General features: G+C 68.3%; 55 protein-coding genes (1 of these 55 cut by a window edge). 25 read left to right on the forward strand and 30 right to left on the reverse strand.

The features are described 5' to 3' along the window. A partial coding sequence (locus EQ874_RS12220) for a transposase (protein ID WP_129976941.1) occupies positions 1–147 on the reverse strand: 147 nt, incomplete at its 3' end. A gap of 163 nt (positions 148–310) precedes the next feature. Here EQ874_RS12220 and EQ874_RS12225 point away from each other — a divergent pair. Beyond that, positions 311–895, forward strand: coding sequence for an XRE family transcriptional regulator (locus tag EQ874_RS12225; RefSeq protein ID WP_129976942.1), 585 nt, complete (start codon positions 311–313; stop codon positions 893–895). Between the two features lie 18 nt (positions 896–913). Here the strand turns inward: EQ874_RS12225 and EQ874_RS12230 are convergent, their stop codons facing one another. The 4 genes from EQ874_RS12230 to map form a co-directional block, all read right to left on the reverse strand. Continuing rightward, entirely contained in the window at positions 914–1,402 is a 489-nt protein-coding gene (locus EQ874_RS12230) for an FBP domain-containing protein (RefSeq protein ID WP_129976943.1), read from the reverse strand. Between the two features lie 86 nt (positions 1,403–1,488). Continuing rightward, positions 1,489–2,742: a formamidase gene (gene fmdA, locus EQ874_RS12235; protein ID WP_064064751.1), complete on the reverse strand. Its 1,254-nt coding sequence runs from the start codon at positions 2,740–2,742 to the stop codon at positions 1,489–1,491. A gap of 58 nt (positions 2,743–2,800) precedes the next feature. Further along, the gene (locus tag EQ874_RS12240; protein WP_347400875.1) at positions 2,801–3,097 is read right to left on the reverse strand and encodes a zinc ribbon domain-containing protein; all 297 of its coding nucleotides are present in this window, start codon (positions 3,095–3,097) and stop codon (positions 2,801–2,803) included. An 83-nt stretch (positions 3,098–3,180) separates the two neighbouring features. Beyond that, entirely contained in the window at positions 3,181–3,960 is a 780-nt protein-coding gene (gene map / locus EQ874_RS12245) for a type I methionyl aminopeptidase (RefSeq protein WP_129976944.1), read from the reverse strand. A gap of 89 nt (positions 3,961–4,049) precedes the next feature. Between map and EQ874_RS12250 the strand changes: the two genes are divergently transcribed. Both EQ874_RS12250 and EQ874_RS12255 read left to right on the forward strand, forming a co-directional pair. Next, on the forward strand, positions 4,050–4,316 hold the full coding sequence (locus EQ874_RS12250; protein WP_016932378.1) for a helix-turn-helix transcriptional regulator: 267 nt from the start codon (positions 4,050–4,052) through the stop codon (positions 4,314–4,316). Positions 4,317–4,397: 81 nt separating this feature from the next. Further along, entirely contained in the window at positions 4,398–5,312 is a 915-nt protein-coding gene (locus EQ874_RS12255) for a hypothetical protein (protein ID WP_165369244.1), read from the forward strand. 24 nt (positions 5,313–5,336) lie between these two features. Here EQ874_RS12255 and EQ874_RS12260 read toward each other — a convergent pair whose 3' ends face one another. Continuing rightward, positions 5,337–6,608 (reverse strand): MFS transporter, encoded by a 1,272-nt coding sequence (locus tag EQ874_RS12260; protein ID WP_129976946.1) that lies wholly within the window; start codon positions 6,606–6,608, stop codon positions 5,337–5,339. 131 nt (positions 6,609–6,739) lie between these two features. Here EQ874_RS12260 and EQ874_RS12265 point away from each other — a divergent pair, with 131 nt between their 5' ends. The 3 genes from EQ874_RS12265 to EQ874_RS12275 all read left to right on the forward strand — a co-directional run bounded on the left by EQ874_RS12265 (position 6,740) and on the right by EQ874_RS12275 (position 9,194). Next, positions 6,740–7,714, forward strand: coding sequence for a pseudouridine synthase (locus tag EQ874_RS12265; RefSeq protein WP_129976947.1), 975 nt, complete (start codon positions 6,740–6,742; stop codon positions 7,712–7,714). A 75-nt stretch (positions 7,715–7,789) separates the two neighbouring features. Next, positions 7,790–8,578 carry a hypothetical protein gene (locus EQ874_RS12270; protein ID WP_129976948.1) on the forward strand — a complete coding sequence of 263 codons (789 nt, stop codon included), beginning with the start codon at positions 7,790–7,792 and terminating at the stop codon, positions 8,576–8,578. Between the two features lie 115 nt (positions 8,579–8,693). Continuing rightward, positions 8,694–9,194: an ATP-binding protein gene (locus EQ874_RS12275; protein WP_242496750.1), complete on the forward strand. Its 501-nt coding sequence runs from the start codon at positions 8,694–8,696 to the stop codon at positions 9,192–9,194. Positions 9,195–9,271: 77 nt separating this feature from the next. On the opposite strand, the gene EQ874_RS12280 is transcribed toward EQ874_RS12275, so the two are convergent. Beyond that, positions 9,272–10,186 (reverse strand): hypothetical protein, encoded by a 915-nt coding sequence (locus EQ874_RS12280; protein WP_129976949.1) that lies wholly within the window; start codon positions 10,184–10,186, stop codon positions 9,272–9,274. 100 nt (positions 10,187–10,286) lie between these two features. Between EQ874_RS12280 and EQ874_RS12285 the strand changes: the two genes are divergently transcribed. Continuing rightward, the gene (locus tag EQ874_RS12285) at positions 10,287–11,486 is read left to right on the forward strand and encodes a histidine kinase (protein WP_129976950.1); all 1,200 of its coding nucleotides are present in this window, start codon (positions 10,287–10,289) and stop codon (positions 11,484–11,486) included. Next, positions 11,483–12,124 carry a response regulator transcription factor gene (locus EQ874_RS12290; protein ID WP_129977289.1) on the forward strand — a complete coding sequence of 214 codons (642 nt, stop codon included), beginning with the start codon at positions 11,483–11,485 and terminating at the stop codon, positions 12,122–12,124. Before EQ874_RS12285 ends, EQ874_RS12290 begins: the two co-directional genes overlap by 4 nt. A 67-nt stretch (positions 12,125–12,191) precedes the next feature. On the opposite strand, the gene ychF is transcribed toward EQ874_RS12290, so the two are convergent. Both ychF and EQ874_RS12300 read right to left on the reverse strand, forming a co-directional pair. Further along, the gene (ychF, locus tag EQ874_RS12295) at positions 12,192–13,271 is read right to left on the reverse strand and encodes a redox-regulated ATPase YchF (RefSeq protein WP_016933949.1); all 1,080 of its coding nucleotides are present in this window, start codon (positions 13,269–13,271) and stop codon (positions 12,192–12,194) included. 36 nt (positions 13,272–13,307) lie between these two features. Further along, positions 13,308–13,781, reverse strand: coding sequence for a hypothetical protein (locus tag EQ874_RS12300; RefSeq protein ID WP_242496751.1), 474 nt, complete (start codon positions 13,779–13,781; stop codon positions 13,308–13,310). A gap of 118 nt (positions 13,782–13,899) precedes the next feature. On the opposite strand from EQ874_RS12300, the gene EQ874_RS12305 reads away from it, so the two are divergent. Then, positions 13,900–15,141 (forward strand): AI-2E family transporter, encoded by a 1,242-nt coding sequence (locus tag EQ874_RS12305; protein WP_129976951.1) that lies wholly within the window; start codon positions 13,900–13,902, stop codon positions 15,139–15,141. Between the two features lie 7 nt (positions 15,142–15,148). Here EQ874_RS12305 and EQ874_RS12310 read toward each other — a convergent pair whose 3' ends face one another. After that, complete coding sequence (locus EQ874_RS12310) at positions 15,149–18,127, reverse strand: SMC family ATPase (protein ID WP_129976952.1); 2,979 nt, start codon at positions 18,125–18,127, stop codon at positions 15,149–15,151. After that, positions 18,124–19,302, reverse strand: coding sequence for an exonuclease SbcCD subunit D (locus tag EQ874_RS12315; protein WP_129976953.1), 1,179 nt, complete (start codon positions 19,300–19,302; stop codon positions 18,124–18,126). The genes EQ874_RS12310 and EQ874_RS12315 overlap by 4 nt, the downstream gene beginning before the upstream one ends. A gap of 77 nt (positions 19,303–19,379) precedes the next feature. Between EQ874_RS12315 and EQ874_RS12320 the strand changes: the two genes are divergently transcribed. Then, the gene (locus tag EQ874_RS12320; protein WP_129976954.1) at positions 19,380–20,543 is read left to right on the forward strand and encodes a DNA recombination protein RmuC; all 1,164 of its coding nucleotides are present in this window, start codon (positions 19,380–19,382) and stop codon (positions 20,541–20,543) included. Positions 20,544–20,567: 24 nt separating this feature from the next. Beyond that, complete coding sequence (locus EQ874_RS12325) at positions 20,568–21,443, forward strand: DUF6542 domain-containing protein (protein ID WP_242496752.1); 876 nt, start codon at positions 20,568–20,570, stop codon at positions 21,441–21,443. Positions 21,444–21,522: 79 nt separating this feature from the next. On the opposite strand, the gene EQ874_RS12330 is transcribed toward EQ874_RS12325, so the two are convergent. Further along, positions 21,523–22,524, reverse strand: coding sequence for a 4-hydroxy-3-methylbut-2-enyl diphosphate reductase (locus tag EQ874_RS12330; protein ID WP_064064589.1), 1,002 nt, complete (start codon positions 22,522–22,524; stop codon positions 21,523–21,525). Positions 22,525–22,624: 100 nt separating this feature from the next. Here EQ874_RS12330 and EQ874_RS12335 point away from each other — a divergent pair, with 100 nt between their 5' ends. The 3 genes from EQ874_RS12335 to EQ874_RS12345 are packed head-to-tail and all read left to right on the forward strand — an operon-like array spanning position 22,625 to position 24,809. Further along, positions 22,625–23,299, forward strand: coding sequence for a lipid droplet-associated protein (locus EQ874_RS12335; RefSeq protein ID WP_129976955.1), 675 nt, complete (start codon positions 22,625–22,627; stop codon positions 23,297–23,299). Further along, the gene (gene xseA / locus EQ874_RS12340; RefSeq protein ID WP_129976956.1) at positions 23,296–24,561 is read left to right on the forward strand and encodes an exodeoxyribonuclease VII large subunit; all 1,266 of its coding nucleotides are present in this window, start codon (positions 23,296–23,298) and stop codon (positions 24,559–24,561) included. The genes EQ874_RS12335 and xseA overlap by 4 nt, the downstream gene beginning before the upstream one ends. After that, complete coding sequence (locus EQ874_RS12345; protein WP_016933353.1) at positions 24,558–24,809, forward strand: exodeoxyribonuclease VII small subunit; 252 nt, start codon at positions 24,558–24,560, stop codon at positions 24,807–24,809. Before xseA ends, EQ874_RS12345 begins: the two co-directional genes overlap by 4 nt. A 21-nt stretch (positions 24,810–24,830) precedes the next feature. Here the strand turns inward: EQ874_RS12345 and EQ874_RS12350 are convergent, their stop codons facing one another. Next, entirely contained in the window at positions 24,831–25,400 is a 570-nt protein-coding gene (locus EQ874_RS12350; protein WP_084421853.1) for a DUF4245 domain-containing protein, read from the reverse strand. A gap of 182 nt (positions 25,401–25,582) precedes the next feature. Here EQ874_RS12350 and glpX point away from each other — a divergent pair, with 182 nt between their 5' ends. After that, entirely contained in the window at positions 25,583–26,617 is a 1,035-nt protein-coding gene (gene glpX / locus EQ874_RS12355) for a class II fructose-bisphosphatase (protein WP_016693944.1), read from the forward strand. A 91-nt stretch (positions 26,618–26,708) separates the two neighbouring features. Then, entirely contained in the window at positions 26,709–28,124 is a 1,416-nt protein-coding gene (locus EQ874_RS12360) for a class II fumarate hydratase (RefSeq protein WP_129976957.1), read from the forward strand. A gap of 123 nt (positions 28,125–28,247) precedes the next feature. Here the strand turns inward: EQ874_RS12360 and EQ874_RS12365 are convergent, their stop codons facing one another. Beyond that, positions 28,248–28,838: an esterase gene (locus EQ874_RS12365; RefSeq protein WP_242496753.1), complete on the reverse strand. Its 591-nt coding sequence runs from the start codon at positions 28,836–28,838 to the stop codon at positions 28,248–28,250. Positions 28,839–28,999: 161 nt separating this feature from the next. Here EQ874_RS12365 and EQ874_RS12370 point away from each other — a divergent pair, with 161 nt between their 5' ends. Further along, positions 29,000–29,422 carry a limonene-1,2-epoxide hydrolase family protein gene (locus EQ874_RS12370; protein WP_129976958.1) on the forward strand — a complete coding sequence of 141 codons (423 nt, stop codon included), beginning with the start codon at positions 29,000–29,002 and terminating at the stop codon, positions 29,420–29,422. Positions 29,423–29,491: 69 nt separating this feature from the next. Continuing rightward, positions 29,492–29,917 (forward strand): carboxymuconolactone decarboxylase family protein, encoded by a 426-nt coding sequence (locus EQ874_RS12375; RefSeq protein WP_064064596.1) that lies wholly within the window; start codon positions 29,492–29,494, stop codon positions 29,915–29,917. A 55-nt stretch (positions 29,918–29,972) separates the two neighbouring features. Here EQ874_RS12375 and EQ874_RS12380 read toward each other — a convergent pair whose 3' ends face one another. The 4 genes from EQ874_RS12380 to EQ874_RS12395 form a co-directional block, all read right to left on the reverse strand. Beyond that, on the reverse strand, positions 29,973–31,325 hold the full coding sequence (locus EQ874_RS12380; RefSeq protein WP_081494094.1) for a PhoH family protein: 1,353 nt from the start codon (positions 31,323–31,325) through the stop codon (positions 29,973–29,975). Between the two features lie 335 nt (positions 31,326–31,660). After that, entirely contained in the window at positions 31,661–32,347 is a 687-nt protein-coding gene (locus EQ874_RS12385; RefSeq protein ID WP_129976959.1) for an isochorismatase family protein, read from the reverse strand. Positions 32,348–32,509: 162 nt separating this feature from the next. Further along, positions 32,510–33,805 carry a serine hydroxymethyltransferase gene (gene glyA / locus EQ874_RS12390; protein ID WP_129976960.1) on the reverse strand — a complete coding sequence of 432 codons (1,296 nt, stop codon included), beginning with the start codon at positions 33,803–33,805 and terminating at the stop codon, positions 32,510–32,512. Between the two features lie 95 nt (positions 33,806–33,900). Then, positions 33,901–35,091, reverse strand: coding sequence for a DUF885 domain-containing protein (locus EQ874_RS12395; protein WP_129976961.1), 1,191 nt, complete (start codon positions 35,089–35,091; stop codon positions 33,901–33,903). A gap of 151 nt (positions 35,092–35,242) precedes the next feature. Here EQ874_RS12395 and coaA point away from each other — a divergent pair, with 151 nt between their 5' ends. Then, positions 35,243–36,175 carry a type I pantothenate kinase gene (gene coaA, locus EQ874_RS12400; protein ID WP_064064600.1) on the forward strand — a complete coding sequence of 311 codons (933 nt, stop codon included), beginning with the start codon at positions 35,243–35,245 and terminating at the stop codon, positions 36,173–36,175. A gap of 37 nt (positions 36,176–36,212) precedes the next feature. On the opposite strand, the gene EQ874_RS12405 is transcribed toward coaA, so the two are convergent. Then, entirely contained in the window at positions 36,213–36,980 is a 768-nt protein-coding gene (locus tag EQ874_RS12405) for an isoprenyl transferase (RefSeq protein WP_064064601.1), read from the reverse strand. A 157-nt stretch (positions 36,981–37,137) separates the two neighbouring features. Between EQ874_RS12405 and EQ874_RS12410 the strand changes: the two genes are divergently transcribed. Together EQ874_RS12410 and EQ874_RS12415 are read left to right on the forward strand one after the other, a co-directional pair. After that, positions 37,138–37,806: a hemolysin III family protein gene (locus EQ874_RS12410; RefSeq protein ID WP_064064602.1), complete on the forward strand. Its 669-nt coding sequence runs from the start codon at positions 37,138–37,140 to the stop codon at positions 37,804–37,806. A 74-nt stretch (positions 37,807–37,880) separates the two neighbouring features. Beyond that, a complete protein-coding gene (locus EQ874_RS12415; RefSeq protein ID WP_129976962.1) occupies positions 37,881–38,798 on the forward strand; it encodes a mechanosensitive ion channel family protein in 918 nt (305 codons plus the stop codon). Here the strand turns inward: EQ874_RS12415 and EQ874_RS12420 are convergent. Then, entirely contained in the window at positions 38,795–40,909 is a 2,115-nt protein-coding gene (locus tag EQ874_RS12420; RefSeq protein WP_129976963.1) for an ABC transporter permease, read from the reverse strand. The genes EQ874_RS12415 and EQ874_RS12420 overlap by 4 nt on opposite strands. 185 nt (positions 40,910–41,094) lie before the next feature. Here EQ874_RS12420 and EQ874_RS12425 point away from each other — a divergent pair, with 185 nt between their 5' ends. Beyond that, positions 41,095–41,757 (forward strand): helix-turn-helix domain-containing protein, encoded by a 663-nt coding sequence (locus EQ874_RS12425; RefSeq protein WP_016934525.1) that lies wholly within the window; start codon positions 41,095–41,097, stop codon positions 41,755–41,757. Between the two features lie 4 nt (positions 41,758–41,761). On the opposite strand, the gene EQ874_RS12430 is transcribed toward EQ874_RS12425, so the two are convergent. From EQ874_RS12430 to mca, 3 genes are read right to left on the reverse strand one after another with little or no spacing between them, the layout of a single operon-like run. Next, entirely contained in the window at positions 41,762–43,756 is a 1,995-nt protein-coding gene (locus tag EQ874_RS12430; protein ID WP_129976964.1) for a thioredoxin domain-containing protein, read from the reverse strand. 43 nt (positions 43,757–43,799) lie between these two features. Beyond that, positions 43,800–44,126, reverse strand: a complete 327-nt coding sequence (locus EQ874_RS12435) for a hypothetical protein (RefSeq protein ID WP_064064607.1) — start codon at positions 44,124–44,126, stop codon at positions 43,800–43,802. Next, positions 44,123–45,001: a mycothiol conjugate amidase Mca gene (gene mca / locus EQ874_RS12440; RefSeq protein ID WP_207213539.1), complete on the reverse strand. Its 879-nt coding sequence runs from the start codon at positions 44,999–45,001 to the stop codon at positions 44,123–44,125. The genes EQ874_RS12435 and mca overlap by 4 nt, the downstream gene beginning before the upstream one ends. Before the next feature lie 162 nt (positions 45,002–45,163). On the opposite strand from mca, the gene EQ874_RS12445 reads away from it, so the two are divergent. Together EQ874_RS12445 and greA are read left to right on the forward strand one after the other, a co-directional pair. Continuing rightward, positions 45,164–45,592: a DUF4307 domain-containing protein gene (locus EQ874_RS12445; RefSeq protein WP_064064609.1), complete on the forward strand. Its 429-nt coding sequence runs from the start codon at positions 45,164–45,166 to the stop codon at positions 45,590–45,592. Between the two features lie 245 nt (positions 45,593–45,837). Beyond that, on the forward strand, positions 45,838–46,332 hold the full coding sequence (gene greA, locus EQ874_RS12450; RefSeq protein ID WP_016933815.1) for a transcription elongation factor GreA: 495 nt from the start codon (positions 45,838–45,840) through the stop codon (positions 46,330–46,332). Positions 46,333–46,440: 108 nt separating this feature from the next. Here greA and EQ874_RS12455 read toward each other — a convergent pair whose 3' ends face one another. The 7 genes from EQ874_RS12455 to EQ874_RS12485 form a co-directional block, all read right to left on the reverse strand. After that, complete coding sequence (locus EQ874_RS12455) at positions 46,441–47,802, reverse strand: bifunctional lytic transglycosylase/C40 family peptidase (RefSeq protein ID WP_165369245.1); 1,362 nt, start codon at positions 47,800–47,802, stop codon at positions 46,441–46,443. Positions 47,803–47,951: 149 nt separating this feature from the next. Further along, complete coding sequence (locus tag EQ874_RS12460) at positions 47,952–49,862, reverse strand: SEC-C domain-containing protein (protein ID WP_242496754.1); 1,911 nt, start codon at positions 49,860–49,862, stop codon at positions 47,952–47,954. A 252-nt stretch (positions 49,863–50,114) separates the two neighbouring features. Further along, complete coding sequence (locus tag EQ874_RS12465) at positions 50,115–51,266, reverse strand: cystathionine gamma-synthase (RefSeq protein ID WP_129976966.1); 1,152 nt, start codon at positions 51,264–51,266, stop codon at positions 50,115–50,117. 11 nt (positions 51,267–51,277) lie between these two features. Further along, positions 51,278–52,663 carry a cystathionine beta-synthase gene (locus EQ874_RS12470; protein ID WP_064064613.1) on the reverse strand — a complete coding sequence of 462 codons (1,386 nt, stop codon included), beginning with the start codon at positions 52,661–52,663 and terminating at the stop codon, positions 51,278–51,280. A 134-nt stretch (positions 52,664–52,797) separates the two neighbouring features. After that, positions 52,798–53,640: a Bax inhibitor-1/YccA family protein gene (locus tag EQ874_RS12475; protein WP_064064614.1), complete on the reverse strand. Its 843-nt coding sequence runs from the start codon at positions 53,638–53,640 to the stop codon at positions 52,798–52,800. 95 nt (positions 53,641–53,735) lie between these two features. Continuing rightward, the gene (locus EQ874_RS12480) at positions 53,736–54,863 is read right to left on the reverse strand and encodes a methyltransferase (RefSeq protein WP_129976967.1); all 1,128 of its coding nucleotides are present in this window, start codon (positions 54,861–54,863) and stop codon (positions 53,736–53,738) included. 7 nt (positions 54,864–54,870) lie between these two features. Continuing rightward, on the reverse strand, positions 54,871–55,230 hold the full coding sequence (locus EQ874_RS12485; protein WP_016934846.1) for a hypothetical protein: 360 nt from the start codon (positions 55,228–55,230) through the stop codon (positions 54,871–54,873). Between the two features lie 158 nt (positions 55,231–55,388). Here EQ874_RS12485 and EQ874_RS12490 point away from each other — a divergent pair, with 158 nt between their 5' ends. Beyond that, positions 55,389–56,797, forward strand: the beginning of a protein-coding gene (locus EQ874_RS12490; protein WP_129976968.1) for a serine/threonine-protein kinase. 2,074 nt of this gene lie beyond the right edge of the window; only the first 1,409 of its 3,483 coding nucleotides appear in the window; the start codon lies at positions 55,389–55,391; its stop codon lies off the right edge, out of view.

A 56,797-nucleotide genomic window follows, 5' to 3' on the forward strand; every position in this document is an offset into this window, starting at 1 on the left:
GATGCGCCACCTGATTCCGTCGATGAGCTGGCGTTTCGTCCATTTCGGTGGACGGCCGGTCTTCTGTGGACAGGGCAGCAGCGGCGCCAACCGCGCCCACTGGGCGTCGGTCAGGTCCGCGCGCCGCTGGACGGCTACGCTGGGCACGAGGTCTCCGGTATTCAAGGTTTTGCTTGGTCGCTAAACCCCGATACCGGAGACTTCACTCATTCAGTTGTTGCGACACTCCTGCTGGCACCATCTCGGTTCAAGATCACTTTCGAAACACGGCCTAGAACGCATCATTCATTTTCCGCATACACTCTTGCCTATGGAGCAAGAATCGTCCGATCTCGACCGACTCATCCGTCAGCGCATCCGCAGCCTGCGACTCGCGCAGGGCTGGACACTCGACGCTCTCGCCGCCCGGTGCCACATCAGCCCGTCGAACCTGAGCCGCATCGAGACGGGCCGCCGCAGAATCGCACTCGACCAGCTCGTCCCGATCGCCCGGGCACTCGACACCACCATCGACCAGCTCGTCGAATCCGGCGACGACCAGGACGTGGTGATCAGACCCCAACCGTGCGACACGCCGGGGTACACGACCTGGCTGTTGTCGCGGGAACGGTCACTGGGCGGTGTCACCGTCGCCAAGATGCGGATCACGCTGCAGGAGCCGCGGCCGGCGGACACGCTCCCCGTGCACCCGGGGCACGAATGGTTCACCGTCCTGTCCGGCACGGCCCGGCTCCAGCTCGGCGAGCGGACGATTCTCATCCAGGCGGGCAATGCCGCCGAGTTCTCCACGATGACCCCGCACGCGATCAGCGCACACGACGGGCCGGTGGAGATCCTCACGATCCTCGACCACAACGGCGAGCGTGCCCACCTGCGCAGCTCCGGCTCGCACTGAGCACGCCGGACGAGCCCTTCAGCCGTACAGACGGTCGACGAACGCGCGGAGATTCTCGCGGGCACGTTCGGCCTTCTCCTCCGGCTCGAGGTCCTCGCGGTAGCGGCTCCCCAGGGCGGGCTTCTTCCTGCCGCGCGCATACAACGAACACTGCAGGTCGATGCACATGTACGTCCCGACCGCGTTGCCCGCTCGTCCCGAATCTCCGACCTTGTTCGCCGTCATCAGCGCGATGCCGCCCCGCGTGTGGGTGGTGAGGCAGATCGTGCACATCTGCGTCTTGCCGGAACCCTGCTGTTCGAACCGCATGGCGACGCCGACGAGTTCGCCGTCGCGCGGGACGACGATGTAGCCGCGACCGGGGAACGACGGATCGGTCCAGCCGAGGAAGTCGAGTTCGTCCCACGGCCGGTCGTCGAGATCGCGCGGCACCGGAAGCCGCTTCGCATCACCCTTGGAGCAGTTGACGAAGGATGTTCGAATGTCCCGTTCGGTGAGCGGGTCCATGGCCGGGACCACCTTTCGTTCGCGTATGTACCGACCCGAGGACGGTACGCGCCCCGCTCCTACCCGACAAACGATTTTCGCGGCCCTCACGCCGACGAACGCGGCGCTCCGATACCCGGATCGATCGTCACCGGACCGGACGCGGTGGGCGCGACCGGGAAGTCGAAGATCGCCGTCGGAAGGTACACCGTGGCACACGAATTCGGGATGTCCACCACACCCGACAAGCGTCCCTCGATGGGTGCAGCCCCGAGCAGGAGATACGCCTGCTCGGGGCTGTAGCCGAATTTCGTCAGATAGTCGATGGCGTGCAGGCAGGCCCGCTGGTACGCCAATTGCGAATCCAGATACCGCTGTTCGCCGTCGAGCGTCACGGACGTGCCGGAGAACGCGAGCCACTCGGAGTACTGTGGGTCGGTGTTGCCGGGCATGAAGATGGCGTTCTCGCTCACCCCGTAGGTCTCCATGCCGCCGGGGATCAGGTCGACGCGCAGGTCGATGAAGCCACCCATCTCGATGGCACCGCAGAAGGTGATCTCGCCGTCGCCCTGCGAGAAGTGCAGGTCGCCGACCGACAGATTCGCTCCGTCGACGAAGACCGGATAGAAGATCCGGCTTCCCTTCGTGAGGTTCTTGATGTCCTGGTTGCCGCCGTTCTCCCGGGGCGGAGCGGTGCGCGCCGCTTCGGCCGCGACCCGGTCGAAGTCGGCGCCCGACAGGCTGCCGAGGATGGCGCCGTTCGGCTCGGGCGGCAGCGCCAGCGCCGGTTCACGGTCGGGATCCGTCGCGATCAGCGCCGCTTCCCGGGTGTTCCACGTCGACAGCAGTTCGTGCGACGGTGCCGTCCCCATCAGACCGGGATGCACGATGCCGGTGAACGACACATGGGGCACGTGACGGCTCGTCGCCTTCTGACCGGAGAAGTCCCAGACCGCCTTGTAGGCGTCGGGGAACTGGTCCGTCAGGAAACCCCCGCCGTTCGTCTTCGCGAAGATGCCCGTGTATCCCCAACCCTGTCCGGCGAGCGGACCCGAGTCCTCCTGCGGGATCGGGCCGAGGTCGAGGATGTCGACGATCAGCAGGTCGCCGGGCTTGGCACCTTCCACGGCGAACGGTCCCGACAACGCGTGCACGATGTGCAGCGGGGCATTGCGGATGTCGTCGGCGGAATCGTCGTTGTGGATCTCACCGTCGAACCATTCGCGGCAGTGCACGCGGAAGGAATCGCCCGGTTTCAGCGTCGCGACGGGCGGGATGTCCGGATGCCAGCGGTTGTGGCCGATCTTGTCCTGATCGGTGAACCGGCGGGTCGAATCGAGCGGGAACACGACGTCGGGCACGGGACCTCCTGGAGCGGTGTCTGATTACGGGCGGTGTCGGATCACGGGTGGTGTCGGATCACGGGCGGGGCAACGTTCGATGTCGGGGATCGGTCGTGACCGGCCGCGACGGACGCCTCGACACGCCTGGGAGGGCACCCGAGACGACGTCGGGCTCGGAGGCGGTACGGGCCGTCGCGTCGTGCAGGCGCATCGCTGCCGAACCTCCCCGACCGAGACGCGGTGGGGTGAGAGAGCGACGAGACTGTTGCTCGCACCGCGGGCACGGAGCCGATGCGGAGACTTCACTCATGGGAACGGAGACGTCGAAGGGCCCGCAGTCGGCACATCGGAACTCGTACAGCGGCATCTGCATCGCCTCTCGCGCGTCGGTGCACCGACCATAACGGACCGAGCGGAAACCCGCGTGTCTACTCCGAATCTTCCTGCCGTCCGGATCTATTCGGTGACGCGCTCCCGTTTCGTCAGCACCAGCGGTTCACCTTCGGTGATCGCGATCGTGTGTTCGCTGTGCGCGGTGCGCGAACCGTCGGCGGAGCGGATGGTCCAGCCGTCGGGGTCGTAGACGATCCCGTCCGTCCCCGCCGCGAACCACGGTTCGAGGGCGAGCGTCAGACCGGGACGCAGCACGAGCCCACGACCCGCACGCCCGACGTTCGCCACGTGCGGATCCTCGTGCATGGTGCGACCGAGCCCGTGACCACCGAACTCGGTGTTGACGGGATAGCCGTAGTCGGCCGCGACGGCGCCGATCGCCGCCGAGATGTCACCGAGGCGGTTGCCGGGGAGCGCGGCGGCGATACCCGCGGCCAGTGCCATCTCGGTCGCCTCGATCAGATGCCGGTCCTCGGGACGCTCCGCGCCGACGATGATGCTGCGCGCCGAATCGGCGACCCAGCCGCCGATCGAGACGGCGATGTCCATGCTGAGCAGGTCGCCGTCCCGGAGCACGTAGTCGTGCGGGAGCCCGTGGAGCACTGCGTCGTTGACGGACAGGCAGATGACGTTGCGGAACGGTCCACGCCCGAACGAGGGCGCGTAGTCCCAGTAGCACGAGACCGCGCCGCGTTCCTCGATCATGTCCCGCGCGCGCTGCTCGAGATCGAGCAGGTTCACACCGGGCCGGGCGCGGCCGGTGAGGTCGTCGAGCAACTCGGCGATGAACGTGCCGGTCACGTCCATGGCCGCGATCTCGCGGGGGGTCTTCAATTCCAGCACGGGCACTCCTCAGGATGACGAAACGGTATTTAAATACCACTCTAACCCATGGCCGTTATTTTCATACCGGCACCGGCTAGACTGCGGGCATGGTGCGACTCCCCCTGACCCCGGAACAGCTCGCCGCCGGCAAGCGTCTGGGCGGACGGTTGCGCGAAGCCCGGGGCAGCAGGACGCTCACCGAGGTGGCTCGCGCCGCCGACATCTCCCCGGAAACCCTCCGGAAGATCGAGACCGGCCGACTGGCCACCCCTGCGTTCGCGACGATCGCCGCGCTCGCGCGGGTGCTGCCCGTCTCCCTCGACGATCTCGCCGAACTGACCCTTCCCTGCGACGACCTGCAGCAAACCGGGTGATCCCACCCCGCATGACGTAACAGCAGCAGACATCGGCAGCGATATCAGGAGGCGTAACACCGCGACAGCGAAGGGACCCGAATGTCGATGCAGCCTCCGCCGGACGGATACGGCTACGGCTACGGCGCTCCCCCGCCACCCTGGCCCGCCCCGACCCCGCCGCGACGACCGAAGTGGCCGTGGTTCGTGGGCGGTGCCCTGCTCGTCGCCGTCGTCGCCGCAGTCGCCGCCCTGGTCGTCACCCTGACCCGCTCAGCCGATCCGGAATCGGAGAGCACCGCCGCTGCACGCACGTCCCCGTCGACCGTGACGGTCACCGTGTCGCCGTCCGCAGCCCCGCAGACCGAGGCGGATCTGCCCACCCCGCGAGCGCAGACGAGCCGGCCTGCCACCCCGAGCGGTTTCCCGACCAACGGCACCTTGAAGGTCGGAGTCGACATCGCCCCCGGTGAATACGCGCTACGCCCGACGGATTCGCTCGGCGGTTACTGGGAACGACTGTCGTGCCTCACGGGCGACTTCGAGTGCATCACGGCCAACAGCATCGTGCAGGGCAACAGCTATGTCACCGTGCTCCCAGGAGATGCGGCCCTGCGGATCGAGGATCTCGAACTCTCGGCCACCGGCAATCCCGCGCCCGCGACGGGACCTGCGCGGCCGCTACCGCCCGTGTCGGCCTCCGAGGACACCGACGCACAGGGCTTCGTCGGCATCCCCGAGGCACGGTGCAACCACACGAATCCCGCCGTCGCCATCGGGCAGACGGCCGAGTCGCTCGTCGTGGTGTGTGAGACCGGGGCCGGGCGGTACTACTACAAGGGTGTCCGCACGAACGACGGCGCGGCGATCGAGATCGACGATCCCGCGCCTTCGGGGGACGGCTTCACCGCAACGAACGCCGGTGTGCAGTATCGGATCTCGTCGAGCGCTCTCGTCATCTCCGAGGGGTCGACGGTGCTCGCCGAGGAACCGATGCTGCAGTACTGGTCGCGGTGATCGGCAGTACCGGTCGCGGTGAGGTCACCGGGGACGCGAGATCGCCCGTCCCGCGCCACTTCTCCACACCCTGTGCACGCCGCTCGGTCCGACGCCCCGATCGAGGGCGATCAGCAGGACGGCACATCCGATTCCCGACAGCACCAGGCTCGTACCGAACAGCGCGGGATAACCGAACACGTCTCCGACGACACCGGCGGTGAATCCCGCGATGCCCTGCACGACGACGATCGCGCACGCGAGCAGGGTGTAGTCGCTGCCGGCATGCTCCTGGTCCGCGGCGTCCATCATGAGCGTGAACACCGCGACTGTCGCAGCACCACCGAGGATGTGTTCGGCGAGACTCGCGGAGACGAGGAGCCCGAATCCGCCGTAACCGAGCGACGCGACCACATACAGCGCGAGACTCGCGGTCTGCGTGACGCCGCCGATCAGCAGGGCCTGGCGGCGGCCGCGCCGGAAACACAGCCATCCACCGAGCGCGGCGCCGCCCAGTGCGCCCGCCGACGACAACACGCCCTTGACCAGTGCGATCTGCCCGAGGGTCAGGCCGGAGTCGGACATGAACGGCCCCACCATCGCCGATCCCATCGAATCGCCGAACTTGAAACCGCCGATGAGCAGGATGAACGCGAGCATCCCGGGGCGGCGCAGACGTGCCCACCACGCGACGGTCATGCGGGTCGCGCTCCTCGGCTCCTGATCCGGCGTGGCCGGTCGCTCCGTGCGCGGCAGCCGCCAGACCGGGATCGTCGTCAGCACCAGCAGGAAGGCCATCGCGAGGAACAGGCTGCGCCAGCCCGCGAGGGAGAACACCCACAGCAGCGCTCCCCCGCCGACGATCATCCCGATGCGGTACGCGCCGACCTGGATACCGTTGCCGAGTCCGCGTTGTCTCGGTCCGAGCAGGTGCACGGCCAGGCCGTCGGTCGCGACGTCCTGCGTCGCCGACAGTGCGTTGACCACCGCGATGCCGACGAGCAGCCACCGCAGCGTCGACGACAGATCGAGGCACGCGAGGATCAACGACACCGCCGACGCCGCGAGCTGGAGCGAGAGCAGCCACTGCCGCCGGGTTCCGTAATGATCGACGTACGGCGCCCACAGGAACTTCAGCGCCCACGGCGCGAACAGCACACCGGTCGCGCTGATCGCGATCAGCGAGAAACCCGACTCGCGGAGTACCACCGGCAGCGCCTGGGTGAAGAACCCGTACGGCAGGCCCTGCGCGAAGTACAGGGCGGCCAGCAGCGCGAGCGTGCCGGTCGGGATGCCGAGCCGGGCCGGTGCAGTCATGCGGACATGGTGGCAGAACGGTGTCGGCCGTCCCCGGCAGGCGTGCACGAGACGCTGCGCCGTTTCCCGGACGCATCCCCGCAGCACCGTCCCTCACCCGAGGCGCAACCCGTTCCCGGTTCGATGGGAGGATGGGGCACGTGCCGATGCCCTCGCCGTTGCCCGTCAGGAACGGGGTCGGGCCCACGCGATTGCGTGTTCCGACCTCGGGCCCGTGGGCGACGGTCGCCGAGTACGTCGTCGCACGGTTCGATCACCTGGACGCCGACGATCTCTACCGCCGCTTCGACACCGGCGAGATCGTGGGGATCGACGGAGAACCGATCGGCCGGAGCACCGAGCTCGGAGCGCACCGATTCGTCTGGTACTACCGCGATCTGCCCGTCGAGGAACCGGTGCCGTTCCACGAGGAGATCCTGCATATCGACGACGACCTCGTCGTCGTCGACAAACCGCACTTCCTGCCGACCACGCCGGGTGGACGGTATCTGCGCGAGTCGGCGCTCGTCCGGCTACGGACCCGTCTCGACAACCCGGATCTGACACCGATCCACCGCCTCGACCGCGCGACCGCCGGACTGGTGATGTTCTCGGCCCGGCCCGCAACCCGCGGCGCCTACCAGTCACTGTTCGAGAAGCGCCGGGTCACCAAGGTGTACGAGGCGGTATCGGCTCTTCCGGCGGAGTGGGATCCGGCAGCGCCGCGGATCGCCGGACGTCCGGTACCCGTGCTGTACCGCAATCACATCGAGGCGCGCCGCGGCGAGCTGCGCGTCGTCGTCGACGACACCCGCGAACCCAACTCCGAGACGCTGCTCGAGGTGCTCGGGTCGGGCGTGAGCAGATCGGGACGAACCGTTCTGCACACCCTTCTCCGCCCGCACACCGGCCGCATGCACCAGCTGCGCGTGCATTTGGCGGCGCTCGGCATCGGAATCCTCGGCGACCACTGGTATCCCGTCCTGCTGCCCGAGACACCGGACGACCATTCGCTCCCGCTCCAACTTCTCGCGCGGGAACTGGAATTCGTCGACCCCCTGTCGGGCGCCGAACGCCGGTTCGTCACTCGGCGCATCCTGGACGAAGCGCCGGTTTCGGAGGGCTGAGGGCGGTCGAGCGGATTCCTGCTCGATCCTCCGAAAGATCCGACGTGCCCGGCTCCACGAAATACGCTGGTAGGCATGACCAAGGTCGTCGACGGTTACCTCCGGTCACCACTGTCGGGCATCGCACCGTGGATCCTCATGTCCGTCCTGTCTGCCCCGGGGCGGTTCGAAGAAGCGGTGTGTTTCGCTCTCGGTCTCGTCCTGTTGACGATGTGGGCAGGCATGCGCCGCGGCGTGAAGATTCACGCCCTCGATGTGTTCGGCGCGGCGTTCTTCGTCGTGCTGGCCGCGATAGGCCTGATCGCATCGGACGGGGTGATCGACTGGATGGAGATCTGGGCCGGTGAACTCACCAACATCGCGCTCGCTGTGTTCGTCTTCACCACCCTGATCGCGCGCAGGCCGTTCACCCTTCCTTATGCGAAGGAGGAGACGCCCCAGGACTACTGGACGTCTCCTCTGTTCATGAAGATCAACTATGTGATTTCCGCGGTCTGGGCGGGTGCGTTCACCTTCTCCGCCATCGTCGGGCTCATCGGTGACGCCGTGATGCGCGACCCGGGCAACTTCTGGACCGGTTGGGTGCTCCAGCTCGCGGCGATCTTCTTCGCGGTCTCCTTCACCGAGTTCTATCCGGACTACGCCGGCGCGCAGTTCGCGGCGACGCAGGGTGAGTCCGAACCTGCCCCGTCCATCCTGAGGCTGATCGACTGGTTGCCGACCTTCGTGCTGGTCGCAGGGATCTTCGGGTGGGTCACCGATTCGGTACCCGACGCCGTCGGAATAGGCATGATCATCGTCGGCATCATCGGAAGCGCGGTGCTCGGCAGACTGTCACCGAAGACCGAGAAGGCCTCCACCTGACGCGGTGCCCCGACACCCGGGGCGTGCGGATTGTGTCGTGTCCGATCCGATTCGGATCAGCGACGAGCGGAGCGTACCGGTCTCGATGTCAGTGGCGGTGTGTACCGTCGGCCCGGTGGCAGCGAACAGGACGCGAGGACCTCGCGTCCTGATGATGTGCGGGCCGGCCGGTGCCGGCAAGAGCACCTACGCCAAGCGCCTGGAGCACGAGGGCTGGACGCGTTTGTCATATGAGGTGGAGTTCTGGCATCGCGGGATCACGACGATGCCCTCCGCCGACGTCGTTGCCGAGGTGGCGGCAGATCTGAAGGCGCGCTTGCTGCGCCTTGTCGCGGCGGGAAACGATGTCGTGCTCGACTTCGGATTCTGGTTCCGGCGACAACGTGACGAGTTCCGCACACTGCTCGCACCGCAGGGCATCGTGCCGGAGACCGTGTACATCGCGACGGATCTCGAGACCATCCTGGGCCGGCTCGGCGACCGGCACGGGAGGTGGGCGGACGATTGGCCGCTGACCGAGCGGACGGCGACGGAGTACTTCGAGCGGTTCGAACCTCCGACGTCGGAGGAGGGACCGCTCGAAGTGGTTCGCTGGGGCGTGGCCCGCGCGGAATGACGCTCTGCCGCTTCCTCACCCGGTGCACCCCGGACGAAGCGCAGATGTGGGGAAGCTGAGCGCATTCGGGCGAATTCTCATGTCCGTCCTGTCGGCTCCGGGGCGGTTCGGCGGCCGTCGAGCACGACCGGCCGGCCCAGCATGCTGTGCAACGTCCACCCCGCAACCAGACCCAGCGCGAGCATGAGTACCCCACTGATCGTGGCATGCCCGGGGATGTCGGCGAGATCGTGTGGCACCACCGTCAGCACCAGCGTGTACGTCCCTATCGAGAAGAAGGGCGCACCGGCAAACCATACGCACACCGCCGCCGATGTGTTCCCGCGCCGCTGGGCGTAGGCGAGGGACGGCACGACCGCAACAGCCGCCCCGATCAGAGTCGCGTCGGCGACACCCGTGCCACCGAAACCCGACTCGACGAAACCCATGATCTTCGAGGCGATGACACCACAGGCGAGTGTGGCTGCGACGAGCAGTATGCGGCCGTCGCCGGAGGCACGACGGATTCGAGGCACGTAGTGGGCGCGTGCATCGAGTGCGAAGTTCGTGAGCAGCGAGACGCCGAGCACGAAGAAGCCTGCGTAGACCACAGACCACACCCAGGTTTCGAGTACGACGGGTTCCTCCGCCGGCGCGGTCACGTCGACTCCGAGCGCGAGCTGTACGGGCAGACCGACGACGATGACCGCGAGGAAACCGGATGCGATCCACATCGGCACCAGGATCACCACGTCCGGAACGCGCCGGCGCCACGACGCGATGAACGCGACCGCGAGGAACACGGCGTACGAGTCCATCGCCGCCGTACCCAGATTCATGACCCACATCGTGGTGCCCCACTCCGCCGCGGCAGGACCGAGACCTACATCGAAGCCGCTCAGCCAGGACAGTTTCAGAGCGAGATAGGGCAGGCAGGCCAGGATCGACACGGCTGTCAGGACTCGCTGTATCGGGACGGGTGCGTGCTGTACAGGTGCAGAGATCGTGTTCATGTTCCGACGGTCCCGCTTCCCGGATCGGATCACCTCCCCCGAGAGACGGGTTCGTTCTCCCCCGTGTGGGGGAGGCACCGCGCGCCCTCCATGAGGTTCAATGACCGATGTGTCGGTGACGATCTCCCGTGTCCTGCTCGCCGGCGTGCACGTGCTCATCGGTGCGGCCGCGGCGTCGTCGGTTGCCGCTCTGGGCGTGCTGTTCGGCGCAGCGATCGCAACGAACATCGATCTCGGGCGTTGGGAGATCACCGTGGCAGTGTCGGCGCTCGGTGCGCTCACGATCGTCGTCGTAGGCGCGGTCCTCACCGCGCCGGGCGTGAGATCCCTCGAGGTCACCGCGGCCCGGACTCTCCTCGACGTCACCGTGCCCGATACCCGCGATCCACACGACTGGGCGGCACGCCGGCAAGGTCTGTGGTGGGCGCTGACCAGCATGGCACTCGGTTCCGTTGCACTCATCGCACTGCTGATCGGTCTGCCGAGTGGGGTGGGTCTGTTCTTCCCTGCCGGGCGGGTCGGATCGGCAGGGATTCTCACCGGCATGCCGACACCGGTGCGCGCGGCGATCGGGCTGGGCGCGGTGATCGTTGCCCTGGCAGTGCTCGTCGGCACCGCGATCCTCGAGCGACGACTCGCTCCGATGATGCTCGCACCGACCGCCACCGACCGTCTCGACGAACTTCGCGCAGCGAACACCGAACTCACGTGGCGCACACGCCTCGCCCACGAACTGCACGATTCGATCGGCCACACACTCACGGCCATGACCGTGCAAGCACAGGCAGCCAAAGCCGTTTCGCAGGAACAGAATCGGCATCTCGACGCGATCGAGGAACTCGGCCGTGCGGCTCTCGCCCAGCTGGACAACACCATCGGCCGGCTGACCGCACCGAGCGACGATGCACCGGCCCGGGGGCACCCCCTCGAGGAGATACGGTCGATGGCCGATCTTGCCGGTGCCGACCTCGTCGAATCCGGTGATCCGCCGAAGCGACTCGTGGAACCCACCGCGACCGCAGCAGTAGAAGTGGTGCGCGAGGCGTTGACCAATGCACTCCGCCACGGCGACGGCCACATCTGCGTCGAACTGAACCACGGCGACATCCTGGACATCCTCGTGCGGAACGGGATCGCAGATTCCACCGGCTCCCCCGGTCCGGGTGTCGCTTCCCGTCGCCGAGGCATGGGATTGACGACGATGCGCACCCGCGCCGACCACGCGGAGGGCACTCTCACCATCCACGAGGAGGACGGATCGTGGATCGTACGGGCACGATTCCCGCTGGAGGGATCGTGATCAGGGTCGCGGTGGTCGACGACGATCCACTCGTGCTCGACGGTCTCGCGACGATCCTCGGGGCGGTCGACGACCTCGACGTGGTCGCGACCGCCACCGACGGCGTCGGCGCCATCGAACTCACCGAGAAGCGCGACGATATCGACGTGCTGCTGCTCGACGTCCGGATGCCCCGACTGGACGGTCTCGAAGCGGCGCGCCGAATCGTGCGATCGCCCGAAGCACCGGCGGTGGTCATGATGACCACCTTCGACGACGACGCCTATCTCGTCGAGGCGTTACGGCTCGGAGCCTCCGGTTTCGTCCTCAAACGCAGCGGAGCCACGGAATTGGCGAACGCGGTACGTACCGTCGCAGGTGGTCGTTCGGTCCTCTTTCCCGAACGAGTACGCGATCTCATGTCGACGCCGCGCCACCGTGCCCGAAACGGACCGGCGCTCACCCCGACCGAATTACGAGTTCTCGAGGCGCTGGTGCGAGGTGCCGAGAACCGTGAGATCGCCGAAGCGCTCCACGTCACCCGGGAGACGGTGAAGACACACGTGTCGTCGATCCTCGCCAAATTCGGTGCGCGCAACCGCACACACGCGGCAGTCCTGGCGCTCGACGCCGGTCTCGTCGACGGCTCCGGAGTGTAGGGGCAGCGCCCTCGATCGACCGGTCCGAGCTGCGCACGATCGCGAGGAGTGGAGATTCGGCACGCTGCTATACGTTGAAGCGGAACTCCACCACGTCGCCGTCGGCCATGACGTAGTCCTTGCCCTCCATGCGGACCTTACCCTTGGCCTTCGCCTCGGCCATCGAACCGGCCGCGTCGAGGTCGGCGAAGGAGACGATCTCGGCCTTGATGAAGCCGCGCTCGAAGTCGGTGTGGATCACGCCGGCCGCCTTGGGGGCGGTGTCGCCCTTGCGGATCGTCCAGGCACGCGATTCCTTCGGACCGGCCGTCAGGTAGGTCTGCAGACCGAGGGTGTGGAATCCGGCGCGCGCGAGCTGCTTCAGTCCCGCCTCGGTCTGGCCGATGGATTCGAGCAGTTCCATCGCCTCGTCCTCGTCGAGTTCGAGGAGTTCGGACTCGACCTTGGCGTCGAGGAAGACGGCGTCGGCCGGGGCGACCGCCTGACGCAACTCTTCCTTGCGCTCCTCGTTGGTGAGGACGGCTTCGTCGGCGTTGAAGACGTACAGGAACGGCTTGGCGGTGAGCAGGTGCAGCTCGCGCAGCAGCTCGCTCTTCACCTCGGCCTGGGCGGAGAAGATGGTGCGGCCGTCCTCGAGGATCGCCTGCGCCTTCTTCGTCTCCTCCAGCTGGGCGACGAGTTCCTTGTTCTTGCGGGATTCCTTCTCGAGTCGCGGCAGTGCCCGCTCGATCGTCTCCAGGTCGGCGAGGATCAGCTCGGTCGCGATGACCTCGATATCGGCCATCGGGTCGACCTTGCCGTCGACGTGGACCACGTCCGGATCGTCGAACACACGCACGACCTGGCAGATGGCGTCGGCTTCGCGGATGTTGGCGAGGAACTTGTTGCCCATGCCCTCACCCGCGGAGGCGCCCTTCACGATGCCGGCGATGTCGACGAACGAGACGGTCGCCGGGAGGATGCGCTCGGAACCGAAGATCTCGGCGAGCCGGTTCAGCCGCGGATCGGGCAGTTCGACGACGCCGACATTGGGCTCGATGGTGGCGAACGGATAGTTCGCGGCCAGCACATCGTTCTTGGTCAGCGCATTGAACAGCGTCGACTTGCCGACGTTGGGAAGACCGACGATTCCGAGGGTAAGGCTCACGGAATCGGTATTCTACGCGGCCACCCCCGGCTCACTTCACCCGCACGCCACGCGCACCAACTGCGCGATGCGCGCAGCCTGATCTTCGTCGGGCACGGTCGATCCGTTGGCCGCGACTTCCTGAACCTTCGCGTTCACTTCCTGGTCGGATGCACCCTCGTCGATGAGAGGGCAGGTCTCGGTGACGATGGACTCGATGTCCTGCGTCTCCCGGTCGGCCGACAGCTGCGGGTAACCGGTGCGGAAGGCCGCGACGAAGACGTCGAGCTTCGCCTTGTCGAAGATGTCGCCGGCCCGCTCGGCCGCGCTGGACGCGACGCTCTGCACCGACGAGATGGCGCCCTCTGCCTGCTCCTGAACGCTCGTGACCGCGACATCCGCCGAGGAGCGCACGTCCTCGTCGCTGGGAGTGTCGTCGGAGCTGCACGCGGTGAGCGCGAAGGCGGCGGCGATCGCCACAGTCGCAGCGGACACACGCAGACGTCGGGTCGTGCTCGTTCGGTTCGTCACGTTTCGAGAATGCCACGGACGGGGACCCTTCATCGCCGTTTCCGTCGTGTCGTCCGGATCACGCGCGGCGCTCGGTGACCGTAGATTGACGACTGTCGATCGGTATCGAGCTCGATACATGTCGGAAGGACCGTCGTTGACCGAATCGAAGACCGCGCCCCGCGGCAACAGCAGTGATAAGCCTTCGGTGACACCCGACCGGGCAAGCCTGCTGGGCACGGGCGGAATCTGGCTCGCCAAGTGGTCGGCCTGCCTCGTCGTCATCGCTGCTGCCGCCGTGGTGATCGGCTGGATCATCGAGAAGATGTGGGTGATCGTGCTGCCGGTCGCGCTCGCGATCGTCGTCTCCACGATTCTGTGGCCGCCCACCCGTTTCATGACCAAACGTGGCGTGCCGCCGGCCGGCGCGGCCGGCCTGACCCTGGTCATGTTCTTCGCGGTCGTCGGCGGCATCATCGCCGGGATCGTGCCCTCGGTGGTGTCCCAGATGCCCGACTTGGCCAACAAGGCCACCGAAGGCATCAACACCGTGCAGGAGTGGGTGAAGGGACCCCCGATCAACCTGCGCGACGAGCAGCTCGACAATGCCGTTCACGCGGTGGTCGAGCGAGTGCAGGGCAGTGCCGCCACGATCGCCGGGGGTGTGTTCTCCGGCGTGAGCACGGCAGGTTCGCTGCTCGTCACGCTCGCTCTCGTCCTTGTGCTGGCGTTCTTCTTCATCAAGGACGGCCCGCGGTTCCTGCCCTGGCTGCGCAGGGTGAGCGGCCGCCGCGCCGGACGCCATTTCGACGAGATCCTCAGGCGGATGTGGACCACGCTCGGCGGGTTCATCCGCACCCAGGCCCTGGTGAGCTTCATCGACGCTCTGTTCATCGGTATCGGCCTGGTGATCCTCGGAGTGCCGCTCGCCCCGGTGCTGGCGATCCTCACGTTCATCGGCGGGTTCGTACCCATCGTCGGTGCGTTCGTCGCAGGTGCGCTGGCCGTGTTGGTGGCGCTCGTCGCGAACGGCTTCACCACGGCGCTCATCGTGCTCGTCCTCATCATCGCGGTGCAGCAGATCGAGGGAAACGTGCTGCAGCCGGTGCTGCAGTCGCGGTCGATGAATCTGCATGCGGCCGTGGTGCTGCTCGCGGTGACGGCGGGATCGTCGTTGTTCGGCATCATCGGCGCGTTCCTGGCCGTACCCGTTGCGGCGGTGGCCGCGGTGGTCATCCGCTACATCGGCGAACAGATCGACGAACGCGCCCGGGAGGGAGAGGACGAGACGAAGGCACTGCCGGCTCCGGGCGACACCTCGGTGCCCGATCCGAAGAACGCCAAGCCTGCCCCGCCGGAGCCGGCCGCCTCCGAGGAGTGAGGGACGGTCAGCTCGCCACGCGGACGGTGGATCCCGAGCGGCCACGGATCACGTGCAGCCTGCTCGGGATGCGCTGGCGCATCTCGTCGACGTGACTGACCACACCCACCACGCGGCCTCCCGCGCGTAGTTCGTCGAGCACACCCATGACGGCCTCGAGGGAGTCGGCGTCGAGCGAGCCGAACCCTTCGTCGATGAACATCGTGTCGAGCACGAGCCCACCGGCCTCGGCGGCGACGACGTCGGCGAGCCCGAGGGCGAGCGCGAGCGACGCCTGGAAGGACTCCCCTCCCGACAACGTCTTCGTCGACCGCACGGCGCCGGTGTACTCGTCGTGGATGTCGAGGCCGAGACCGCCGCGACGGCCACGGCTCTCGACCGCGTCGGAATGCACGAATTCGTAACGGCCACCGGACATCCTGCGGAGCCGTTCGGAGGCCGCGTCGGCGACCTCCTCGAGTCGTGCCGCGAGCACGTACGAGCGGAGCGACATCTTCTTGGCGTTCGAGCCCATCCCGGCCACGACGTCGGCGAGCGCGGACAGTTCGGCGTGCTCGTCGAGCAACGGAGCGAGTTCGGCGCAGGCCTGCTCGAGCCGCCGGGTGTAGGTCTCGATGTCGAGGTGCCGGCGCTCGGCCTCGGTGGCCGCACTCAGAGCGGCTTCCACCGCGGCGGCACCGTCGTCCACCACCGTGCGGGCCGCTGTCACGTCGGCGACCTCGTCCCCGCTGAGGGCGGCGATCGCGGGGTCGTTCAGCGTGGAGCCGGCGACGGCGCGTTCGTCGTCGGCAGCACGCAGGACGCGGTCGATCTCCGCGAGTCGCTCGGGCCGCCGGACCGCGGCGAGAGCACTGTCCAGGTGAGCGAAACCCGCCTCGACGGCAGCAGTGCGGGCGTCGGCGGCACGCTCGTCGGCGGCCGTCCGCGCCTGGAGGGCTGCGGTGCGGGCATCGAGAAGTGCGGTCGCGGCGGCGGACAACGCGGCGACCGCCCTGCGCCGGGGGGCGAGCAGATCGAGGTCGCCGACGGCCTCGACGATGCGCTCGGTGATCTCGGTGATCTCGGCGGCGCGGACTGCGTCCTCGCGGGCGAGATCCGACAGTTCGGCGTCGAGCCGCTTCTCCTGCTCGGCCAGGACGGTGTCGCGCTTGCGCAGATCCTCGACCACCGCGCGCAGGTGGTCGAGCCGGCCCGCAACGGTGGCGGCCTCGTCGTGGGCGCGAACCGCCTCGGCGTGGGCGGCGGTGAGCTCGGCGAGTTCGACGTCGCCGCAACGCTGCCGGAGAACGGCGACGATCCCGGCGAGGTCGGTGGCGGCCTCGCGCGCCTCGGCCAGCGCGGTGGCGGCGCGCTGCTCGGCGGCGTGGGCGCCTTCTTCGTCGGCCTTCGTCGCGGTGTCGGGCGCCGGGCGGGCAGGCGCGGGATGTTCGGTGGAACCGCAGACCACACACGGTTCTCCGTCGGTGAGACGTGCCGCGAGTTCGGCGGCCATCCCGTCGATCCGCCGTTGCCGGACGTCGAGGTGCGCAGCGCGCGCCTCGTTGAATTCGGAGTGCAGCTGCAGCACCCGGCCTTCGAGGCGATCGAGTTCGGTTCGGCGCGAAGCGAGTTCGACGGCTGCCTCGAGTGCGTCGGCGGCGTGGGCGCGTGCGGTCGACAGACCCGCGAGCATGGCCGCTGCCCGCTCGGCCTCGGCGACCGCATCGGCGGCGGCGGCCGACCGCTCGGGCAGCGCGACACGCTCGTCGATCACCTGCTGCCGCTCGTCGGTGAGGGCACGCCGGCGCCCGGCGCGATTCTCGCGCTCGGCTTCGATCTCGGCGAGGCGGCGCCGGCGGTCGAGGAGGACCTCGAGACGCGCTGCCTCCGAGGACCATTGCTCGCAGCGTGGGCGGATGATGTCGCGATCGGCGGCGGACGGCGTGGGCCCGATCACGGCGAGCAGTTCGCGACCCTCGTCGTCGTTCCCGAGCGGCACCGCGGCGGCCTCGGCACGGGCGGCAGCCGCCTCGGCCTCGCGTGCGAGGCGGTGGGCCTCCCGATCGACGACGGTCACACCCACCGCTCGATGCGCGGCGTCGCGTTCGGCCGCCATGGCGGCACGCTGCGGCTGCGTCTGCTCGAGTTCGGCGAGGACGTTCAGTGCCTCGCGGCGCTGGCGGAGTCGGTCGGCGAGAGCGACGACCTCGTCGAGCCTGCGCCGATTGGCTTCGTCGACGGCGCGGACCCGCGCGAGCGCCGCGGCGGCGGCGTCGCGGTTCTCCGCGGCCTCGGCGAGAAGCCGACCGGCCCATTCCACCGGGTCGGCGTCGGCGCCCGCTTCGATCCCGGCGGACGCGGCGACCTTCGCCGCGAGTACTTCGACCTTCTTCTGTTGCTCGGCAAGCAGTTTCGTCCCGGCTCCCCGGCGATCACGGAACCATTGTTCGACGTCTCCGAAACGGGTGGTGTCGAACAGTCGCTCGAGCAGCCTGCCGCGCTCCTCGCTGCCTGCGCGCAGGAACCGGGCGAAATCGCCCTGCGGCAGAAGCACCACCTGGAAGAACTGTTCGGCGCTCATCCCCAGCAGCGACTTGACGACATCGCCGATCTCCGGGATCCGCGACAGGTTCTCCCCCGACCCGTCGAGCCACGTGAGAGTGGCTTTGGCCTGTTGCTTGATCGTGCCGGTGCCGCGCAGCTTCGGGCGCTCGAACTCGGGGCTGCGTTCGATGCACAGCCGGCGACCCGCGATGGTCGCTTCGAGCCGGACCTTCGGCACCGCACCTACACGCGCGTGGTCGGACAGCAACCGGCGGCCGTCGGCACGCGCCCCGGGGACGGTGCCGTAGAGCGCGAATGCGACCGCGTCGAGGATCGACGTCTTACCCGCGCCCGTCCGACCGTGCAGCAGGAACAGGCCGTCGGCGCCGAGTTCGTCGAAGTCGATCTCGACGGTCTCGGCGAACGGACCGAAGGCCGCGATCTCGAGGTGGTGCAGTCTCATGCCGACACGTCCGTTCGCCACGACGCGCCGTTCTCGTCGCCGATACCGCGACGGCGGTCGACCTCCCTCAGCGCGTCGTCGATCCAGTCGCGCTCGCGCTCGGACGGTTCGGAACGCACATCGGTGAGGAACGACGCGGCGATGTCGCGGTCGCTGCGCCCGCGCACCTTGTCGCGATAGCTACCCTCCGTGGACCCGGCCGGTCGCTGCCATTCGACATGCACGGCACAGGGGAACCGCTCCTGCAGGCGACGCATGGCATCGAGGGGGCGGATCGCGTCGGTCAGCACCGCGGAGACGTAGTGCTCCTCGACCCCGGCATGCGCGGGATCGGCGAGCAGATCGTCGAGTTCGCCTTCGAGACGGGTGAGTTCGCGGATCACCGGAAGATCGACACGCTCGACGGACGCCGCACCGGATGCGTCGAGATCGACGACGAACACCGCCTTGCGGTGCGAGCGCTCGCCGAAGGAGTACGGCAACGGGGATCCCGAATACCGGACCGTCTCGCTCACGGTCTGAGGGGAGTGCAGATGACCGAGTGCGACGTAGTCGGCGCCGTCGAACGACGACGCGGCGACCGTCTCGACACCACCGACGGAGATGGACCGCTCGGAGTCGCTGGGCTCGCCGCCGACGACGAAGGCGTGGGCCAGGACGACGGTGCGGCCGTCGCGATCCGCGGCGTCGGCGTGCACGCGTTCCATCGCCGCGTCGAGGATCTGCTGGTGCGAGCGGGCCTCCGGGACACCGAGCTCGGCCCGGGTGATCTCGGGCTCGAGATACGGGATGCCGTAGAAGCAGACCGGGCCGTGTTCGTCGTGCAGGACGACCGGGCTGCCGATCTGCGACACGCGGGTGATCAGGTGCAGACCGCCGTGCGCTGCGAAGGCGGCCCCCGCCCCGAGCCGGACCGGCGAATCATGGTTGCCGGAGGTGGCGACGATGATCGCCCCCGCTTCGCGGATCGCCTCGAGTCCTGCATTGCACACGGCCACCGCATCGGAACTGGGGATGGACCGGTCGTACACGTCGCCCGGCACGACCACCACGTCGATCCCGCGTTCGGCCACGAGATCGGCGACGGCCCGCAACGCACGCGCCTGGTCGGCGAGCAGGTCGACACCGTGGAAAGTGCGGCCGATGTGCCAATCGGAGGTGTGCAGGATCCGCATGGCACAGACGGTAGAGGAGAGGACCGACATCCCCGGATGCCGGGTGGATGTCGCCTCGATGCGGCATCATCCGCCCCATGACAGCACTCACGGCACTCGGCCTGCTCGTCGCACTCGGTCTCGGGGTGGTGCTCGGCTGGCTGCTCCGAGCCTCCCGCGACGGCGAACGCGCAGTCCGTGCCGAGGCCCGGCTGGCGGCCCTGCGCGACAACGAGGAGCAGCTGCGCCAATCGCTCGCTGCGGTGAGCGAGGACGCCGCCAGGCGGCAGTCCGGTGCCATCGGCGACCAGGTGGCGCGACTCGTCGGCCCACTGAACGAGGCGGTGGGGGCGCTCGCCCGGCAGGTCGAGCACGTCGAACACAACCGCGTGCACGCCTACGCGGGGTTGAGCGAGCAGGTCGAAGGCATGCACCGCGCGTCGCAGCTGCTGTCCACACGCACCCAGCAGCTGGTCACCGCTCTGCGCGCGCCGCAGGTGCGCGGACGGTGGGGCGAGATCCAGCTCGAACGAGTCGTCGAGCTCGCCGGGATGGTGCGGCACTGCGACTTCGACACCCAGGTGAGCAAGGACGGCATGCGCCCCGACCTGGTGGTCTACCTCGCCGGGGGCAAGCAGATCGTCGTCGACGCGAAGGTGCCCTTCGCAGCCTATCTGGATGCCGCCGAGTCCGAGGATCCCGACGAGCGCGACCGTCACCTCACGCGCCACGCACGGCAGCTGCGCACCCACGTCGACCAGCTGTCGGGCAAGGCCTACTGGGAGTCCTTCGACCCGACGCCCGAGTTCGTCGTGCTGTTCGTGCCGGGCGATCCGTTCCTCGACGCCGCGCTGGGTGCCGATCCCGATCTGCTCGAGCACGCCTTCGCCCGGAACGTCATCCTTGCCACCCCGACCACGCTCGTGGCCCTGCTGCGCACGATCGCCCACACCTGGCGGCAGGAAGCACTCTCCCGCGATGCGGCGACCATCCACCGGCTGGGCCGTGAGCTGTACCAACGGCTCGGTGTGGTGGGTTCGCACCTCGACCGGCTCGGCAACCAGCTCGGCAAGGCGGTCGATTCGTTCAACCTGACGGTCTCGTCGATGGACACCCGGGTGGGAGTGACGGCCCGCAAACTCCACGACCTGGAGATCTTCGACGGTGAGGTGCCCGAGGTCCAGCGTGTCGACGCGTGGCCGCGTCGCAGCACCCTGACAGAACGAGCCGTCGCGGACGGTCCTGTCGACGAAGCGAGCTGACATCGTCACGCTAATGTCTACGTTGTGTCTGCAACCCAACGTGCACGTTCGGCGGTGCCGCTCGACATGCGGTCGTTGGTGCCTACGGTGCCCGGTGTGCCCTGGTGGGGTGCCGTGGCGATCGCAGCCGGAACGACGCTTCTCGGGGTGCTGCTCGACAGCGCACGCGGGAACGAACTGACCACTGCGTTCACCGTCTTCTATGTGCTCGGCTGCCTCGCGGCCGTGGTGGCGGTGCGCTATCGCGGACTGTTCACGGCCATGGCCCAGCCGCCCCTGCTGCTGCTCCTCGCGGTGCCGATCGGTCAGGAACTCGTCTCCTCCGGCAGCACCGGTGGCTTGAAGGATCTCGCGCTCAACGTCGCCTATCCGCTGGTGAACCGTTTCCCGGCGATGCTGCTGGCAACCGTCCTGGTCTTGGCCATCGGCGGTTTCCGGATCTTCGCGACCCGCCAGAACACCGGGGTGCGGGCCCGGGCGCCGCGCGAGCGCGCGAAGCCGCGTGCCCCGAAGGACCGCCCGTCCCGAGCCGCGGACGACCGTCCGACCAGGCGCGCGACCCGGGGACGACCGTCGACCGCCACCCCGGGCCGGGGGACGCCGGCCGCGAAGGCGTCGGTCCGGGAGGTCGCCGACACCCGTCCGCGTCGCCGCGCCCGCCCCGAGTCTCCGGCGGCCGAGCAGCCCGCTCCTCGTGCACAGCGTGTCCGTGCCGAAGGATCTGCTCAGCGTGCTCGTGCTTCCCGACCTGCCGATCCGGTGCCGCCGGAGGGACGCGAGCCGCGGCGCCGTCCGGCACCCGAGCCGGAACCCGGCCGTCCGGCACCCGCACCCGCACCCGCACCCACGCAGAGTTACGAGCCCCCGCGTGTGCGGTACCGCGACCGCTACGAGGACTGACCGGCACAACGACGAAGACGACCGGTCACCTGCCGATTCACGGCGGTGACCGGTCGTCTTCGCTTCAGGGACTACCTGTTCAGGAACGACGCGACGCGCGCAGTTCGCGCGGCAGGGCGAACACCAGGGTCTCGTTGGCGGTCGTCACCGACTGCACGTCGTGGAAGCCGCGCTCGTCGAGGAACTGGACGACGCCCTGGACGAGGATCTCGGGGACCGACGCACCCGAGGTGATACCGACGGTCTCGACGCCCTCGAGCCAGGCCGGATCGATCTCCTTGGCGTAGTCGACCAGGTGGGCCGCCCGGGCACCTGCACCGAGAGCCACCTCGACGAGTCGCACGGAGTTGGACGAATTCCGCGACCCCACGACGATCACCAGATCGCACTCGGGCGCCATCGCCTTCACCGCGACCTGCCGGTTCTGGGTGGCGTAGCAGATGTCGTCGCTCGGCGGATCCTGCAGCTGCGGGAACTTCTCGCGCAGGCGCTGCACGGTCTGCATCGTCTCGTCGACGCTCAGGGTGGTCTGGGACAGCCAGATGACCTTCTCCGGGTCGCGCACGGTCACCGAGTCGACGGCGTCGGGGCCGTCGACGAGCTGCACGTGGTCGGGGGCCTCACCTGCGGTTCCCTCGACCTCCTCGTGCCCTTCGTGACCGATGAGGAGGATGTCGAAGTCGTCGCGGGCGAAACGCTTGGCCTCCTGGTGGACCTTCGTCACCAGCGGGCAGGTGGCGTCGATGGTGCGCAGCTGCCGGGCAGCGGCGGATTCGTGGACCGCGGGAGACACACCGTGCGCCGAGAACACGAGGACGGCGCCTTCGGGCACTTCGTCGGTCTCGTCGACGAAGACCACGCCGCGTTCGGCAAGCGTGTCGACGACGTGGCGGTTGTGGACGATCTCCTTGCGGACGTAGATCGGCGCGCCGTACTTGTCGAGCGCTTTCTCGACCGTCTCGACCGCACGATCGACGCCGGCGCAGTAACCGCGTGGCTCGGCGAGCAGAACGCGCTTTCCGGAGGCAGAGGGACCGGCGGACCGTGTGATCCCGACTTCGAGTGGAACAGGCGCAGACATGCCTCCAGACTACGGGGCGCGTCGGAGAGGGGCTTCCCAGCTCGCAACCGAGGGGCTCACCCGGCTACCAATCACGCCGATCATCGGGCAGTCTTGGGGCATGATCCGTCCACCGTTCCTGGCACGGGTGGCTGCCGGCGTTGCTGTCACCGCGTACGAAGAGACCCTCAAGCTGCCGAGCACAGCCGTGTCGTTGCCGATGACGACGGTGAGCCAGATCCTGCAGACGACGATGCGGGTGCAACAGGTGATGACCTCGCTCGCCATCAAGGGCGACCAGTTCTTCGAGGTCTTCGGAGGAGAGCCCGCCGAGACCGCACAGTGGGCGACCTTCGACGACGACGGCTCCTCGTCGTCGGACGACGCCGCTCCCTCGACGAATGCCGCGTCGAACGGCGTTCCCGGCCGATTCGCCCTGTACTCGATCCCGCCGGAGACCGAGACCGATGCGCCTGCCGCCGAGACGGCGGTCACACCGGCGAAGTCCGGTGCGGCGACCTCGAAAGCGCCCGAGAAGAAGGTGGCAGCGGAGAAGGCCGGCACGAAGTCCGCCGAAGGCACGGACACGAAGGTCGCCGAGGCCTCCGGAGACCGGTCCGAGATCGTCGAGTACCTCGACTACGACTCGCTGACCCTCGCCCAGTTGCGGGCCCGTCTGCGCACGCTGTCGGTGGACGAACTCACAGCGTTGCTCGACTACGAGAATGCTCACGCCGCGCGTACTCCGTTCGTGACGATGCTGTCGAACCGGATCACCAGCGCGCGTAACAAGTGACGGCCGGACAGAACGCGGGACGACCGAACTCCGCGGAGCAGCCCTGGCCCGTCCGCACCGTCGCCCAGAAGGTTGCCGGGTGGGTCGACAAGCTCGGCACCATCTGGGTCGAGGGTCAGGTCACCCAGATCAACGCCCGTCCCGGCACCCGGACGGCGTTCCTGACCTTGCGCGACCCGTCGGTGGACATGTCCCTGCAGGTGACCTGCTCACCGCAGCTCCTGCAGCAGTCGGGGGTGCCGATCACCGAGGGCAGCCGCGTGATCATGTTCGGGAAGATGACCTTCTGGCCCGGTCGCGGCAGCCTCGCGCTGCGGGTCACCGAGATCCGGGCCGTCGGCATCGGGGAGCTGCTCGCGCGCCTCGAGCGGCTGCGCGCGTTGCTCGCCGCCGAGGGCCTGTTCGACCCGCGGTTGAAACGACCCTTGCCGTTCCTGCCGCGCCGCGTCGGCCTGGTCACCAGCCGCGGCAGCGCAGCCGAACGCGACGTGCTGTCGGTCGCGCAGCGTCGCTGGCCGGCCGTGCGGTTCGACGTTCGCCACGCGACGGTGCAGGGCCCCACCGCGGTCACACAACTCATCGAGGCTCTCGAGGCGCTCGACAGCGATCCGGACGTCGACGTGATCGTTCTTGCCCGTGGCGGTGGCAGCGTCGAGGATCTGCTGCCGTTCTCCGACGAAGCGCTGTGCCGCGCGATCGCCGCATGCACGACCCCCGTGGTCAGCGCGATCGGCCACGAGCCCGACAGTCCGTTGTGCGATCACGTCGCCGACCTGCGGGCCGCGACCCCCACCGATGCCGCGAAGCGCGTCGTGCCCGATGCCGTCGCCGAACTCGATCTGGTCGACGAGCTGAGGACTCGGTCGGCGGCGGCGCTGCGCAACTGGGTGCGCCGGGAGGAACACGTCATCGCGCAGATGCGCGAGCGTCCCGTCCTGGCCGATCCGTTCCGCGACCTCGACCGGCGATACGAGGAACTCGAGCGGCTGCAGCAGGCGGCACGACGCGACGTCACCCGGCTGATCTCGTCGGAGTCGTCGACGCTCGAACATCTGCGGGCGCGGCTGGGGACCCTCGGCCCCGCGGCGACCCTGGCGCGTGGCTACGCCGTGGTCCAGCGGATCGTGCCGGGCAGCGACCCGGAGGTGGTACGCACACTCGGCGAGATGCCGATCGGCACCCAGCTGCGGGTGCGGGTTGCGGACGGCGCGGCCCGCGCCGCCGTCATGGGACACGAACGACAAGGAAGACAGGAACAGTGACGAACGCGGGAACCGACGACGCGAACGCCGATGTGCGGGAGTTCGGCTACGAGCGAGCTCGGGACGAACTCGTCAACGTCGTGAAGATGCTCGAACAGGGCGGACTCGACCTCGACGACTCTCTGCAGCTGTGGGAACGCGGCGAGGCCCTCGCGAAACGCTGCGAGGAGCATCTCGCCGGCGCCCGCGAACGCGTCGAGCAGGCACTCTCGCTCGCGGACGACGAGGACGAAGACGACGAGGACTGACCTCGATCGCCCCGGCCCGGATCAGGGTTCGAGCGGTTCGGCCCTGCCCGCAGCGGTGGCCAGCGCAGTGAGCTCGGCCTCGTCGCCGGAGCCGCCGATCAGGATGCGCACGTCGCCGAAGTCGGACACCCAGAGCGCTTCGACTCCCTCGCCGCCGTAGACCACCCAGTCGTGCCCCTCGATCGAGCGGCTGTCGGTGGCGGTGCGGGCTCCCCCGGCGACGAATCGCACCAGCTCGTCCTCACCGGCATCCGACTGGGTGAACCGCACGTAGCGACCCTCCGGAGTGATGAAACCGACTGTGCTCGAATCGCCGCCCTGGTTACCGGAGACGATGCTGCGACTGCCGGAGTTGGGCTGCCAGCCCTCGGGGACCTCGGGATGACGGATGGGGAATGCGAGTTCCGTCGCGTCGTACTTCAGACCGGCATCGATGTCGAAACTCGGCACCGGGCCCGCTGTGGGTCCGCCGGGCTTGAACTCGCACTGGCTGGCGATCGCGGCGATGAACAGAATCAGCACGAGCAGCGGGATCAACGACCACGCCATATCGCGACCGTCTTGCAGGATGCGAGGTTTCTTGGATGCCACCCGTCCAGTCTGACAGCTGCGGAACAGGCATGTTCAGGCCGGGCGGGTCCGACAGCCCACACCATCGGCCGTGATGAGACAATAGCCGTGCGACACACACGGATCGTGCGGACGCCCTCGGCGACCGCTCCCTCTGCCGGCGCAACCCGCGTCGACCGAAAGTCTCCAGGAGGCAGTAGCCCATGACGGCCAGCACCCCACGCCGCGAAGCGCCGGACCGCAACCTCGCACTCGAACTGGTCCGCGTCACCGAGGCCGCGGCGATGGCGGCCGGCCGGTGGGTCGGGCGCGGCGACAAGGAAGGCGGCGACGGCGCCGCGGTCGACGCGATGCGCCACATGGTCAGCTCCGTGTCGATGCAGGGTGTCGTCGTGATCGGTGAGGGCGAGAAGGACGAAGCGCCCATGCTCTACAACGGCGAGGAGGTCGGCAACGGCGACGGTCCGCTGTGCGACGTCGCGGTCGACCCGATCGACGGCACGACACTCATGTCGAAGGGTGCTCCCGGCGCGATCGCGGTGCTCGCCGTGGCCGAGCGCGGTGCGATGTTCGACCCGTCCGCCGTGTTCTACATGGAGAAGATCGCCGTCGGCCCCGAGGCCGCCGACGTCATCGACATCACCGCCCCGATCGCGGAGAACATCCGCCGCGTCGCGAAGGCGAAGAACATCGCGCATGCCGACCTTACCGTGACGATCCTCGATCGTCCGCGCCACGCGCAGATCATCAAGGAGGTGCGTGAGGCGGGTGCCCGCATCCGTCTGATCTCCGACGGCGACGTCGCCGGTGCGATCGCCGCTGCACGTCCGGGTTCGGGTGTCGACATGCTGCTCGGCATCGGCGGTACCCCCGAGGGCATCATCGCCGCAGCCGCGATGCGCTGCATGGGCGGCGCGCTGCAGGGTCGCCTGGCGCCGAAGGACGACGCCGAGCGTCAGAAGGCGATCGACGCCGGACACGATCTCGATCGCGTCCTGACCACCACCGATCTCGTCACGGGCGAGAATATCTTCTTCTGTGCGACCGGCGTCACCGACGGCGAGCTGCTCCGCGGTGTCCGCTACTCCGCGGGTGGCGCGGAGACGCAGTCGATCGTGATGCGCAGCAAGTCGGGCACGGTGCGCATGATCGAGGCGTACCACCGTCTGCAGAAGCTCAGTGAGTTCTCGTCCATCGACTTCCACGGTGTCGCCGGCTCGCCGCCTCCCATGCCCTGATCGCCACCGATCGCTCCCGAGGAGGGGCACTGCCACGAGTTCTCGTCGCAGTGCCCCTCCTCGTTCGTTCCGGCGGCATAACGTGGAGGACATGACCGACACCGAACAGTCTTCTCAGCAGTTCCGTATCGAACGCGACACGATGGGCGAGGTCCAGGTTCCGGTCGACGCCTTGTGGCGCGCCCAGACGCAGCGCGCCGTGGAGAACTTCCCGATCTCGGGGCGCGGACTCGAACGCGCACAGATCCGCGCGCTCGGTCTGCTCAAGAGCGCCTGCGCCCGGGTGAACAAGGACCTGGGTCTGCTCGATCCGGAGAGGGCCGATGCGATCATCGCCGCCGCCGATGCGATCGCCGCCGGCGAATACGACGACCAGTTCCCGATCGACGTCTTCCAGACCGGTTCGGGCACGAGTTCGAACATGAACACCAACGAGGTCATCGCCTCACTCGCCGCGAAGGCCGGGGTCACGGTCCACCCCAACGACGACGTGAACATGTCGCAGTCGTCGAACGACACCTTCCCCACCGCGACGCATGTCGCTGCGACCGAGGCGACGGTCAGGGACCTGATCCCTGCCCTCGAGCACCTGCACGGAGCCCTCGCCGGGAAGGCGAAGGAGTGGCGCACCGTCGTCAAGTCCGGCCGCACCCATCTGATGGATGCGGTCCCGGTGACCCTGGGCCAGGAATTCGGTGGATACGCCCGTCAGATCGAGGCCGGGATCGAACGTCTGCGTGCGACACTCCCCCGCCTCGGCGAACTGCCGATCGGTGGCACCGCGGTCGGCACGGGACTCAATGCGCCGGCGGATTTCGGTCCGCGCGTAGTGGCCGTGCTCGTCGAGACCACCGGACTCGAGGATCTGCAGCGGGCCCGCGACAGTTTCGAGGCGCAGGCCGCACGTGACGCCCTGGTCGAGGTCTCCGGTGCGCTGCGCACCGTCGCCGTGTCGCTGACGAAGATCGCCAACGACATCCGCTGGATGGGATCCGGTCCGCTCACCGGCCTGGCCGAGATCCGGCTCCCCGATCTGCAGCCCGGCAGCTCGATCATGCCGGGTAAGGTCAATCCCGTTCTCCCCGAAGCAGTTACGCAGGTCGCCGCGCAGGTCGTGGGCAACGACGCCACCGTGGCGTGGAGCGGTGCGGCGGGAGCCTTCGAACTCAACGTCTACATTCCGGTCATGGCGCGGAACGTCCTCGAGTCGATTCGGCTGCTCGCCAACGTCTCCCGGCTGTTCGCCGATCGCTGCATCACCGGGCTGGTCGCGAACGTCGAACATCTGCGCACGCTGGCGGAGTCGTCGCCCTCGATCGTCACTCCCCTCAACTCGGCGATCGGCTACGAGGAGGCCGCGGCCGTCGCCAAGGAGGCTCTGAAGGAGAAGAAGACGATCCGTCAGGCCGTCGTGGACCGCGGCCTCGTCGGCGACCGCCTGAGCGAGGAGGAACTGGACCGCCGCCTCGACGTCCTGGCGATGACGCGGGTGGACGAGGAGTCCTGACCCGCAGAGTTCCGACCGACAGAGCCGTCTGCATTCGCTACGAATTCCGCCATCCGCTACAGCAACTTGCTGTAGCGGATGGCGAAGACGTGAGCGAACAGCAAGGGCTCACCGGGAGTCACCTCACTCCTGGACCACCTCGGTCCCGGCTCGGGGCGACCAGGTGATGTACCCGAACTGGAAGTTGCTCCTCGCACCGTCGGCGTTCTTTTCCTCGTCACTGATCGGGAAGCCCAGGTCGCCACCGGCACCGCCCGCGGCCTCCCAGGCCGTGCGGATCTCACCCCACACGATGTGGGAATCGGTATCGGGACTCCACGCGATGATGCCGCCCTCGAACTCCGCGACGTAGCCGTCGCCGACCTCTTCCTGCTCACCGGTCGCCGCACCGAGGGGGCTCGACGCACCACCGACCTCGTTGTACTTCTGCAGGATAGGTCCGCTGAGTTCGACCTGCTCACCGCCCGGACCGGGCACGGCGCTGGACTGATCCGCTGCGGGTTCCGAGGCCTCGGGCGAATCGTCGCCCTGTGTGATCGATTCGACGGCGCTCTGCGCCCCGGACGCCACGCCCTCCGCGGCAGACTGGACCGCGCTGGTCGCGCTGTCCACCGTGTCCTCCGCCGATCGGTCGTCGCTGCAGCCTGCGACGACCAGTCCGACCGCCGCCGCGGCCGCCACCAACGCCGCTCTGCGTCGGGGAATTCGCTTCATCGGTTCGCTCCTGTCGCTGTGAGGACGGGTACCTGATGTCAGGGTGCCCGACTCGCCCGCGACACAACCCGGTTTCGGGCGATTCTGTGGCATGGGCGAATCCGGTTCCACCACCGGTCCGTGCCCGTTACCATGCGACGCAGCCGACGCCGAGGAGAGCGATGAGCACACCGACCGCCACCGGACAGAACGCCGTCGCGACGGTGACCGACTTCCTGGAGGCGACGGCCGCGGAGGACATCGACCGCGCCGCCTCGCTGATCACCGACGACATCGCGTGGCACAACACCTGGCTCCCCACCATCCGCGGCGCTTCCCGGGTGCGGCAGATCCTCGCCGGTCTCGCACGACCTGCGGTGGGATTCGGTGTCGTCGTCCACCACATCGCGGCCGACGGCGACATCGTGCTCACCGAGCGCACCGACAGCCTGCGTTTCGGTCCGGTGCGCATCGAGTTCTGGGTGTGCGGCACCTTCGAGTTACGCGACGGACGGATCGCCGTGTGGGACGACCACTTCGACGTCCTCACCTTCCTCCGCGGCACCGCCGTGGGGGTACTGCGCGCCGTACTACGTCGTTCCTGATCGTCGACGCCCGCATAGAATCCGTTCGTCACCGAACCGTTCGGTGACGGATCAGCAGGGAGCGATGACATGTCCGACGCCGAGCACACTCCGGGATTCACGACGGGTCTGGAGATCCGGCGCGAAGTGATGGGTGACGACTTCGTCGAGCGAGCGTTCGAACGCTCCCGCGGCACCGACTCCGAGGCGATGCAGGAATTCGTCACCGAACACGCCTGGGGTGCCGTGTGGTCGCGCCCCGGTCTCGACCGGCGCAGCCGCAGCCTGCTCAACCTCGGCATGCTCATCGCGTTGCGTGCCGAGAACGAGTTGCGCGGCCACGTCCGCGGAGCGCTGCGCAACGGGCTCGGCCGCGCGGAGATCGTCGAATCCGTCATCCACTGCTCGGCGTACTGCGGTGCCCCCGCCGGACTCGCCGCGATGCGCGTGGTCCAGGAAGTCCTCGAGGCCGAACTCGGCCCCCTCTCCGAGAAGACCGCCTCCGACGAGGCCTGACGACGACGGCGCGCCCGGCGGGATGCCGGACGCGCCGTTCGATCGAGCTCGGGGTTCAGGCGCCCGGAGCGAACTCCTCGAGCATCTCCGTCACCAGCGCCGCGATCGGCGAGCGCTCACTGCGCGTGAGCGTGACGTGTGCGAACAACGGATGCCCCTTGAGTTTCTCGATGACCGCCGCGACACCGTCGTGCCGGCCGACACGCAGGTTGTCGCGCTGGGCGACGTCGTGGGTGAGCACGACGCGCGATCCCGCACCGAGCCGCGACAGGACGGTGAGCAGCACGTTGCGTTCGAGCGATTGCGCCTCGTCGACGACGACGAACGAATCGTGCAGCGACCGGCCACGAATGTGCGTGAGCGGCAGCACTTCCAGCATTCCGCGGCTGAGCACCTCTTCGAGCACCGCCGGGCTGGCGAGTCCTTCGAGGGTGTCGAAGACCGCCTGGCCCCACGGATTCATCTTCTCGGCCTCCGTACCCGGAAGATAGCCGAGTTCCTGTCCGCCGACCGCGTAGAGCGGCCGGAAGACCACCACCTTGCGGTGGGTTCGTCTTTCCAGGACGGCTTCGAGTCCGGCCGTCAGTGCCAGCGCGGACTTTCCGGTTCCGGCCTTGCCGCCGAGGGAGACGATGCCGACGGATTCGTCGAGCAGCAGGTCGAGGGCGACGCGCTGTTCGGCGGAGCGTCCGTGCAGTCCGAACGCCTCCCGGTCGCCGCGGACGAGCTGCACCCGCTTGTCGGCGGTGACCCGGCCGAGTGCGCTGGAGGAACCGCCGAGGAGCCTGATCCCCGTGTGGCACGGCAGATCCCGAGCGTCGTCGATGTCGACGATGCCCTCGGAGAACATCTCGTCGATGAGCTCCCGATCGACCTCGAGTTCGGTCATGCCCGTCCATCCCGAGATCACCACGTCCTGGGCGTGGTACTCGTCGGCGTCGAGGCCGACGGCCCCGGCCTTGACGCGTAACGGGATGTCCTTGCTGACGAGCACCACGTCGCGTCCCTCGGTGGCCAGGTTCAGGGCGCACGCGAGGATGCGGGAGTCGTTGGTGTCGGTGCGGAATCCGGCGGGCAGGACCATCGGATCGGTGTGGTTGAGCTCCACGTGCAGGGTGCCCCCCTCGTCCCCGATGGGGATGGGCTGATCGAGGCGTCCGTGCCGCTGCCGCAGGTCGTCGAGCAGCCGGAGGGATTCGCGGGCGAACCAGCCGAGTTCGTGGTGGTGCCGCTTGCCTTCGAGTTCGCCGATCACCACCAGCGGAAGGACGACTTCGTGCTCGGCGAACCTGGTGACCGCCCAAGGGTCGGAGAGCAACACTGAAGTGTCCAGTACGTAGGTGCGTACAGCGGGTTCTTTCGCAGCGGCAGGACCGGAGCGGGTGGGGACGGAGCGTGTTGCGTTCACGTGGGGCTCCTCGGCCCGGACGGCACCGCCCGGACGTATTCGGTGGGCCGGTGGGTCCCCGGTGTCGTCACGACCACGAAGGCCCGGTGCCGGCCCCCTCGTTCGGACTGTGTCAGCCACACGATCAGGGACCTCCCGTGTAGTCGGCACCTGCGCCGCCTACACCCCAGACGCTAACGCCGATCCGGACGATTCGCTCGCTGGTGGAGTATGCGTGTCGGTGAAGTTTCCGTAAACGTCGTCTCGGGAGTGTTCGTGCGCCTCAGAGGTACGCACGAACGTCGTCGATCCGACCCCGCTCGCCGGGGTCGGATCGACCGAAATCCGGATTCGGGTCAGCGCAGCGACGCGGTGAGTTCTTCGGCCTCGCGGTCGCGGCAACGCGCCGACGCGGCGATCGATTCGATCAGTGCGTTCGTGGTCTCGACCCGGCCGACCCGCTTCGCGACGTACTGCAGCGCCGTGAGGTGCTCGTCGCGGGAGAAGTCGGCGGTGGCGTCGAGGGCCATGAACGGTGCCACGTCGCTCATGAAGGCGTCGGCGGCGCTGAGCATGCAGCCCATGTGGGCGTAGACACCGGTGACGATCAGCTGGTCGCGGCCGTTGTGCGCGAGCAGCTGACGGAAGTCGGTGCGCTGGAACGCCGAGTACCGCCACTTGGTGACCTGGATGTCGTTCGGGCCGGGTGTGAGTTCGTCGATGATCTCGGTGTCACGACCGGTGCTCAGGCCGACGCCCCAGAAGTCGGCGAGGATGCCGCGACGCGACGGATGCTGGTCGCCGGGCTGCATGGTGTAGACGACGGGGATGTCGGCGGCCAGGCACGCTTCACGGAGGCGAACGATGTTGGGCACGACGGTCGCGAGCGGCTCTGCGTCGCGACGGTAGGCGTCGATGAAGTACTTCTGCATGTCGTGGACGAGCAGTGCGCAGCGGGACGCATCGAGCGTCCACTCCACCCGAGCAGCGGGAATCTCGTCGCCGGTGGGCAACTCGTACGGATCGATGCTCGGGATGGCCATGCGACTTCCTTCTGCTGGTCGGGGTGCACGTGCGACGGCCGACGATGTCGGCATGCGTAGGCTACCCTAACCAACTCGCGCGGTGGGATGCGTCCCGTCCCGGATACGCGACCGGCCCGCACCGAAGGTCGGTGCGGGCCGGTCGGCGACAGGAGGAAACCGTCAGATCAGACGCCAGTCCTCGAGGCCCTCGTACAGCGGCACGGACTGTGCCAGGGCGCTCACGCGGGTGCGCAGCGACTCGGCGTCGGCGCCCCCGATGAGCGTCTGCGCGATGATCTCGGCGACCTCGGTGAACTGTTCGTCGCCGAAACCGCGGGTCGCGAGCGCCGGAGTGCCGATGCGCAGACCCGAGGTGACCATCGGGGGCCGCGGGTCGAACGGCACGGCGTTGCGGTTGACGGTGATGCCGACCTCGTGGAGCGCGTCCTCACCCTGCTGGCCGTCGAGCTGCGAGTTGCGCAGGTCGACCAGGACCAGGTGCACGTCGGTGCCGCCGGTGAGCACCGAGATGCCCTTGTCGGCGACATCGGACTGCGACAGGCGCTCGGCGATGATCCGGGCACCGGACAGGGTGCGCTGCTGACGGTCCTTGAACTCGTCGCCGGCGGCGATCTTCAGCGCGACGGCCTTCGCAGCGATGGCGTGCATCAGCGGTCCGCCCTGCTGACCGGGGAAGACAGCCGAGTTGATCTTCTTCGCCCACTCCCGCTTGGCGAGGATCAGGCCGGAACGCGGACCACCGAGGGTCTTGTGCACGGTGGTGGAGACGACGTCGGCATAGGGCACGGGCGAGGGGTGCAGTCCCGCGGCGACCAGGCCGGCGAAGTGCGCCATGTCGACCCACAGGTACGCACCGACCTCGTCGGCAATGGAGCGGAAGGCCGCGAAGTCCTCGTGACGCGGGTAGGCGGACCAGCCGGCGACGATGACCTTGGGCTTCTCGCGCACGGCGATGTCGCGGACCTCGTCCATGTCGATACGGTGGTCGTCCTTGCTGACCCCGTAGGACGCGACATCGTACAGCTTGCCGGAGAAGTTGAGCTTCATGCCGTGCGTGAGGTGGCCGCCGTGCGCGAGGTCGAGGCCGAGCAGCTTCTCGCCGGGCGTCATCAGCGCCATGAGCACCGCGGCGTTCGCCTGCGCGCCCGAGTGCGGCTGGACGTTCGCGAACTCGGCGCCGAACAGCTCCTTGGCGCGGTTACGGGCGAGGTCCTCGACGATGTCGACGTTCTCGCAGCCGCCGTAGTAGCGGCGGCCGGGGTAACCCTCGGCGTACTTGTTGGTCAGGACGCTGCCCTGGGCCTGCAGCACGGCGCGCGGCACGAAGTTCTCCGACGCGATCATCTCGAGCGTGTCGCGCTGACGCGACAACTCGCCGGCCATGGCCTCGGCGACCTCCGGGTCGAGGTCGTTCAGTGCGGCAGTGTTCACGTCGGCGCCGGGCGCAGCGGTCATCGAGATCTCTCCAAGCAGAGGGCGTCAGGGATACGACCTCCAGTCTACGAAGGCCGTCCACCGCCCCGGTAGCCGGTACCCGACCGACCTGCGGTTCACCGCAGGCTGCTGGGCACCAGGGGTTCGTCGAGCAGGCGCCGGAACCGTTCGGCACGCTCGGCTCCGACCGGAACCTGCCCGAGCCAGCCGCCGAGAAGCCGGTAGCCCTCGACGTAGGTGCTGATGTAGGCGCGCCACAACGGTGACGACAGGAACCGCAGCGACTGCCGGGCACGTTCGGGGCTCGACAGCGACCAGCGCTGCAGGAATTCGACCACGTCGTCGTGACTGCGCCCGCGGTCGTGGAGCAGCAACGCGGCGTCCTGACGCACCGGCAGCAACTGCTCGGACGCCTCGGCCAGTTCCTCGGCGAGTTCGCCGTCGAACCGGAGCCCGAGATCGGCGTAGATCTCCTGCGCCCACTTCCCCCAGCCCGGGCCGACGATCGCTTCGAGCGCGAGATCGGCGAGGCCTTCGGCCATGAGGCACTGCGGGGTGTTGACGAGGAACAGCGTCTGCTCGGCCTGCCCGGCGGCGACGAGACCGGCCTCCTTGCGGCAATGCTCGGTGTGGTGCCCCGGATACGCCTCGTGCGCGATCAGCCGCGGCAGGTGCGCCATGGTCTGTTCGAGATCGGAGTTGATCGCGACCCGCGAACGGTAGTCACCGAGGTAGTAGTTGAAACCCGACCACGGCTTGTCGCCGACGACCTCGTACTCGACACGTTCGGTATCGGGCAGCGGGTAGATCGCCCGCACCTTCTCGCGCAGCGCACCCGAGAACGCCTCGACGCAGTCGGCGAGGCGATCCGCAGGGATCACCTCGGACTTGCGGTGGGCCTGCATCCGCTCGGTGAGCGAACCCGGGCCGGGAAGCAGCGCATCGAGGCGACGGTGCGCGTCGCGGTAGGTGTCCTCGTCGCCGGGAGCGATGCGCACGTCGAAGTACGCCTCGACCTCGTCGACGAAACCGATCTCCTCCCCTGCGAACTTGCGGGCCGAGCAGTCGAGTGCGCGCAGATGCACGTCGAGGAAGCGGGTGCGCTCGTCGGACAGACCCGCACCGCGCAGTTCGTCCCGCAGGCGCCGCGCGATGTGCGATAGATCACGGGGATCGGGAGCCGGAGCGTTCTCGACCTTCCGCCGCAGCGCGGGATCGCCGGTGTAGGCGTCGACGAATCCTTCCTCGAGCCTGTCGAAAGCCAGACCCAGCAGCAGATATTCGTTCACGAAGTCGTCGGCTCCCATACCGGCCGAGCCTAGTCTCTCGTCGGCGGCCCGACACGGGAGAACCTGCCGGAGTGGGGACCCCGACGCGGCATCACCGTGTGTCAGCGAGCACAATCCGTTACATGGACATGCAACGCCGCATCCACCGCGCCGCCGGGAAGCCGTGCCGATGGCTCGTCTGAACGAACCGAGCCCGTACATCGAGTTCGACCGCAAGCAGTGGCGGACGCTGCGGAAGTCGACTCCCCTCGTCCTCACCGAGGACGAACTGGTCGGGCTTCGGGGCCTGGGCGAGCAGATCGACCTCGCGGAGGTCGCGGAGGTGTATCTGCCCCTCGCCCGGTTGATCCACCTGCAGGTCGCGGCCAGGCAGCGGTTGTTCGCGGCCACGGCGACCTTCCTCGGGGAGAAGCATCCCGATCAGCAGGTGCCGTTCGTGATCGGTGTGGCCGGCTCGGTGGCTGTCGGTAAGTCCACGACGGCCCGTGTGCTGCAGGCGCTGCTGGCACGGTGGGACCATCACCCCCGGGTGGATCTCGTGACCACCGACGGCTTCCTCTACTCCACCAAGGAATTGGTGCGGCGCAACATCATGCATCGCAAGGGCTTTCCCGAGAGCTACGATCGGCGCAAGCTGCTGCGGTTCGTCACCGAGGTCAAGTCCGGCGCGAAAGAGGTTGCGGCGCCGATCTACTCACACATCTCGTACGACATCATCCCGGGGCAGTACCACATCGTCCGTCAGCCGGACATCCTCATCATCGAGGGCCTGAACGTGTTGCAGACCGGGCCACGGTTGATGGTCTCCGACCTGTTCGACTTCTCGATCTACGTCGACGCGCGGATCGAGGACATCGAGAAGTGGTACGTGGAGCGCTTTCTCGCGCTGCGTAATACGTCCTTCGCCGATCCGGAGGCGCACTTCCACCACTACGCGAACCTGTCGGACCGGGACGCGATGAGTGCCGCGAAGGAGATCTGGCACTCGATCAACCTGCCGAACCTGGTGGAGAACATCCTGCCGACACGGCCGCGCGCGACCCTGGTCCTGCGCAAGGACTCGGATCACGCCATCAACCGGCTCCGGTTGCGCAAGCTCTGAAGCGGCCCGCCGTTCCGCGCCGGACCGGGCAGTCCGGTCAGGCGCCGAAACGGCGGTGCCGTGCGGCGTAGTCGCGCAGGGCGCGCAGGAAGTCGACCCGGCGGAACTCGGGCCAGTACGCCTCGGTGAACCAGATCTCCGAGTAGGCGGACTGCCAGAGCAGGAAGCCGGACAGCCGCTGCTCGCCGGAGGTGCGGATGACGAGATCCGGATCGGGCTGACCGGACGTGTAGAGGTGACTGTCGACGCCGTCGACCGTCACGGACTGGACGAGGTCCTCACCGCGCAGCCCCTGCGCGTAGCGCACCCGCAGGAGCGACTGCACGGCGTCGACGATCTCCTGGCGACCGCCGTACCCGACGGCCACGTTGACGTGCGTGCCCGTGCGTCCGGCGGTTCCGGCCGCGGCCTCGTGCAGTCGCTTGGCGTGATCGGACGGGAGGAGGTCGGTGGTGCCGACGATCTTCACGCTCCAGTTCTGCCCGGGCGCGGAGATCTCCTCCACCACGTCGGAGATGATCTCGAGCAGTGCGTCGAGCTCCTCCGGCTCGCGTCGGAGGTTCTCGGTGGACAGCAGATAGATCGTCGCCCTCTCGATGCCGGCGGCGTCGCACCAGCCCAGCAGCTCGGCGATCTTCTTGGCACCCTCGCGGTGGCCGTGACTGACGTCGGTGAAGCCGTTCTCGCGCGCCCAACGCCGATTGCCGTCGCACATCACCGCGACGTGCCGCGGATGCCGTGCCCCGTCGAGTTCTTTCAGCAGCCGGCGCTCGTAGAGCCGGTACAGCAATCCGCGGACGCTCACCCCGTCATCACCACCCGAGTCACATTACGCCCAGGGGTACCGGCGGTCGCGGCGGCGGTCACAGAGTCTCCCGCCACAGGGTTCCACGTTGTAACGTGTCGACGGAACAAACCTACGGGTGCGTAGGTTACCGTTCGGTACAGGGAGGAGCGCACGTATGACGGCCTTCGGCCTCGAGGAACTGCCCGTCACACCGCGGATGCGCGGATGGATCCACGCCTGGGCGTTCGGTGTGGCCGTCATCGCCGGCGCCGCACTCGTCTCGGCCGCGGCCTTCCTCGCCGCCCGCCCGGGCGCCGTGCTTCCCGCGACCGTCTACAGCCTCACGGTGTGCGGCGTGTTCGGGATCAGCGCGCTCTACCACCGCCTCACCTGGAGTCCGCGGGCGCGCGTGTGGATGAAGCGTGCCGACCACTCGATGATCTTCGTGTTCATCGCGGGCAGCTACACCCCGTTCGCGACGCTGGCACTGCCACCCGGATCCGGACGGCCGTTGCTCATCGTCGTGTGGTCGGGAGCGCTCGCGGGTGTGGCACTGAAGATGTTGTGGCCGACCGCGCCGAGATGGGTCGGCGTACCCCTGTATCTGGTGCTCGGATGGGCGATCGTGCCCGTCGCCGGACAGCTGGTCGCCGAGGTCGGGCTCACCCCGATGCTGTTACTGCTGGTCGGCGGCCTGTTCTACAGCGGCGGAGCGATTCTCTACGCCACGCGCTGGCCCGACCCGTGGCCCGCGACCTTCGGGCACCACGAGTTCTTCCACGCGGCCACGGTGGTCGCGGCCCTGTGTCACGCGATCGCGGTGTGGCTTGTGATTCTGGACTGAAACCTCACAGGTCACTTCGTGCAACTTCTCACACCACCCGAAGCGACTGTCACGCATTTGTAGACTCGCGAGGGATGTCTATTCCGTTGCTCGCCTTCGAACTGACCGAGACCAACCGGGACTGGCTGATCCACCGGCCGCTGGCGATCGTGAGTTACATCGTCGTCGCCGTCGTGCTCCGCTACGTCCTCCACCGGCTGATCGACCGCATGACGAAGCCACGCGTGCGATCCGGGACACCACGACGATCGTTCCTCGCGCCGCTGCAGGAACGAGCCGAGCGTGCCATCGGCGACCCCCAGGCTCGCGAACGCCGGGTCCAGCGCGCGCAGACGATCGGTTCGGTGTTCAAGTCCGGTGTATCGATCGTCGTGCTCGCCTGGGTGGTGCTGCAGACGCTCGACACCCTCGGTTTCAACGTCGCCCCGTTCATCGCCTCGGCCGGTATCGCCGGTGTCGCGCTCGGTTTCGGTGCGCAGAACCTCGTGCGGGACTTCATCTCGGGAATGTTCATGCTGCTCGAGGACCAGTACGGCGTGGGCGACGTGGTGGACCTCGGCGACGCGGTGGGCACCGTCGAGTCGGTCGGTCTGCGCGTGACGACCGTGCGCGACATCGACGGCACCCTGTGGTTCTGCCGCAACGGCGAGATCCTGCGCGTCGGCAACATGAGCCAGGGACATGCCGTCTCCGTGGTCGACGTCCCGATCGCGCCGAGCGTCAACGTCGAGCGCGCCTGCCGGATCGCACTGCGCGCCGTCCTCGACGGCGTGGAACGCGAGGACATCGCGCCGGACGTACTCGAGAAGCCCGAACTGCTGGGCGTCAACTCCGTCACCGCGGGTGCGGTGACCCTCCGCCTGACGGTGCGCGTACGCGCCGGCAAGCAGTGGGCCATCCGCCGCAGCCTCACCCGCGCGGTGCTCGAGGCCTTCGAGCAGAACGACATCGAGACCCCGAACATCGCGCTGGCGGCCGCCCCGGTCTCCTAGCTCCGCACCGCCCCGGCCACGTCCTCCGACTGCTCGCTCGGCTCACCGCTGCGTGCAGCACGGATGCGATCGATGACGATGACGCACAGCAGCGACACCACTCCCCAGATCGTGAACGTGACGAGGTGCGGGCCGACGGCGTCACCTCCGAAGTAGAGGACCGACCGCACCGATTCCACAGCGGCCGGCATCGGCAGCACACCGTGCAGGAACCGGAAGACCTCCGGCGTCATGTACACCGACATCGCACCGTTCGAGGCGGGCACGCCGACGAACATGAGGATGCCGACGGCAGGGACGACGGCGAGCAGCCCGAACAGGCGGTGCAGCGCCAACGTGAACATCGAGGTGGTGAACGTCGCGAGGATCCCGATACCCCACAGCGGGAGGAAGTGCCCGTCGACGGCCCCGGTGATCGGGTCGGCGATCACCCACAGCACGGCGGACATGAACAGCGCCCATCCCGCGGCGATGGGCACGATCTGCCGCAGGACCATCGCGGCGGGCTGCGCACCGCCGGCCACGACGATCACCATGAAACCGGACATGATCCAGCCCATCGCGACGTAGAGCGTCACCGTTCCCATGGTGTCGGAACCCGGCAGCGGTGCGATGTTCTCGACGGTCAGGGGCAGATGCATGCCCCCGGCGACCTGCTCGAAGACCCGCTGCGCGACCTGCTGCTGGCTCGTACCCGCAGCCTCGTTGGTGATCAGCGTCGCGGTGGGCGACTGGGCGGACGGCAGGACGAAGGCCGCGACGATCTCACGGTCCTGCACCTCGGCGCGCGCGTCGTCGACCGAATCCGAGATTCGCAGATCGAACAGACCGGCCATGCTCTGTTCGAGACCGGCGACCGTCCGGTCCGCCTGTTCGGCGGTCGCGCCGACGACGGTGACGGGCATCTCACGCGGGGTCGGCTGGTACATCGCGCCGAGCATGATGGAGAGCATCAGCACGACCATGGCGAACGGAAAGAACGCCAGGGTCAGGTACCGCACTCGGTCGCTCTGCGGACGCGGCCCGGTGGTGAGCGAGGGCATCGTGATCTCGGGATCACCGGCATCGGGGTTGCGGCGACGCTTCAGGGCGTCGACACCGAGTGTCGCGGCGAGGGCCAGCACGGTACCGACGACCAGCACCAGGATGTGGCCGCCGAGGCCTTCACCGCCGAAGTAGACGACCGACCTCAGCGATTCGCCGGCGGCCGCGGTGGGCAGGAAGCCGTGCAACCACGGGTAGATCGACGGTAGCGAGTAGACCGACATTCCCAGGTTCGACGCGGGGACGCCGAGAACCATCACGAAGAGCATTCCCGCGAGGACAGCCATCGGCCCGAGGATCCGGGTGAGGAACACCTGCACCGAGCCCACGGCGAAGATGGAGAGCCAGCAGATTCCCAGCACCGTCGCGATCGGGCCTTCGATCGCGCCGAGGATCGGGCCGGCGACGAGCCACACGAGTGTGCCGATCAGCACCGACCATCCGGCGAGCAGAGGCACGATGCGACGGAATCGCAGCAGCTCGGGCGAGTTGGACAGCATGATGCTCAGGGGCATGTAGCCCGCGAGCATCAGCGCCTGCACCATGAACATCACACCCAGGCCGGCCATGTCGTGGTCCGGCAGCGGGGCGAGGTCCTCGGCGGTGAGATCGAGACCCTGCGCGAGCACCTGCGGAACCACCAGTCCGGTGACCACGGACGACTGCGACGCCCCGGCCGCACCCGCGGTGTACACGGTGGCAGTGCCCTGCGGGGACAGCGTGACCGCACCCGCAACCTCCCGCGAGAGCACGAGGTCGCGCGCCTGATCGTCGGTCCCGATCACACGGACGTCGACCGCCTCGGCGTCGGCGTCTTCGAGCGCGCGGGCGAAGTCGTAGGCCTGCTGCTGCGACGATCCGGCGACGGCGATCGGCATGTCGTGCGGGGCGGGCGCGTGCATCGCGTACAGATAGCCGGTGATCATCATTCCGACCATCAGGAACGGCATCACGAAGATCGCGATGTAGCGGCCGATGTGCTCCTTCCGCGCACGGGCGAGTTCGGCCTCGGTGAGGCCGTCGCTTCCCGGCGGCTCGTTCTTCTCGCTGGTAGCGGTATCGGTCATGAATGAACTCCTCGATATCCGGACACGGACTGCACGCTTTCCGGCCGATATCGGCTCCACAGAAATACGCTACGTGACTTAAAAATTTACGCTGCGTGTCTTGAGTATGCCAAGCTGAGACACTGGTGACGCTCGTCCCATCCATCAGCGGGCCGTTCGGCCGAGAAGAAGGCGACAGGAGAAGTGTGAGCACCCACGGGGACCAGGCGCGACGAGCGCTACTCGACTCGGCGGAAGAACTGTTCGCCACCCACGGCGTCGACGGCGTGTCCAATCGGCGCATCGCCGAACACGCCGGTAACGCCAACCACTCCGCCGTCAACTACCACTTCGGTGACCGCGAGGAACTCGTCCGCGCCATGCTCACCCGCTACGCGGAGGACACCCGCCGGCGACGAGTCGAACTCCTGGCCCTGCTCGGGCCCGAACCCGGCCTCCGCGACTACCTGAGCTGCCTCATCCTGCCGTTCACCGACCAACTCGCCTCGATGCCGGTCCCGAGCTGGCGGGCTCGATTCCTACGCCAGTTGAGAGCGGTACCGTCGATGGCCGACATCGCGGCGAGAACGACCGTCGAAGATCCGTACCTCGACGTCCTGATCGAACGAGCCAGAGCATGCGTCGCCCACCTGCCCGACACCGTCGTCACCGGACGGGCGCGACTGCTGGGCAAGCTCGTCGTCGATGCGTGTGCCGACTACGAGGCACGCCTCGAACGCGAAGGCATCGAACCCGATTGGACGGGATTCGCCCGATTCCTGATCGACGCGAGCGCGGGAATGTTCGAGGCGCCGGTGACGAGCGAAGGCGACTTCCTCGACTCACGCACAGCGTCCGCCTGGCCCTGACCGATCAGACCGCGGACAGGACCTCGCGGAGACCTGTCGCCGTCGTCACCGGACGGTCGCATACGAACCCCCTGCACACATAGGCCGCGGCGCCACCGTCGACCAGGGGACGACCGGCGAGCAACGGCGACGAGTCGGGTTCGCCGCCCACCACGATCGCTCCCCCGGGCGCGAGGCGGCGGGCCACGTCGAGGAGTTCACCGCCGCCCGCTACGGCGACCTGGAGCGGCCCGCGCACCGACGCCTCGGCGACCGTCAGCCAGTGCCCTCCCGCCCGTGGCGCCTTCTCGAACAGGATCGCCGCCGTCGACAGCGACAGCGCGGCGGAATCGGCGTAGCGGGAGTCGTCGTGCACGAGCGCGGACAGGCCGAGCAGCGCCTCGGCGATCAGCGACGCTCCCGACGGCGTCGCCCCGTCGACCGGATCGCGGGGCCGGGCGACCAGCGATTCGGCGTCGTGTGCGGTGTCGAACCAGCTACCGGGACGTTCCGGATCCGCGAACTGCGCGAGCGCGACGTCGGCGAGTTCCGTCGCACGCTCGACCCAGCGCCGGTCCCCCGTCCCCTGGTGCACGGCGAGCAGCGCCGTGACGAGAGCCCCGTAGTCCTCGAGCACACCCGCCGGTGATCCGACGACACCCCCGAGCGACGCGCGGCGCAGCCGGCCGTCGATCAGGTGCCGGTCGAGCAGGAACTGCACGCACCTCGTCGCGGCGTCCATCCAGGCAGGTTCACCCAGCGCGACGCCTGCCTCGGCCAGCGCGGTGATCGCGAAGGCGTTCCACGCGGTGACGACCTTGTCGTCGCGTCCGGGCTGGGGGCGCCGTGTGCGAGCGGCGAACAGGCGGGCCCGCACGTCGGCGAGTCGCGCCGGATCGTCCGGCTCGTCGAGCAGCTGCAACACCGAGGTGCCGTGCTCGAAGGTGCCGCCGGGGGTGACGGTGAACGCGTCCGCCGCCCACCGGCCGTCGTCCGGGCCCAGCACCTCGACGAGCTGGTCGGGCGTCCACACATAGGTGAGGCCTTCGACCCCGTCGGTGTCGGCGTCGAGGGCCGACGCGAATCCGCCGTCGGGGGTGATCAGGTCGCGCAGCAGGAACTCGGCGGTCTCCCGCGCGACGCGCGTCGGCAGTTCCGCACCGGTCACCCGCGCGAGGTGCGCGTACAGCCGCAGCAGCAGCGCGTTGTCGTAGAGCATCTTCTCGAAGTGCGGCACCGTCCACGCGGCGTCGACGCTGTAGCGCGCGAACCCGCCCCCGAGCTGATCGTAGATCCCGCCCCGCGCCATTGCGCCGGTCGTGCGCTCGACGAGACCGAGCGTGTCGGCGGAGCGGGTGCGCTCGTATCCGCGCAGCAGTCCCTCGAGGAGGTTCGACGGCGGGAATTTCGGTGCGCCACCGAAGCCACCGTGTTCGCGGTCCTCGTCGGCGGCGATCGCGGCCGACGCCGCGTCGAGCAGAGCACCGTCGATCGCGACACTCCCGGCGGGCAGTCCACCGCCGCTGCGACGGAGCTCGGAGACGACGGCCTCGGCGGCCTGCGCGACCTCGTCGCGACGGTTGTGCCACGTGTCGGTGATCCCATGGAGCAGCTGCGTGAAGGACGGCATGCCCCCACGCGGCGTGCTCGGGTAGTACGTGCCGCAATAGAACGGGCCACCGTCGGGCGTGAGGAAGCAGGTCATCGGCCACCCGCCCCGGCCTGTCGTCGCGACGGTCGCGTTCATGTAGATCGCGTCGATGTCCGGTCTTTCCTCGCGGTCGACCTTGACGCACACGAAGTTCTCGTTCATGACGGCGGCGGTGGCCTCGTCCTCGAACGACTCGTGCGCCATGACATGACACCAGTGGCAGGCCGCATAGCCGATCGACAGCAGGATCGGCACGTCGCGCTCGACCGCCTCGGCGAGAGCGGCTTCGCCCCATTCCTGCCAGTGGACCGGATTGTCGGCGTGCTGCCGCAGGTAGGGGCTCAGGGCGTCGGCCAGTCGATTCGCCATGCCCCCACGCTACGGAAGGAGAACCCTCGGCGGCGGAGGGTCGTCAGCTTCCCTTGGTGGGTTCGGGACGCTCCGGGCCGGTGACCTTCTTCGGCTCGCCCGCCCCCTCCGCATCCGCGGTGCCGGGAATCGCACCCGGCAACGTGCCGTCGTCCACGGCCTGGTCGGGCCCGGGATGCTCCGGCTGGAAACTCTCGGGCAGCTTCTTCAGCCGCTTGTTCATGTTCCGGATCAGCAGCGCAGTCGCGACCAGCAGGACCACCACGATGGCGAGTCCGAGCGGGGACGCCTTGCCGAACTCGGGGCCGGTCGGCTCCTGGGCCAGAATCTCGACGGCCAGAACATCGACCGCGAGCGTACCTATCGTCATTCGCCCTGTCCGTCCTCGATGCCCGCGAACAGATCCGTCTCCGGAAGCTCCGTGGTCACGCGGGTCTTGGCCAACTCGAACTCTTCGGTCGGCCACACCTTCTGCTGAATGTCCAACGGCACCGCGAAGAACGATCCGTTGGGGTCGATCTGGGTGGCGTGCGCCCGCAGCGCGTCGTCGCGCTTCGGGAAGTAGTCGCCACAGGTGATCTGGGTGGTCACGCGTCCCATGATGTCGCCCTGCTCGGTGCGCCACTTGCTGAGCCACTGCTCCATGGGGAACGGCTCCCCGCGACGCTCGTACTCCTCGCGGAACAACTCGAGCCGCTTACGGATGAAACCGTGCGAGTAGTACAGCTTGCGCACCGCCCAGGGCTCGCCCAGCTCCGGATGGAAATCCGGATCGGCCGCCGCCTCGTACGCCGCGACCGACACCTCGTGGCACCGGATGTGGTCGGGGTGCGGGTAACCGCCGTTCTCGTCGTAGGTGGTCATGACGTGGGGACGGAACTCGCGCACCGCCTGCACGAGCCGGCGGACCGGTTCGTCGAGCGGGATGACCGCGAAGCATCCCTCGGGCAGCGGCGGCTTGGGGTCGCCCTCGGGCAGGCCGGAATCGACGAAGCCGAGCCACTGCTGGCGCACTCCGAGGATGCGGGCCGCCTCGGCCATCTCCTCCTGACGCACCTCGCTCATGCGTTCGCGAATGCCCGGTACGTCCATCGCGGGGTTCAGGATGTCGCCGCGCTCTCCGCCCGTGAGCGTGACCACCAGGACCTCGTGCCCCTCGGCCGAGTACCGGGCCATCGTGGCCGCGCCCTTGCTCGACTCGTCGTCGGGATGGGCGTGCACGGCCATGAGCCGTAGTCCGCTCACGTGTATTCCTCCACCTCAGGTCGTCTGCTTCGCCGGAACCGTCCCCGCGCCCGCGTCGCGGTCGCACCGGATCCGTCCTCTATAGTTCCACCTGATAATTCCGTCGTCAGCCGTGGCCCTGCGGCGACGCCCGATCCATTCTCCCGCTGCGAAAGCAAAGTGATGAGCAACACCACCCCCACCGACCGGTACCCGTCGTCCCGATACCCCGGCTCCGGCGTATCGACACGCGGCAAACGCTGGGGTTTCACCGTGGCCGGCCTGCTCGCGGGGCTCGTCCTGGCGTTCGTGTTGTTCCAGAACAACTCGACTCCGATCGAGTCGGAGGTCGTCGCCTTCGACATCATCGACGACAGCACCATCGACATCCAACTCAAGGTCACGCGCGACGATCCGTCGCAGGATTCCGTCTGCATCATCCGGGCCCGCTCGAAGGACGGGAGTGAGACGGGCCGGCGCGAGGTCCTCGTCCCCGCGTCCGATTCGCAGACCGTCGTGCTCACTTCCACGGTGAAGACGTCCCAGCGTCCCGGTATGGGCGACAGCTACGGTTGCAGTACCGAGGCGCCCGACTATCTGCGCGCACCCTGATCCTGCTCCCACACCCGCCTTCCAGCGCTTTCCCGGAGTGCGGACCGCAAAGATGCTAAAATGGCCGGATACACGGTTCCACCCTTTGGGGCCGTGTATTGCTGCATAAGAGCATCAACAGACAGTACGACTTCCGTTCAGCCTGAAGCCATGGGGGGACGACGGCGGTCGTGCTGTTGCGGTCGTTGCATGTGCACGACTTGTCCACGGAGCCGGGGGCTCCAACCCGAAGGAAGTGATCGAGGATGACCGAGACCCAGGTGACCTGGCTGACGCAGGAGTCGTACGACCGACTCAAGGCCGAGCTGGACCAGCTCATCGCGAATCGTCCTGTCATCGCCGCCGAGATCAACGAGCGTCGCGAGGAAGGCGACCTCAAGGAGAACGGCGGCTACCACGCGGCCCGCGAGGAACAGGGCCAGCAGGAAGCCCGCATCCGTCAGCTCCAGGAGCTGCTGGGCACCGCCAAGGTCGGCGTCGCTCCGACCGAGTCGGGCGTCGCCCTCCCCGGTTCCGTCGTGACCGTCTACTACGGAGGCGACGAGACCGACACGGAGACGTTCTTGATCGCGACCCGCGAAGAGGGTGCCCGCAACAGCGAGCTCGAGACCTACTCCCCCAGCTCGCCCCTCGGTGGCGCCCTGATCGACGCGAAGGTCGGCGAGACCCGCGAGTACAACCTGCCCAACGGCAACACCATGAAGGTGACGCTGGTGAGCGCGGAACCCTACCGCGGCTGATCCCGTGAAGCAGAGCTCCTAGGCAGAGCTTCGTGCAGAGGGCCCGACCGGATGTTCTCCGGTCGGGCCCTCGTGCATTCCCGGCAGGTTTCCGGAAGGTGCGCCTTCTCAGAAGATGCGGCGCGCCTTCATGCCGGGGAAGACCGGCCCCACCCGCACGACATCGCCGGTAGTGGGTGCGTGCACCATCTGCCCGCCGCCGATGTAGATCGCTACGTGGCCGGGACCACCGGCCTGCCAGTTGCCGAACAGCAGGTCGCCGGGACGTGCCGCGTACAGCGGTATCTCGGTGCCGACGTGCCACTGGGTCTCGGACGTACGCGGCAGCGCGACACCCGTCGCGGCGAAGACGGCGTACGAGGTCAGGCCCGAACAGTCGAATCCGCCACCGGACGGCCCGTTGATGTTGCCGCCACCCCAGACGTACGGCAGGCCGAGGTACTTGAACGCGAGGTCGACGACGCGGTTGCCGATGTCGCCGGCGCCGCCTCCGATACCCCGACCCAGGAACGGCGAGAGCATACGCGCGAAGACGTGCTCGGTCGCCCGGATCTTCGCGACGTAGGGCTTCGTCTGGTTCTCGTAGTCGGGATGACCGGACGGCATGCCACCGGAACGTTTCACCGCGCCGACCCCCGCGTTGTAGGCCGCGAGGGTCAGATCGAGCGTGTCGCCCTCGACCAGACCGCGCTTCTTCCAGTCGTCGATGAGCTTGTAGTTGTCGCACAGGAGGTTGCCGGAGGCCATGACGGGGTCGGCGATGCCGAGGACGTCGGCCTTGCCGTCGCCGTCGGCATCCTTGCCGTACTGGTCCCAGGTACCGGGCATGAACTGCCCAGGGCCGCGCGCACCGACCGGGGAGACCGGGGCGGCCGGGCCGTATCGGAAGCCGTTCTCTGCGGAGTAGAGAGCGGCGAGGACCGGCGCCGAGACACCCTCGCACAGTTCGCCCGCTTTCTTCAGCCACGGCGCGAACACCGCGATCGCGCCGATGGGCGCGAGCCGCGTTCCGGGAAGGATCGCCGGGATCGACGGCAACGTGATCCCGGTGCCCGGGATCGTGGCTCCCGGCTGCGGGTTTCCGACCGTGCCGGTGACCGGTGGCTGCACCGGTATCCCGAACGGCCCCGGCCGGGCGGCCGGAGGTTCGGGCGCCAGGGCGGGCGGAGCCGCTTGCGGATCGGCGGGATGCAACTCTGCGGCCGCTTCCTCGGGCAGGTGGGGCTCGATCGCCCCTGCGACCGCCGTTGTCGCGTCCGCGACCGCCTGCTGGGCACCCTGCTGCATCGGTTCGGGCAACGAGGCGACGAAATTCGCCACGTCCGTGTCGGTGTTCTCCGCACCTGCCTCGAACGACTCGATCGCCCCGTCGATCCGATCCTTGATCTCTGCCGGTAGGTCCACGCCCTGCACGAGCGCACTTGCTGCCGTAGCCACTGCCACGATGACCGCAGACGGGTCCATCGACATCCGCTACCCCCACATCCATCCATCAACCGCTCCCACCGTAACTGTGAGGTCGATCACCAGTACGGCTTCCGAATGTTCTTATCACATATATTCAGGAACACGTTCCAGTATTGAGACCGGTGGGATTCGTGTGACCGGAGTGACCTGAACTACGGAGCCGGATAGAAGTCGGCGGCGTCCGGGTGGGTCAGGACGTCCATGATGTCCACGGGATCGACCGTCTCTTCGGCCAGCAGGGCGACGAGCGTCTCCCGTTGGTCCTCCGTCACCGGCTCGCATCCGCCCGGCATCACCCATCGCCCTTCGCCTACCGGCATGACGCGGGCACACAGCAGCGTGCCGGCGGGTATCTCACCCGTCAGCCAGGGCGCGGACACCTCCACCACCCGGTCGGTGCGGACGTCGCGCAGCGCGAGTGTCTCCCCCGGCACACTCGCCTCGACCTCGAAGACCGACCGCGCGACGGCGAGCCAGGAGCGGGCCAGCTCCGACTCGTCCTCGGGCAGCAACTCCCCGCGACGCTCGACGAAATCGGCGAACGCGCCGGCGTCGAACAACAGGACGTCCTCGACGAGCGGATCGGCGACCGCCTCGGCCACGGCGTCGTCGTCCCCGTAACCCGAACGGGCCTCCGCCAGGGCGACCCGGTGTTCCGCCCACGCCGGTTCCAGGGCGTGCATGGCCGCCTTCATGTACAGCCAGTCGGACCGCTCCTCGAGCGAATGCTCGGCGCGTCCGAGGTGACATGCCTTGTACTTGCGGCCCGACCCGCACCAGCAACGGTCGTTGCGTCCGAGGCCCGGCACCTCCTTCGGCCGGTACCGGTCGAGCAGTTCGTAGAGGGGATGTTCGTCGCCACCCGGCACCCGGGCGAGCAGGGACAGACCCCGCACCGCATCCCCGCGGTCGGAGGCGAACCGTGCCAGATCGAACAACGGCAGGTCGAAGGCGGAATCGAGATCGGCCGAATGTTCGTAGTGCCGTTCGGCCTCCGCGATCCGTCCGGTGGACTCGGCCGCGCGGCCGGCGATCCAGTGCGCTGCGCCCGCCGCGCGCCGGGGCGCGTGATCGAGCAACCACAGCGCAGCCTGCTCGATCGCCTCGGGGGCAAGCTTCTCCCCCACCAGCTCGTCGTGGACGGTCTCGGCGATCTCGGGATCGGACAGCACCGAGTACAGACCCGACTTCCCCACGGCGAAGCGTTCTTCGAAATCGTCGTCGTCGCCGCGTTCGAATGCTTCGACCAGCGACGCGAACAGGGCCACACCCGGCACGGCGTCGACGGGTATCCCGAGTTGTTCGGCGTAGATCTCGAACATCGCCCGGTCGAAGTATCCGTCGAAGTCGAATCCGTTCGGCGCCACCAGATCCCCACTGCGCACCAAGCCGGCCTCGGCGAGAAGTTCCCCGAGCGGCAGGGACGGCGCGGAGAACGTCCCGGACGATTCGGCGAGTACGTCGACGAACGCGGCCTCGAGGCTCGCCACCTGTTCGCGGGCGATCCCCTGCTCGAGCGCGTGCACGAATTCGCTCACGCCGCTTCGGGCTTCACCGTGGACCGGCGCGAACGACAGGCGGCCGTCCCGCGCGGTGAGGGCGAGCAGATCTCCCGGTCCGTGACCCGCCAGCGCCCCGTCGGGAAAGACGATCATCTCCCGACGGCCGCCCACCCCCGCATCCGGGTCATCCTGCGTTGCAGTCTCTTCGGATTCTGCCGGTTGCACGAGATCGAACTCGTCGTCCTCGGAGACGAGTATCAGGAGCGGTTCGATGTCGTCGACCGGGATCGAGTTCCGGGCGAGATCGTCGGCCGTGAGACGGTGCGTGAGCGTCCTGCCCTCGAACAGCACATCCGTCGCCGCGACACGGTCGTCGGACAACCACAACAGCAGCGGATGCGGTTGCGACTGTTCGAGGTCGATCATCACCTGCTCGGCGGAGCCGAATCCGTGGTCTTCGAGATGGTCGGCCACCTCGTCGATCGTCATGGGTCCGTGGCGCCGTACGGTATCGAGCACGGTGTCCCACAGGGCGGATTCGGGATGTTCGCTGTCCGTCACCACTGGATCGTACGGCCCGCGGCACTGCTTCCGGGGACGATGCGGTTTCTCCGCACGTCGCCCACGACCTTCACCTGCACGACCGGACGCAGAACATGGCGACCGGCATCTCCGGTCGGTGTGGTGATCGCAACGGTCGTGGATCCGACACTCGCACAGGGACCGTTCTCTTCATGCGGACGCAACGAGAAGAAGGCGCCCCGGAGGACGCCTTCTTCTCGTGTTCTCGTGCGAGTTACCCGGACGGGCCCGTCAGCCGAGTGCCTGCTCGACGTCGGCGAGCAGGTCGGCGGCGTCCTCGATGCCCACCGACAGGCGGACGAGGTCCTCGGGGACCTCGAGCAGCGAGCCTGCCGTGGAGGCGTGGGTCATCGCGCCCGGATGCTCGATGAGCGACTCCACGCCACCGAGCGACTCGGCGAGGGTGAAGATCTCGGTGCGCTTGCAGAAGTCCAGCGCGGCCTGGCGGCCCCCGGCGAGGCGCACGGAGATCATGCCGCCGAAGCGACGCATCTGCTGAGCCGCGTACTCGTGGCCCGGATGCGATTCGAGCCCCGGGTACAGCACCGTGCTCACGGCGGGGTGTCCCGCCAGGAAGTCGACGAGCTTCTCGGCGTTGTCGGAGTGCTTCTCCATCCGCACCGCGAGCGTCTTGATGCCGCGCAGCGTGAGGAAGGCGTCGAACGGACCCGGCACGGCACCCGCGCCGTTCTGCAGGAACGCGAAGGCGGTGTCGAGCTCTTCGTCGTTCGTCACCAGCGCGCCGCCGACCACGTCGGAGTGCCCACCGATGTACTTGGTGGTCGAATGCAGCACCACGTCGGCACCGAAGGTGATCGGCTGCTGCAGGTAGGGCGACGCGAAGGTGTTGTCGACGACGAGCTTGGCGCCGCCCTCGTGCGCGATGTCGGCGAGCGCCGAGATGTCGCCGATGTTGAGCAGCGGGTTGGTGGGCGTCTCGACCCACACGAGCTTGGTGTTCGGGCGGACGGCCGCGCGCACCTCGTCGGCGTCGTTGACCGCGGCCGGGGTGTACTCGATCCCCCACTGCGTGAACACCTTGTCGATGAGGCGGAAGGTGCCGCCGTAGGCGTCGTTGGGGATGACCAGGTGGTCGCCCGGACGCAGCACCGAACGGAGCAGGCAGTCGGTGGCGGCCATACCCGAGCCGAACGCGCGGCCGTAGGCGCCGTTCTCGAGCGCTGCCAGGTTCGCCTCGAGGGGACGCCGGGTGGGGTTGCCGGTGCGGGCGTACTCGAAGCCGTTGCGCATCTCGCCGACGCCGTCCTGGGCGAAGGTCGACGACGCGTAGATCGGCACGTTGACGGCACCGGTCTGCGGATCGGGCTCGTACCCGGCGTGGATGGCGCGGGTCGCGAAACCGTGCTGGTTCTGGTCGGTCATGAAGATCTGTCCTATCGGCCTTGAGAGATGAATCCGAGCAGGTCGTGGCGGGTGATGACGCCGACGGGCTTGCCGTCGTCGATCACCATGAGCGCATCGGTGTCGCCGAACGCCTTGGTGGCGGCGTCGATGGACTCACCCACGCCGATGTTCGGCAGCGGCGGGCTCATGTGCTTCTCGACCGGATCGGCGAGGTTCGCGCGACCTTCGAAGACGGCGCTGAGCAGCTCGCGTTCGCTGACCGAGCCGGCGACCTCACCTGCGGTGACGGGCGGTTCGGCGCCCACGACCGGCATCTGCGACACGCCGTACTCGCGGAGTATCTCGATGGCGTCGCGCACCGTCTCGGAGGGGTGGGTGTGCACGAGATCGGGCAGGTCGCCGCTCTTGCCGCGCAGCACGTCACCGACGGTGGAGTCGTCGGGCTTACCGTCGAGCGGTGCACGGAGGAAGCCGTAACTGGCCATCCACTTGTCGTTGAAGATCTTCGACATGTAGCCGCGGCCACCGTCGGGCAGCAGCACGACGACGACCGCGTCGGGGCCTTCGCGCTCGGCGACCCGCAGTGCGGCGACGACGGCCATACCGCACGAGCCGCCGACGAGCAGCCCTTCCTCACGGGCGAGGCGACGGGTCATCTCGAACGAGTCGGCGTCGGAGACGGCGATGATCTCGTCGGGGATCGACGGGTCGTAGGCGGTGGGCCAGAAGTCCTCACCGACACCCTCGACGAGATACGGCCGGCCGGTGCCCCCCGAGTACACCGAGCCCTCGGGATCGACGCCGACGACCTTCACCGCACCGTTGGAGACCTCCTTGAGGTACCGGCCGGTGCCGGAGATGGTGCCACCGGTGCCGACGCCCGCCACGAAGTGCGTGATCCTGCCGTCGGTGTCGTTCCAGATCTCCGGGCCGGTGGTCTCGTAGTGGCTCGCCGGGCCACCCGGGTTGGAGTACTGGTTCGGCTTCCAGCCGCCGGGGAGCTCACGGGCGAGACGGTCGGAGACGCTGTAGTAGCTGTCGGGGTGCTCCGGCGGGACGGCGGTCGGGCACACGATCACCTCGGCGCCGTAGGCCCGCAGCACGTTGCGCTTGTCCTCGCCGACCTTGTCGGGACACACGAACACGCACTTGTAGCCGCGCTGCTGCGCGACCAGGGCCAGGCCGATGCCGGTGTTGCCGGAGGTGGGCTCGACGATCGTGCCGCCCGGCTTCAGTTCACCCGACGCTTCGGCCGCATCGATCATCTTCACCGCGATGCGGTCCTTGGAGCTGCCGCCGGGATTGAGGTACTCGATCTTCGCCGCTACGAGCCCCGAGCCGGGTTTCACCACCGTGTTGAGCTTGACGAGAGGTGTGTTTCCGATGAGGTCGACGACGGAATCCGCAATGCGCATGACTCCATGTTCCCACGTCGTGACTTTTCGTCGGGGTGATGGTGTACACGCTCCCCTGCCGGCCCGGGAACACGGTCCACCTCCGAGGACGACGAAGACCCCGGACCGTGGCCCGGGGTCTTCGTGGAGTCCTGCTAGTCGTTCTGGAAATAGCTGAGCAGTCGCAGGATCTCGACGTACAGCCACACCAGGGTGACGGTCAGGCCCAGGGCGACGCCCCACGCGGCCTTCTCCGGAGCCTGTGCGCGGATCAGCTGATCGGCGGAATCGAAGTCCAGCAGGAAGCTGAACGCCGCGATGCCGATGCACACGAGGCTGAAGACGATGGCGAGCGGGCCACCGTCGCGCAGGCCGAGACCACCGTCGATGAAGAAGCCGGCGATGAGGTTGCCCAGCGCCAGGACCAGGACACCGACGAGCGCGCCGACGATCATGCGGGTCAGGCGCGGGGTGACACGGATGGCGCCGGTGCGGTACACGACGAGCATGCCGAAGAACACGCCGAAGGTGCCGAGGACGGCCTGAGCGATCAGGGTCGCGCCGCCCGTGCCACCGAAGGTGATGTCGGTGAACATGAACGACAGCGCGCCGAGGAAGAAGCCTTCCGCCACGGCGTAGGCGAGAACGATGGCCGGGTTGTCCATCTTGCGGCCGAACGTCGCGACCAGCACCAGGACGAGGCCGATCAGACCGCCACCGATGACGAACGGGGCCGCCAGGTCGACGTTGGAGTTGACCAGCACGTAGGAGATGAGGGCCGAGACAGCGAGCACGCCGAGTGTGATGCCGGTCTTGGTGACGACATCGTCGATCGTCATGGTCCGCTGGTCGGTGGGACGTGCCCACGGATCCGTCTGCGGCTGCCCGAATTGCTGAGTGGCCTGCGCGGCGCCCGCCGTCGCAGAGCCGAACGTGGCGTATCCGCCGCCCTCTTGCTTGGGCAGGTTGCGGAACACCGGGTTACTGGTGGTGCGCACCGTGCACTTCCCTTCTCGTGGTCGCTTCTGTCCGTTCAACGAGGCAGTGACCTCACGAGTTCCCGATCGTCGGGAAAGCTCGGACTAATCGGACTCTACCGGCTCCGTACCGACCGGGTCACGGTGAACTTGCGGTTGCGGCCCTCGACGCGGGTCGCGCCGACGATGCCGGACAACGCGGGGCGGTAGTCGAGGTGACGGTTGTAGACCGTCCACATCTGTCCTCCCGGCCGGAGGATCCGGGCCGCGGCGTCGAACATCTTGCGGGCGGCGCCGGTGTGCACGGCCGCGCCGAGGTGGAAGGGCGGATTGCACACCACGAGGTCGACCGACCCGGCCGGGATCGAGCCGGCGGCGTCGTCGCGGAGTGTGTCGACACGGTCGGACAAGCCGTTCGCGGCGGCGGTCCCCGCGGCGGAGGCGACCGCGGCGGCGGACTGGTCGGTCGCGATCACCCGGGTGTCGGGAAGCTGCCGGGCGAGCATCGCGGCAAGGATGCCGGTGCCGCAGCCGAGATCCACCGCGACCTGCACGTCCGCATGGATGCGGGGGAAGAGGTCGAGGAGGAATCGGGTACCGATGTCGAGACGGGGGCCGGCGAAGGCAGCGCCGTGCGCGACGACCGTGAGGTCGAGTTCGGCGAGGTGCTCACGGACGGGATACGAGGCGGGTCCGGGCGTCGTCCCGCGCGCGGTGAGCACCCGCGACTTCTGGCGTCCCCGGGACGCACGGACCTCGGCGAAGGACGCACCGAGCACGTCGTTCATCGCGAGGCCGATGTGCTTGTCGCGGCCACCGGCGAACACGACGACCTCGGGGTCGGCGTGGCGGGCGATCGTCTCGGCGATCTCGGTGAGCGCCGACAGCGAGCGGGGAAGCCGTAGCAGCACCACGCGGGCCCCGGCGAGCAGATCGGGGTCGAGAGCGCCGGAGCGGTAACGATCGGTGAGGCCCTCACGCTCGGCGTTCGCGGCCAGGGCGCGCTCGGCCACCACCGAATCCTGATGCACCCGGATCTCCTCCACCCCGAAGCGGACGACCGTGCCCAGGGTCAGCGCGCCGTACTGGTCGTCGATGACGACGACGGTGCCCGGCGAGGCCGAGTCGAGGACGGGGGCGGCTTCGTCGAGGAGCAGACGGTCGGCCCCGTCGACGGCGAACAGGTTGGGCGCTTCCACGTCCGGGAAGCGCCTCAACCTGTCGTACAACTCGTCGATCAACACTCGACCGTCAGCACTCGCCCTTCCCGGCGTTCTCGATGGCACGCAGGGTGTCGGCCTGCTCCTCTTCGCTGAGGTCCTGCCATGCCGGGAGCTGCTGCTGCGCGTCGGCGACGGCCTGGGCCGCTGCGGCGCGGTCCTGACCCCACCCCTCGAGCTCGTCGAGGTAGGGCAGCAGTGCCTCGCAGTTCTCTTCGTAGCTCTTGCCGAGTTCGACGGTGGTGCCCGTGGTGCCGGCCTCCGCCGAGGCCGAAGCGGTCGCCGTCGTGGTGGTGGTCTCCTCGGCCGAGCCCGATCCGTCCGAGGATCCGCACGCCGCCGCGAGCAGGACCACACCTGCACCGAACAGCGCCGCGAGAGTCTTCTTCATCTATGTCCCACTTCTGGTCGCAGTGTCGTTTGTCCGTTCCCGGTGAGGCACCGTGGTCCGGCCGGACCACGGTAGACCAGGGGCGACGCACGATCTGCGGCGGGCGTGCACATTTCGAGACTATCCTGGGGAAACAGCTCCCCGAGGTGATCGCGCCGATGCCCGAGAACGATCCGGCCACCACTCAACGCGCACCGATCGTCGACGTGGCCGAGTCCGCGATCGTGCGTGCGCTGCACGACGCCGGTTTCACCGGCGCCGAGGAGATCGGCCGCGGCGGTTTCGGTGTCGTCTACCGCTGCAGGCAGGAATCGCTCGACCGCGATGTCGCCGTCAAGGTCCTCCGGTGGGCGCCCCAACCCGCGGATCTGGAGCGATTCCTGCGGGAGCAACGGGCGATGGGACGGCTGTCCGGGCATCCGCACATCGTCACCGTGCTTCATGCAGGTGCCACGGACGACCTGCCCTATCTGGTGATGCACTACCACCCGCACGACTCGCTCGACACCCGCCTGCGCCGGTACGGGGTGCTGTCGTGGCCCGAGGCGGTCCGGCTCGGCGTCAGGATGGCCGGTGCTCTCGAAACCGCGCACCGGTCCGACGTGCTGCACCGCGACGTCAAACCGGGCAACATCCTGCTCACCGAGTACGGCGAGCCGCAGCTCACCGACTTCGGCATCGCGCGCATCGGCGACGGTTTCCGTACCACGGCCGGGGAGATCACCGGCTCCCCGGCGTTCACCGCACCCGAGGTGTTGCGCGGCCGGGCACCGACACCCGCGGCCGATGTGTACGGACTCGCCGCGACGCTGTTCGCCGCGATCACCGGGCACGCGGCCTTCGAGCGGAAGGAGGGCGAGAGGGTCGTCGCACAGTTCGTCCGCATCACCTCCGAACCGATCCCCGATCTGCGCGACGACGGCATCCCCGACGACGTGTGCGCCGCGCTCGAAAGCGGAATGGCCACCGACCCCGACGACCGGCCCCAGACGGCGGCCGCCTTCGGCGAGATCCTGCGGAACATCCAACGAGCTCACGGCCTACCGGTCGACGAGATGGCCCTGCCCGGTCCTCCTCCGACGAGTCCACCGCAGACACCGGCGGATCTGCCCGTCACAGGGCCGTCGTCGGGGGTGCTCTCGGGCCCCACGGGACCGACCGTCGCGCCGTCGACCAGGTTCCGTCCGCCGTCGACCACCCGTCCGCTCGTCGAACGCCGTCGGCTGATCTCGCTGTTGCAGGCCGGACGACGACGTCGTCTCATCGCCATCCACGCCCCTACGGGTTTCGGGAAATCCACTCTCGCCGCGCAATGGCGGGACGTTCTCGCCGACGAGGGTGCCCAGGTCGCCTGGCTGACGGTCGACGACGACGACGACAACGTGCTGTGGTTCCTCGCGCACCTGATCGAGGCGATGAAACAGGTGCGGCCTTCGCTGGCACGCGAACTCGCCCAGATCCTCGACGTTCACGGGAACGACGCCGAACGTTACGTACTGTCCACACTGATCGACGATCTGCACCGATCCGACACCGCCGTGACACTCTTCGTCGACGACTGGCACCG

Source organism: Rhodococcus sp. Q1, from assembly GCF_004153645.1.
GTDB classification, from domain to species: domain Bacteria; phylum Actinomycetota; class Actinomycetes; order Mycobacteriales; family Mycobacteriaceae; genus Rhodococcus; species Rhodococcus gordoniae.

What these genes read in the sequence shown, in the direction of transcription:
- greA (WP_016933815.1), top strand. Translation starts at nt 45,838, where the DNA reads ATGACCGAGACCCAGGTGACCTGGCTGACGCAGGAGTCGTACGACCGA.
- EQ874_RS12265 (WP_129976947.1), top strand. Translation starts at nt 6,740, where the DNA reads ATGGGGCACGTGCCGATGCCCTCGCCGTTGCCCGTCAGGAACGGGGTC.
- EQ874_RS12225 (WP_129976942.1), top strand. Translation starts at nt 311, where the DNA reads ATGGAGCAAGAATCGTCCGATCTCGACCGACTCATCCGTCAGCGCATC.
- EQ874_RS12445 (WP_064064609.1), top strand. Translation starts at nt 45,164, where the DNA reads ATGAGCAACACCACCCCCACCGACCGGTACCCGTCGTCCCGATACCCC.
- EQ874_RS12360 (WP_129976957.1), top strand. Translation starts at nt 26,709, where the DNA reads ATGACCGACACCGAACAGTCTTCTCAGCAGTTCCGTATCGAACGCGAC.
- EQ874_RS12320 (WP_129976954.1), top strand. Translation starts at nt 19,380, where the DNA reads ATGACAGCACTCACGGCACTCGGCCTGCTCGTCGCACTCGGTCTCGGG.
- EQ874_RS12410 (WP_064064602.1), top strand. Translation starts at nt 37,138, where the DNA reads ATGACGGCCTTCGGCCTCGAGGAACTGCCCGTCACACCGCGGATGCGC.
- EQ874_RS12370 (WP_129976958.1), top strand. Translation starts at nt 29,000, where the DNA reads ATGAGCACACCGACCGCCACCGGACAGAACGCCGTCGCGACGGTGACC.
- EQ874_RS12330 (WP_064064589.1), bottom strand. Translation starts at nt 22,524, where the DNA reads ATGTCTGCGCCTGTTCCACTCGAAGTCGGGATCACACGGTCCGCCGGT.
- EQ874_RS12230 (WP_129976943.1), bottom strand. Translation starts at nt 1,402, where the DNA reads ATGGACCCGCTCACCGAACGGGACATTCGAACATCCTTCGTCAACTGC.
- glyA (WP_129976960.1), bottom strand. Translation starts at nt 33,805, where the DNA reads ATGACCGCTGCGCCCGGCGCCGACGTGAACACTGCCGCACTGAACGAC.
- EQ874_RS12260 (WP_129976946.1), bottom strand. Translation starts at nt 6,608, where the DNA reads ATGACTGCACCGGCCCGGCTCGGCATCCCGACCGGCACGCTCGCGCTG.
- glpX (WP_016693944.1), top strand. Translation starts at nt 25,583, where the DNA reads ATGACGGCCAGCACCCCACGCCGCGAAGCGCCGGACCGCAACCTCGCA.
- EQ874_RS12240 (WP_347400875.1), bottom strand. Translation starts at nt 3,097, where the DNA reads ATGCAGATGCCGCTGTACGAGTTCCGATGTGCCGACTGCGGGCCCTTC.
- EQ874_RS12420 (WP_129976963.1), bottom strand. Translation starts at nt 40,909, where the DNA reads ATGACCGATACCGCTACCAGCGAGAAGAACGAGCCGCCGGGAAGCGAC.
- EQ874_RS12335 (WP_129976955.1), top strand. Translation starts at nt 22,625, where the DNA reads ATGATCCGTCCACCGTTCCTGGCACGGGTGGCTGCCGGCGTTGCTGTC.
- EQ874_RS12305 (WP_129976951.1), top strand. Translation starts at nt 13,900, where the DNA reads ATGTCGGAAGGACCGTCGTTGACCGAATCGAAGACCGCGCCCCGCGGC.
- EQ874_RS12315 (WP_129976953.1), bottom strand. Translation starts at nt 19,302, where the DNA reads ATGCGGATCCTGCACACCTCCGATTGGCACATCGGCCGCACTTTCCAC.
- coaA (WP_064064600.1), top strand. Translation starts at nt 35,243, where the DNA reads ATGGCTCGTCTGAACGAACCGAGCCCGTACATCGAGTTCGACCGCAAG.
- EQ874_RS12455 (WP_165369245.1), bottom strand. Translation starts at nt 47,802, where the DNA reads ATGTCGATGGACCCGTCTGCGGTCATCGTGGCAGTGGCTACGGCAGCA.
- EQ874_RS12375 (WP_064064596.1), top strand. Translation starts at nt 29,492, where the DNA reads ATGTCCGACGCCGAGCACACTCCGGGATTCACGACGGGTCTGGAGATC.
- EQ874_RS12470 (WP_064064613.1), bottom strand. Translation starts at nt 52,663, where the DNA reads ATGCGCATTGCGGATTCCGTCGTCGACCTCATCGGAAACACACCTCTC.
- EQ874_RS12465 (WP_129976966.1), bottom strand. Translation starts at nt 51,266, where the DNA reads ATGACCGACCAGAACCAGCACGGTTTCGCGACCCGCGCCATCCACGCC.
- EQ874_RS12280 (WP_129976949.1), bottom strand. Translation starts at nt 10,186, where the DNA reads ATGAACACGATCTCTGCACCTGTACAGCACGCACCCGTCCCGATACAG.
- EQ874_RS12365 (WP_242496753.1), bottom strand. Translation starts at nt 28,838, where the DNA reads ATGAAGCGAATTCCCCGACGCAGAGCGGCGTTGGTGGCGGCCGCGGCG.
- EQ874_RS12385 (WP_129976959.1), bottom strand. Translation starts at nt 32,347, where the DNA reads ATGGCCATCCCGAGCATCGATCCGTACGAGTTGCCCACCGGCGACGAG.
- EQ874_RS12430 (WP_129976964.1), bottom strand. Translation starts at nt 43,756, where the DNA reads ATGGCGAATCGACTGGCCGACGCCCTGAGCCCCTACCTGCGGCAGCAC.
- EQ874_RS12395 (WP_129976961.1), bottom strand. Translation starts at nt 35,091, where the DNA reads ATGGGAGCCGACGACTTCGTGAACGAATATCTGCTGCTGGGTCTGGCT.
- EQ874_RS12435 (WP_064064607.1), bottom strand. Translation starts at nt 44,126, where the DNA reads ATGACGATAGGTACGCTCGCGGTCGATGTTCTGGCCGTCGAGATTCTG.
- EQ874_RS12310 (WP_129976952.1), bottom strand. Translation starts at nt 18,127, where the DNA reads ATGAGACTGCACCACCTCGAGATCGCGGCCTTCGGTCCGTTCGCCGAG.
- EQ874_RS12270 (WP_129976948.1), top strand. Translation starts at nt 7,790, where the DNA reads ATGACCAAGGTCGTCGACGGTTACCTCCGGTCACCACTGTCGGGCATC.
- EQ874_RS12285 (WP_129976950.1), top strand. Translation starts at nt 10,287, where the DNA reads ATGACCGATGTGTCGGTGACGATCTCCCGTGTCCTGCTCGCCGGCGTG.
- EQ874_RS12485 (WP_016934846.1), bottom strand. Translation starts at nt 55,230, where the DNA reads ATGAAGAAGACTCTCGCGGCGCTGTTCGGTGCAGGTGTGGTCCTGCTC.
- EQ874_RS12255 (WP_165369244.1), top strand. Translation starts at nt 4,398, where the DNA reads ATGTCGATGCAGCCTCCGCCGGACGGATACGGCTACGGCTACGGCGCT.
- EQ874_RS12250 (WP_016932378.1), top strand. Translation starts at nt 4,050, where the DNA reads ATGGTGCGACTCCCCCTGACCCCGGAACAGCTCGCCGCCGGCAAGCGT.
- EQ874_RS12415 (WP_129976962.1), top strand. Translation starts at nt 37,881, where the DNA reads ATGTCTATTCCGTTGCTCGCCTTCGAACTGACCGAGACCAACCGGGAC.